Annotated in this window: 48 protein-coding genes and 2 tRNA genes (2 of these 50 running past the window's edge); 15 read left to right on the top strand and 35 right to left on the bottom strand. The window is 64.0% G+C overall.

Annotated elements, in window-relative coordinates; genetic code table 11:
- Both ABD906_RS03795 and rfbC read right to left on the bottom strand, forming a co-directional pair.
- Positions 1–303, bottom strand: partial view of a Crp/Fnr family transcriptional regulator gene (locus ABD906_RS03795; protein WP_345098287.1) — the start only. Its footprint begins 417 nt before the window's first position; only the first 303 of its 720 coding nucleotides appear in the window; the start codon lies at positions 301–303; its stop codon lies off the left edge, out of view.
- Positions 304–377: 74 nt separating this feature from the next.
- Positions 378–935 (bottom strand): dTDP-4-dehydrorhamnose 3,5-epimerase, encoded by a 558-nt coding sequence (gene rfbC, locus ABD906_RS03790; protein WP_345098286.1) that lies wholly within the window; start codon positions 933–935, stop codon positions 378–380.
- Between the two features lie 543 nt (positions 936–1,478).
- Here rfbC and ABD906_RS03785 point away from each other — a divergent pair.
- The 3 genes from ABD906_RS03785 to ABD906_RS03775 all read left to right on the top strand — a co-directional run bounded on the left by ABD906_RS03785 (position 1,479) and on the right by ABD906_RS03775 (position 5,077).
- Positions 1,479–1,664: a hypothetical protein gene (locus ABD906_RS03785; RefSeq protein ID WP_345098285.1), complete on the top strand. Its 186-nt coding sequence runs from the start codon at positions 1,479–1,481 to the stop codon at positions 1,662–1,664.
- A 264-nt stretch (positions 1,665–1,928) separates the two neighbouring features.
- A complete protein-coding gene (locus ABD906_RS03780; RefSeq protein WP_345098284.1) occupies positions 1,929–3,260 on the top strand; it encodes a class I SAM-dependent methyltransferase in 1,332 nt (443 codons plus the stop codon).
- A gap of 5 nt (positions 3,261–3,265) precedes the next feature.
- Positions 3,266–5,077: a sulfatase-like hydrolase/transferase gene (locus ABD906_RS03775; protein WP_345098283.1), complete on the top strand. Its 1,812-nt coding sequence runs from the start codon at positions 3,266–3,268 to the stop codon at positions 5,075–5,077.
- A gap of 133 nt (positions 5,078–5,210) precedes the next feature.
- On the opposite strand, the gene ABD906_RS03770 is transcribed toward ABD906_RS03775, so the two are convergent.
- The 3 genes from ABD906_RS03770 to ABD906_RS03760 all read right to left on the bottom strand — a co-directional run bounded on the left by ABD906_RS03770 (position 5,211) and on the right by ABD906_RS03760 (position 6,326).
- On the bottom strand, positions 5,211–5,678 hold the full coding sequence (locus ABD906_RS03770) for a GNAT family N-acetyltransferase (protein ID WP_345098282.1): 468 nt from the start codon (positions 5,676–5,678) through the stop codon (positions 5,211–5,213).
- Between the two features lie 236 nt (positions 5,679–5,914).
- Positions 5,915–5,999 (bottom strand) — tRNA-Leu (locus ABD906_RS03765).
- A gap of 242 nt (positions 6,000–6,241) precedes the next feature.
- A tRNA-Leu gene (locus ABD906_RS03760) sits at positions 6,242–6,326 on the bottom strand.
- Between the two features lie 213 nt (positions 6,327–6,539).
- Between ABD906_RS03760 and lipB the strand changes: the two genes are divergently transcribed.
- The 4 genes from lipB to ABD906_RS03740 all read left to right on the top strand — a co-directional run bounded on the left by lipB (position 6,540) and on the right by ABD906_RS03740 (position 10,612).
- Positions 6,540–7,328, top strand: coding sequence for a lipoyl(octanoyl) transferase LipB (gene lipB / locus ABD906_RS03755; RefSeq protein WP_378188864.1), 789 nt, complete (start codon positions 6,540–6,542; stop codon positions 7,326–7,328).
- A gap of 93 nt (positions 7,329–7,421) precedes the next feature.
- Positions 7,422–8,885 carry a YcjX family GTP-binding protein gene (locus tag ABD906_RS03750; protein ID WP_345098281.1) on the top strand — a complete coding sequence of 488 codons (1,464 nt, stop codon included), beginning with the start codon at positions 7,422–7,424 and terminating at the stop codon, positions 8,883–8,885.
- On the top strand, positions 8,882–9,946 hold the full coding sequence (locus tag ABD906_RS03745; RefSeq protein WP_345098280.1) for a YcjF family protein: 1,065 nt from the start codon (positions 8,882–8,884) through the stop codon (positions 9,944–9,946). The genes ABD906_RS03750 and ABD906_RS03745 overlap by 4 nt, the downstream gene beginning before the upstream one ends.
- A 183-nt stretch (positions 9,947–10,129) precedes the next feature.
- Entirely contained in the window at positions 10,130–10,612 is a 483-nt protein-coding gene (locus tag ABD906_RS03740) for a hypothetical protein (RefSeq protein ID WP_345098279.1), read from the top strand.
- Positions 10,613–10,643: 31 nt separating this feature from the next.
- On the opposite strand, the gene folK is transcribed toward ABD906_RS03740, so the two are convergent.
- Positions 10,644–11,162 carry a 2-amino-4-hydroxy-6-hydroxymethyldihydropteridine diphosphokinase gene (gene folK, locus ABD906_RS03735; RefSeq protein ID WP_345098304.1) on the bottom strand — a complete coding sequence of 173 codons (519 nt, stop codon included), beginning with the start codon at positions 11,160–11,162 and terminating at the stop codon, positions 10,644–10,646.
- Positions 11,163–11,360: 198 nt separating this feature from the next.
- Here folK and ABD906_RS03730 point away from each other — a divergent pair, with 198 nt between their 5' ends.
- A complete protein-coding gene (locus tag ABD906_RS03730; RefSeq protein WP_345098277.1) occupies positions 11,361–11,975 on the top strand; it encodes a DUF922 domain-containing Zn-dependent protease in 615 nt (204 codons plus the stop codon).
- Positions 11,976–12,101: 126 nt separating this feature from the next.
- On the opposite strand, the gene ABD906_RS03725 is transcribed toward ABD906_RS03730, so the two are convergent.
- Positions 12,102–12,422, bottom strand: coding sequence for a 2Fe-2S iron-sulfur cluster-binding protein (locus tag ABD906_RS03725; protein ID WP_345098276.1), 321 nt, complete (start codon positions 12,420–12,422; stop codon positions 12,102–12,104).
- A 96-nt stretch (positions 12,423–12,518) separates the two neighbouring features.
- The gene (locus ABD906_RS03720) at positions 12,519–12,869 is read right to left on the bottom strand and encodes an Hpt domain-containing protein (protein ID WP_345098275.1); all 351 of its coding nucleotides are present in this window, start codon (positions 12,867–12,869) and stop codon (positions 12,519–12,521) included.
- Between the two features lie 226 nt (positions 12,870–13,095).
- Between ABD906_RS03720 and ABD906_RS03715 the strand changes: the two genes are divergently transcribed.
- On the top strand, positions 13,096–18,936 hold the full coding sequence (locus tag ABD906_RS03715) for an apolipoprotein A-IV repeat region-like domain-containing protein (protein WP_345098274.1): 5,841 nt from the start codon (positions 13,096–13,098) through the stop codon (positions 18,934–18,936).
- Between the two features lie 266 nt (positions 18,937–19,202).
- On the opposite strand, the gene glpK is transcribed toward ABD906_RS03715, so the two are convergent.
- From glpK to gyrA, 9 genes are all read right to left on the bottom strand, one after another.
- Positions 19,203–20,705 carry a glycerol kinase GlpK gene (glpK, locus tag ABD906_RS03710; protein ID WP_345098273.1) on the bottom strand — a complete coding sequence of 501 codons (1,503 nt, stop codon included), beginning with the start codon at positions 20,703–20,705 and terminating at the stop codon, positions 19,203–19,205.
- 92 nt (positions 20,706–20,797) lie between these two features.
- Positions 20,798–22,351, bottom strand: coding sequence for a glycerol-3-phosphate dehydrogenase (gene glpD / locus ABD906_RS03705; RefSeq protein ID WP_345098272.1), 1,554 nt, complete (start codon positions 22,349–22,351; stop codon positions 20,798–20,800).
- A 219-nt stretch (positions 22,352–22,570) separates the two neighbouring features.
- A complete protein-coding gene (gene tgt / locus ABD906_RS03700; protein WP_345098271.1) occupies positions 22,571–23,704 on the bottom strand; it encodes a tRNA guanosine(34) transglycosylase Tgt in 1,134 nt (377 codons plus the stop codon).
- On the bottom strand, positions 23,701–24,774 hold the full coding sequence (queA, locus tag ABD906_RS03695) for a tRNA preQ1(34) S-adenosylmethionine ribosyltransferase-isomerase QueA (protein WP_345098270.1): 1,074 nt from the start codon (positions 24,772–24,774) through the stop codon (positions 23,701–23,703). Before queA ends, tgt begins: the two co-directional genes overlap by 4 nt.
- A gap of 110 nt (positions 24,775–24,884) precedes the next feature.
- Complete coding sequence (locus ABD906_RS03690) at positions 24,885–25,277, bottom strand: hypothetical protein (RefSeq protein WP_345098269.1); 393 nt, start codon at positions 25,275–25,277, stop codon at positions 24,885–24,887.
- On the bottom strand, positions 25,277–25,753 hold the full coding sequence (locus tag ABD906_RS03685) for a peptidylprolyl isomerase (RefSeq protein ID WP_345098268.1): 477 nt from the start codon (positions 25,751–25,753) through the stop codon (positions 25,277–25,279). The genes ABD906_RS03690 and ABD906_RS03685 overlap by 1 nt, the downstream gene beginning before the upstream one ends.
- A gap of 42 nt (positions 25,754–25,795) precedes the next feature.
- Positions 25,796–26,380, bottom strand: coding sequence for a peptidylprolyl isomerase (locus tag ABD906_RS03680; RefSeq protein ID WP_345098267.1), 585 nt, complete (start codon positions 26,378–26,380; stop codon positions 25,796–25,798).
- Positions 26,381–26,398: 18 nt separating this feature from the next.
- Positions 26,399–26,896: a pantetheine-phosphate adenylyltransferase gene (gene coaD / locus ABD906_RS03675; protein ID WP_345098303.1), complete on the bottom strand. Its 498-nt coding sequence runs from the start codon at positions 26,894–26,896 to the stop codon at positions 26,399–26,401.
- 538 nt (positions 26,897–27,434) lie between these two features.
- Positions 27,435–30,227, bottom strand: a complete 2,793-nt coding sequence (gyrA, locus tag ABD906_RS03670) for a DNA gyrase subunit A (RefSeq protein WP_345098266.1) — start codon at positions 30,225–30,227, stop codon at positions 27,435–27,437.
- A 492-nt stretch (positions 30,228–30,719) separates the two neighbouring features.
- Between gyrA and ABD906_RS03665 the strand changes: the two genes are divergently transcribed.
- Entirely contained in the window at positions 30,720–31,361 is a 642-nt protein-coding gene (locus ABD906_RS03665) for a MarC family protein (RefSeq protein ID WP_345098265.1), read from the top strand.
- Between the two features lie 188 nt (positions 31,362–31,549).
- Here the strand turns inward: ABD906_RS03665 and cckA are convergent, their stop codons facing one another.
- Positions 31,550–34,120, bottom strand: a complete 2,571-nt coding sequence (gene cckA / locus ABD906_RS03660; protein ID WP_345098264.1) for a cell cycle histidine kinase CckA — start codon at positions 34,118–34,120, stop codon at positions 31,550–31,552.
- Between the two features lie 455 nt (positions 34,121–34,575).
- Between cckA and ABD906_RS03655 the strand changes: the two genes are divergently transcribed.
- Both ABD906_RS03655 and mazG read left to right on the top strand, forming a co-directional pair.
- A complete protein-coding gene (locus ABD906_RS03655) occupies positions 34,576–35,391 on the top strand; it encodes a hypothetical protein (protein WP_345098263.1) in 816 nt (271 codons plus the stop codon).
- 82 nt (positions 35,392–35,473) lie between these two features.
- Entirely contained in the window at positions 35,474–36,289 is an 816-nt protein-coding gene (mazG, locus tag ABD906_RS03650; protein ID WP_345098262.1) for a nucleoside triphosphate pyrophosphohydrolase, read from the top strand.
- A gap of 102 nt (positions 36,290–36,391) precedes the next feature.
- Here mazG and hflX read toward each other — a convergent pair whose 3' ends face one another.
- The 10 genes from hflX to dusB form a co-directional block, all read right to left on the bottom strand.
- Entirely contained in the window at positions 36,392–37,753 is a 1,362-nt protein-coding gene (hflX, locus tag ABD906_RS03645) for a GTPase HflX (protein WP_345098261.1), read from the bottom strand.
- Positions 37,754–38,002, bottom strand: coding sequence for an RNA chaperone Hfq (gene hfq / locus ABD906_RS03640; protein ID WP_345098260.1), 249 nt, complete (start codon positions 38,000–38,002; stop codon positions 37,754–37,756).
- 113 nt (positions 38,003–38,115) lie between these two features.
- On the bottom strand, positions 38,116–38,982 hold the full coding sequence (locus tag ABD906_RS03635) for a D-amino-acid transaminase (protein ID WP_345098259.1): 867 nt from the start codon (positions 38,980–38,982) through the stop codon (positions 38,116–38,118).
- Positions 38,983–39,212: 230 nt separating this feature from the next.
- Positions 39,213–39,662, bottom strand: a complete 450-nt coding sequence (locus ABD906_RS03630; protein ID WP_345098258.1) for a hypothetical protein — start codon at positions 39,660–39,662, stop codon at positions 39,213–39,215.
- Positions 39,663–39,924: 262 nt separating this feature from the next.
- Positions 39,925–41,304: a Trk system potassium transporter TrkA gene (trkA, locus tag ABD906_RS03625; protein ID WP_345098257.1), complete on the bottom strand. Its 1,380-nt coding sequence runs from the start codon at positions 41,302–41,304 to the stop codon at positions 39,925–39,927.
- Between the two features lie 245 nt (positions 41,305–41,549).
- The gene (ntrX, locus tag ABD906_RS03620) at positions 41,550–42,914 is read right to left on the bottom strand and encodes a nitrogen assimilation response regulator NtrX (RefSeq protein WP_345098256.1); all 1,365 of its coding nucleotides are present in this window, start codon (positions 42,912–42,914) and stop codon (positions 41,550–41,552) included.
- Positions 42,904–45,168 carry a sensor histidine kinase NtrY-like gene (locus tag ABD906_RS03615; protein ID WP_378188854.1) on the bottom strand — a complete coding sequence of 755 codons (2,265 nt, stop codon included), beginning with the start codon at positions 45,166–45,168 and terminating at the stop codon, positions 42,904–42,906. The genes ntrX and ABD906_RS03615 overlap by 11 nt, the downstream gene beginning before the upstream one ends.
- 191 nt (positions 45,169–45,359) lie before the next feature.
- Complete coding sequence (gene ntrC / locus ABD906_RS03610) at positions 45,360–46,838, bottom strand: nitrogen regulation protein NR(I) (protein WP_345098255.1); 1,479 nt, start codon at positions 46,836–46,838, stop codon at positions 45,360–45,362.
- Positions 46,835–47,965, bottom strand: a complete 1,131-nt coding sequence (locus ABD906_RS03605) for a two-component system sensor histidine kinase NtrB (RefSeq protein WP_345098254.1) — start codon at positions 47,963–47,965, stop codon at positions 46,835–46,837. The genes ntrC and ABD906_RS03605 overlap by 4 nt, the downstream gene beginning before the upstream one ends.
- Entirely contained in the window at positions 47,962–48,984 is a 1,023-nt protein-coding gene (dusB, locus tag ABD906_RS03600; RefSeq protein ID WP_345098252.1) for a tRNA dihydrouridine synthase DusB, read from the bottom strand. Before dusB ends, ABD906_RS03605 begins: the two co-directional genes overlap by 4 nt.
- 122 nt (positions 48,985–49,106) lie before the next feature.
- On the opposite strand from dusB, the gene ABD906_RS03595 reads away from it, so the two are divergent.
- The 3 genes from ABD906_RS03595 (at position 49,107) to ABD906_RS03585 (ending at position 51,463) form a co-directional block, all read left to right on the top strand.
- A complete protein-coding gene (locus ABD906_RS03595; RefSeq protein WP_345098251.1) occupies positions 49,107–50,330 on the top strand; it encodes a bifunctional 2-C-methyl-D-erythritol 4-phosphate cytidylyltransferase/2-C-methyl-D-erythritol 2,4-cyclodiphosphate synthase in 1,224 nt (407 codons plus the stop codon).
- Positions 50,331–50,335: 5 nt separating this feature from the next.
- The gene (locus ABD906_RS03590; RefSeq protein WP_345098250.1) at positions 50,336–50,830 is read left to right on the top strand and encodes a CinA family protein; all 495 of its coding nucleotides are present in this window, start codon (positions 50,336–50,338) and stop codon (positions 50,828–50,830) included.
- Between the two features lie 162 nt (positions 50,831–50,992).
- Positions 50,993–51,463 (top strand): hypothetical protein, encoded by a 471-nt coding sequence (locus ABD906_RS03585; protein WP_345098249.1) that lies wholly within the window; start codon positions 50,993–50,995, stop codon positions 51,461–51,463.
- On the opposite strand, the gene ABD906_RS03580 is transcribed toward ABD906_RS03585, so the two are convergent.
- The 7 genes from ABD906_RS03580 to ABD906_RS03550 form a co-directional block, all read right to left on the bottom strand.
- Complete coding sequence (locus tag ABD906_RS03580; RefSeq protein ID WP_345098247.1) at positions 51,445–51,900, bottom strand: type II toxin-antitoxin system RatA family toxin; 456 nt, start codon at positions 51,898–51,900, stop codon at positions 51,445–51,447. The two genes, ABD906_RS03585 and ABD906_RS03580, sit on opposite strands and share 19 nt — an antisense overlap.
- 12 nt (positions 51,901–51,912) lie before the next feature.
- Complete coding sequence (gene lipA, locus ABD906_RS03575) at positions 51,913–52,875, bottom strand: lipoyl synthase (RefSeq protein WP_345098246.1); 963 nt, start codon at positions 52,873–52,875, stop codon at positions 51,913–51,915.
- Positions 52,876–53,014: 139 nt separating this feature from the next.
- Positions 53,015–54,478 carry a dihydrolipoyl dehydrogenase gene (gene lpdA / locus ABD906_RS03570; protein ID WP_345098245.1) on the bottom strand — a complete coding sequence of 488 codons (1,464 nt, stop codon included), beginning with the start codon at positions 54,476–54,478 and terminating at the stop codon, positions 53,015–53,017.
- A gap of 70 nt (positions 54,479–54,548) precedes the next feature.
- On the bottom strand, positions 54,549–55,094 hold the full coding sequence (locus ABD906_RS03565) for an HdeD family acid-resistance protein (RefSeq protein WP_345098244.1): 546 nt from the start codon (positions 55,092–55,094) through the stop codon (positions 54,549–54,551).
- A 31-nt stretch (positions 55,095–55,125) separates the two neighbouring features.
- Positions 55,126–55,764, bottom strand: coding sequence for an SGNH/GDSL hydrolase family protein (locus tag ABD906_RS03560; RefSeq protein ID WP_345098243.1), 639 nt, complete (start codon positions 55,762–55,764; stop codon positions 55,126–55,128).
- Between the two features lie 30 nt (positions 55,765–55,794).
- Positions 55,795–57,174 carry a pyruvate dehydrogenase complex dihydrolipoamide acetyltransferase gene (locus ABD906_RS03555; protein WP_345098242.1) on the bottom strand — a complete coding sequence of 460 codons (1,380 nt, stop codon included), beginning with the start codon at positions 57,172–57,174 and terminating at the stop codon, positions 55,795–55,797.
- 9 nt (positions 57,175–57,183) lie between these two features.
- On the bottom strand, positions 57,184–57,671 hold the 3' end of the coding sequence (locus tag ABD906_RS03550; protein WP_345098241.1) for a pyruvate dehydrogenase complex E1 component subunit beta. It continues 919 nt past the right edge of the window; only the last 488 of its 1,407 coding nucleotides appear in the window; its start codon lies off the right edge, out of view; its stop codon occupies positions 57,184–57,186.

Here is a 57,671-nt window from a genome sequence, read left to right as displayed (position 1 = left end):
CGTGAGCGCCATGAAAGTCTCGTCAACACCACGCGGAGTGCTACGGCTGACCAGGATCAAGTCGCCGTTGAGCGGAAAATCCAGGATTTGCCTGTCACCGTCGGAGACGTTGCTGTAGAGACAGCCCCATCCGGCATGGACCAGCACGAAGAGATCATCCTCTTCAGGTGTCAGAAGCGTATTACTGGGATAATACTTGAAGACGAGACCCAGCTGGTCGAGCTGTTTTTTTTCTTCTTCGTTCAACGAGGCTGATTTGAAAAGAGTTGCTTCGCGCAGGCTATTTGGCGTTTGCGGTGACATGCATATGGCCCCCATCACTCACGTTTCCAATCCCCGATCTCCCCAAGCTCCAGAGCCATCGACGATTGGGCGCCCTAGCTGAGGGAACGTTCTTCCGGCACCAGCGGTTCCCACCGCGGCCAGGAGAGGTCTCGTTCCGAAACTGTCGCCACCGGCAAGGGCCAGCGCACATTCAGGACGGGATCGTCATAGCGGATCCCGCGGGCATGTTCGGGCGCATAGAATTCCGAAATCAGATAATTCACCAGAACATTGTCCGTCAGTGCCTGAAATCCGTGCGCGACCCCCTTGGGGATGAACAGCTGGCGACCATTCTCACCCGACAGTTCCACCGACCAGGTCTCCATATACGTCGGAGAATCCGGCCGAAGATCGAAGATCACATCCAGAATTGCACCCGCGACGCAGGACACCAGTTTCTCCTCCGCGAAGGGAGGTGACTGGAAATGCAAACCGCGGATCGTGCCGGCCCGCCTCGTAAATGACCGGCTATGCTGCACGAAATGCGTCGGCAATCCGTGCTCTGCAAACTCGCGTTCGCAGAACGTGCGGGCGAACCATCCTCGCTCATCGGTTGCAGGATCAGGTTCGATTAGCCACGAACCACATATGCGCGCAGCATGGAATTGCATCCCCTCCCCTTTGCCTGCAGGGTTGCGTTCTTTGCATTAACCCTGATCAGTCTACGCCGCCAGCTGATCAAAAGGCGTAACACACGGAAAGATTGTCATGCCGCAAAAGACACCAATTTCCCGCGAACATTACAACCTAACGCCATGCTCAAATCAAGAGAAAAATCCATTACCGAAATGGGACACTACTCTCCATCATAAGCAAATTTAGCGTTCTCGTTTCGGGAATACATTAGTATTTACTATAATATATTGAAAACAATCCAAACTGATTTAACCATTTCTTATTGCGCGCCTCGTCTGCGCCAACCGACCGCGCGCACAGCCGCCGCAATCAAAAAATCCCTTCTCCGTATAGTCTCTCTCGATTGTGCCATTACGGTACCGAGTGCTCATTTGAATGTCACTTTGATCATTAAAGGGATGTATTTGAATTTTACCTAGAACGCTATTTCAATTTCAGATCCGACTTTTATATCATCATGATGCAACCACCCATACGCGACCTGGTTCATATGGAAACCGGCTGACATGAGGTTGACGATGAAGATCCTGTTTCCCACCATTGCCTTCAGCGCCGCGTTAATCCTGCCTGCCCACGCGTATCTCGACCCAGGCATGGGCAGCATGGTCCTGCAGGCAATCATTGGCGCGGTTGCCGTGGGCGGCGCCGCCATCTCGGTGTACTGGAACAAGCTCAAGTCTCTGTTCACGTCGAAGAAGAAGTAAGGAGGGCACGCTCCGGACGCGTCTCGCATTCGGAAACGCCGCAGAAGAATTCTGCCCTTTCCAGAACCCTGAACCGCTTCGCCTATCGACCGTTCAGGGTCTGGGAAGAATAACCGGCTCCCCGGCCTTTTCATGAACCGCTGGCCACGGGTCGCGGTCCGGGACGGAAAACCGTCTCCCGCCTTGCATGAGTCCTGACAAGAGAGATGGAGCCTGTCTGTGCTCGTTCGACAATCTGGATCCTTTCGCGACCCTGCCGGTCACGTGCACACACGGGATCAGCGAGTTTTTCGCACGGTCTCCCGTTCGGCGGCAGCAGATTTTGAAGCCGCCCGGCCTGTTCTTCGAGAGCTGGCGGCCGACGGCCGCCTGGTCGATTTCGTCGAGCTTCCTGCCAGTGAAGAGGATCCTGCCGATGCGGCCCTCATGCTGGAGCACCCCAGACTGCACCCCTGGACCTATCCGTATGAATGGTCCTTCTCACTATTGCAGAGGGCAGCCCTGTTCCACCTGGAATTGCATCTCGATCTGCTGGAGCGCGGTTTCACCCTTTCCGATGCTTCGGCCTACAATATCCAGTTCAGGGGGCCCAACCCGATCTTCATTGACCACCTGTCGATCCGGCCCTATCGCGAAGGAGAGTTCTGGCTCGGTCACCGCCAGTTCTGCGAACAGTTTCTCAACCCGCTTCTACTGCGCGCCTATCTGGATGTCGCGCCCAATGCCTGGTACCGCGGCAACCTCGAGGGCATCCCGACATCGGATCTCGCGCGGCTTCTCCCGATGCGCAGCCGGTTCAGCTGGCGGGTGATGACCAACATCGTGCTTCCCGCCTACGTCCAGCGCCGGTCCACCAGCGACCGGGATATTCGCTTCAACCCCGGCGACAAGCGGCTGCCACTTCCGGCCATGAAGGCGATGCTCCGGCAGCTGCACAAGTGGATCGCCTCCCTCCGGTCAGCCAATGTGTCCGCCACGACCTGGGCGAACTATGCCACTACCACGACCTATGACGACCAGGAGACCGCCCGCAAGAAGGACTTCGTTGCGCGGTTTGTCCGTGAAAGTGCCGTGCGCCATGTGGTGGATCTCGGCTGCAACACGGGTGAATACAGCAAGGTCGCCCTCGACAGCGGCGCAAATGCCGTCACCGGGTTCGACTTCGACCAGCAGTCGCTGGACAAGGCGTACAGCCGTGCCGTGAACGAGGAGCTTCACTTCCTGCCGCTCTATCTCGACGCCCGCAATCCCTCTCCGGACCAGGGATGGCGGCAATCGGAGCGGACGGGATTCCGCGAACGATTCCAGGCTGACGCGGTGCTCGCGCTCGCCTTCGAGCATCATCTGGCGATCGCGCACAACGTGCCGCTGGCGGAAGTGGTGGAGTGGATCTCGTCAATCGCGCCGGCCGGCGTCATCGAGTTCGTGCCCAAGCAGGATCCAACCGTAAAGAAGATGCTTGCGCTCAGGGAAGACATTTTTCCGGACTACACGGAGGAGGTCTTCGGGGCGGCGCTCGAAGCTGTGGGAACAGTGACCGCACGGGAGCGCATCACGGAGACGGGCCGGACACTTTATGCCTTCAAACGAGGATAAGCAGCATGTTCGGAGGCTTTCTGTTCATCGTCTGGGCTTTCGCCCTGACGCTTCTTATCCCTTTCCTCTACCAGTTCGCCGTCGAGGCCACACGCGTCTCGCCGCTGCGGCCGCTCACGGTCGATTCCGTGGTCCAGACGGCCCTGGCAACCGCGCAGGTCATCGTGATTCCGGCGGTCGCCCTGGCCCTGCTTGTCGCGCTGGCAGGGTTGCTGTGGTCGGCGTTGCGTCCGGCAGCGGACGAGGGACCGGCGCCACGCCGGCTGGTCGCGGCCGCGGCCGTCGTGCTGCTAGCCATCGGCCTGCTACCGGCCATCGAAAACTTCTCCTACATCGTCATCGGATCAAGCCTGAAGACCTCCACGAGCCTCGAACGCAAGCTGGCGATGGCGCTCATTGCCCTGACACTGGCGGGGGCCTTCGTCCGCCCCCTGCTCTGGCTGGCCGAGCGGATGGGACGCTCGCACATCCTCGGGGCGCTGCTGATCGTGACCTGTGCCGCCGCATTCGGATCGACCGCGATCGCCATAGAGCGGCGCCTCGGAGACGGCGGCGTGGAGCATCTGACATCGCCCTACAACGTCCTCATACTCTCGTCCGACGGAGTCGATGCCAACCGGATGAGCGTGTACGGCTACAAGCGTCAGACCACGCCGTTCCTTGAAAAGATCGCTCCGGAACTCTGGATCTTCAGGAATGCCTTCACCAACAATGGCAACACCACCGGCTCCGTCACCTCCCTTCTCACCGGCCGCCTGCCGCTGCGGACGCGCGTGATCTACCCACCCGACCTTCTGATTGGAGAGGATTCACTTCTCCACCTGCCTGGCATTCTCGGCGCCCATGGATATTACCGGAGCAATTGGGGGGTTCCGCATTACGCGGATGTCACCAGCCAAAACTTCATCGACGCCATTGACGTCAATGCCGGCGTGAGCACAAGCGAGAACATCGCGAACGCGCTGCCCGTGAATGACCGAGGGCTGGGCGGCTGGTTTGTCCGCCGGACCGTGGCGGACATAGAAGCTCTCACGCTCGACATCCTTGGCATTCGCGAAGCGCCCAACCCCTATGACCAGATCGTGGGCAGCGGAGCATCCCTTACGGACGATCGGCGTCTCAACGGCGTGCTTGAAAACATCGCCCAGGACAGGCCCTTCTTCACCCATGTCCATTTCATGGGCACCCATGGCCCCTACTTCAAGCCGCGGAATCGGGTGTTCTCGGCAGGCACCGAGCAGTCCGTGAATTTCCAGAGCTCGTTCCTGGACGACGCGATCCTCGATTACGACCAAAGGATCCAGCGCGTCTACGAGGCGCTGGAACAGTCGGGGAAGCTCGAGAACACCATCCTCATCATCACGTCCGACCATGGGATGCTGTACATCCCCTCGACCCGGATTCCGCTGCTGATCCGGCTTCCTGGCAAGATGCGCACCGGAGAGGTTCACGAGAACGTGCAGCGCATGGACCTCGCGCCGACGATCCTCTCCCTGCTGCAACTGCCAATTCCCGACTGGATGGAAGGTCAGAACCTTCTGGAGCCCGTCCCGCCGGACCGCATCATTCTGGTGACCAATGTCGTCGTCGAAAAGCCGGACGAAAACGGCTGGCTGCCGCCCTTCGTGGAACGCAACCGTGTGACGGCGATCTATTGCGACGTGTTCCTGGGATATTCGCTGACAATGGAGCCGCAGGCATCCGGTCACATCGAAGGTTCGACCAGCCCCTGCACCGTGGAAAACCCGGAAGCGGTCCGCGGAATGGTGGGCGGATACCTGGCCAAGACCCTGGCGGAACTCGGGATTGGTTCCTGAAAGACACACACCCGGCAATTCGTGCGGTCGCAACCCGTCGGGGCACATAGACCGGGGCGAACCGGCCATGGCGCTCCGGCCGCGGCGCCGGAACAAAGGCGGCGGAGGACTCCGCCGCCTAACGAGTGCCTACTCAGACTTTCGCGGTATCGCGAGTAACGTGCAGACGGGCGTTCTCGAAGGGCAGGCCCTCGTCGTCGACACCGCGCCGCGACAACTCGCGGAAGCCGAGCGCCGCGTAGAAACGACAAGCCTGTTCGTTTGCCGTGTAGACCTCGAGCGTAAGCCCGTCCCTGGCAGAAAGCGTGTGGGCGATGAGCCGGCGCCCAATTCCCCTGCCCTGCTCGCGCGGCGAAACGAAGATTCCGCCGACAAATGTGTCGAGCAAGCTGATGAAGCCGACAGGCTCGCCGGCACGACAGGCCACCCAGGTTTCAGCCAGGGGCAGATATTTCTCCTCGATCAGCCGTTTCTGCTCCTTCAGCCGCGCCTCGCCAATGAAGGGATGGGCGAGAAGCGAAGCCTGAAACCAGATCTCGGAAAGCGTTTGAGTGTCCGCGGCCGCATCGAAGGGCCGGATCATGATTGTCTCGGATGTCATGAAAAATCCTGCAGAAAGATATGCGTAGAGCTTCGGCACATCCGTCTGTGCCGGCGAATGCCCGGAGGGCGGATCAGCTGTGGCCTCTGCGCATAAACCTCCTTCTGCGGTTGCGGATAACGGCTTGTGTGCCTCAAACGGTCAATGAACGCAAGCGCGGACTACATTTCGGCATGCAGAACACATGACCGGAAGGAACGCACACAACTGGGAGAGGAGCCTCAACTGGCAAGGGATGGTGCGGTCGAGAAGACTCGAACTTCCACGGGTTGCCCCACAGCGACCTCAACGCTGCGCGTCTACCAATTCCGCCACGACCGCCCGCGACGAATGGCCGGTTCCGACCGGCAGGGCGGCATGTAGCAAATCACCTGCCGCTGCACAAGCGTCATTCGCACGACATCACAATCGCACACATCAAAATGCGTGGATAGGCCGCGCAAGCACGATCAGGACAGGGCTCGCTGGCAGCGTCTGAGGCATGCAAAGCCCGGCCTTGACGGTGCGGAAGCGCAATGACCGGTGTCTGATTACGAAAGAAGAGCCCTGCCTCGGGGAGAGAATGGTGCGGTCGAGAAGACTCGAACTTCCACGGGTTGCCCCACAGCGACCTCAACGCTGCGCGTCTACCAATTCCGCCACGACCGCCCGCGACGAATACCGGTTCCGACCGGCAGGGCGGCATGTAGCAAATCGGTTTCCGGGGCACAAGCCACCCCGCCACAAAAAAATCATGGCTCTCAGGACAGCCTGTGCAAAGCCGCGCTGGACCTGTGCCTTGCAGGCGGTGCATAAGAACCCCACATCGGGCTGCGCCGGTGCGGCAGCGGCCCTCGCATCCGTCCCGGACGGCTGAAGCGAATGAATCACCTGGCGGCTTCCGATTCGCGACCGGACCGGAACCGCACCGAGACCGTGGAACCCATGACCGAGCGTCTTGCCGAACCGAATCTCTTCCTGCCAGCCCCTGGTTCTGAGCCCGTCGAGTGGCGTGTCGAGCCCGGCCTCACGGCCTACCCCGAGGCGCTTGCCTTCATGGAGGCGCGCGCCGAACAGATTCGCGCGGGCACGGCGCGCGAGATGGTGTGGCTGGTCGAGCATCCGCCGCTCTACACGGCCGGCACGAGTGCCAAGCCGTCCGATCTGATCGATCCGAACCGCTTCCCCGTCTATGATGCGGGCCGCGGCGGCGAATACACCTACCACGGCCCGGGCCAGCGCGTGGCCTACGTGATGCTGGACCTGAAACGCCGGCGCGAGGACGTGCGCGCGTTCGTGGCGGCGCTCGAAGAATGGATCATCCGCACGCTCGCCGCCTTCAACGTGAAGGGCGAGCGGCGCAGCGGCCGAGTCGGCGTGTGGGTGGTGCGGCCGGACAAGCCGCCGCTTCCCGACGGCAGTCCGATGGAGGACAAGATTGCCGCGATCGGCGTGCGCCTGCGCAAGTGGGTGAGCTTCCACGGCATCGCGCTCAACGTGGAGCCGGATCTTTCGCATTTCGGCGGCATCGTGCCCTGCGGCATCCGCAGCTATGGCGTCACCAGTCTGGTCGATCTCGGTCTGCCCGTCACAATGGACGACGCTGATGTCGCGCTGAAACAGGCTTTCGTGCAGGTGTTCGGGCCGGTGACGCCTGTGCTGCGGGATTGAGACCGGCCGCCACGGGTGCTTGCGCCATTTCGTTGCCGTATCCCGGACTTATGTGCCACCTTGACGTGAGGCTTACCAACCAGGGGACCGGACTTGCCGCGGATCAACATTGCCGATGAGGCGCTGATTGCGCTCGATACCATCGCCGATCGTGCAACCAACCTTCTGTCCCCGACGCTCCGCCTCGGCGTGACCGGGCTGTCGCGCGCAGGCAAGACCGTGTTCATCTCGGCGCTGGTGCACAACCTCATCCACGGCGGGCGGCTGCCGATGTTCGAGGCGCAGTCCTCGGGCCGCATTTCCCGCGCCTATCTGGAGCACCAGCCGGACGACGCCGTGCCGCGCTTCCAGTACGAGGACCACATCCGCGCCCTCGTAGAGGAACGCATCTGGCCCGAATCGACCCGCGCCATTTCCGAACTGCGGCTGACCATCGAATATGAGTCAGCTTCGGCCTGGGGGCGGATGCTGTCGCGCGGAAAACTGTCGCTCGACATCGTCGACTACCCCGGCGAATGGCTGCTCGACTTGCCGCTCATCTCGAAGGATTACGCGAGCTTCTCAAAGGAAGCCGTTGAGCTGGCTGAACTTCCCGTCCGCAAGGAGGTCGCCCGCGAATGGATCCGCCTCGCCGAATCCGTCGATCCGAACCAGGATGCGGACGAGCTGCTGGCCCGCCAGCTGTTCGAGGCCTTCACCGCTTACCTGAGAGCCTGCAAGGAGGATACGCGGGCGCTCTCGACGCTGCCGCCCGGCCGTTTCCTGATGCCGGGCGACCTCGACGGCTCGCCTGCGCTTACCTTCGGCCCGCTGGTTCGCCTGGCGGAAGGAAAGCCGCGCCCGAGCTCCATGCAGGCAATGATGGAGCGCCGCTACGAAGCCTATAAGTCTCACGTCGTGAAGCCCTTCTTCCGCGAACATATCGCCCGGCTCGACCGCCAGATCGTGCTGATCGACGCCATGCAGGCGATCAACGCGGGCCCCGAGGCCGTCGCGGACCTGGAACGGGCGCTCACCGAAATCCTCGAATGCTTCCGGCCGGGGCGAAACAGCTTCCTCACCAGCATCTTCTCCCGCCGGATCGACCGGATCCTCATCGCAGCGACCAAGGCTGACCAGATCCATCACGAGAGCCACGACCGGCTGCAGTCCATCGTCCGGCGCATCGCCGAGCGTGCAATCGCGCGGGCCGACTTCTCCGGTGCGACCGTGGACGTGGTGGCCATGGCTGCCGTGCGGGCGACGCGCGAGGGAACCGTCAACCGCGGACGCGAGACGCTGCCCGTCATCATCGGGACGCCGATGGCGGGCGAAACGATCGGGGGCGAGACATTCGACGGCAGGACCGAGACCGCCATCTTCCCCGGTGACCTGCCGGAGACGCCGGCTGCATTGTTCCGCAAAGGCGGCACCGATCCGGCGAGCGAGCCCAACATCCGCTTCGTCCGCTTCCGCCCGCCGCTTTTGGAGCGCACCGCAGAGGGAGTGACGCTCTCCCTGCCCCACATCCGGCTTGACCGGGCCCTGCAGTTCCTGCTCGGAGACCAGCTGGCATGAGCGATTCGCGCCGTCCGTCCGCATTTCCCGTCGACCCCTCGTCCGTCGAGGCGAGCGACCGCCCGGAGAAGAAGCCGCGCCCGCCGCGGGCCATTCCGCTCGACGAGCACGTCATCGTTGCCTCCGCACAGGTGGACGTGTTCGATGAGGAAGCTCTGGCCGACGAGATGCCGCCGCTGCCGGTTCGCCGCAGGCGTTCCTGGCTCGGCCGCATCCTTTGGAGCGCGCTAGGCATCCTGGTGTCACTCGCCATCGGGCTTTGGGTCGACCAGCTCATCCGCGATCTCTTTTCGCGATCCGACTGGCTGGGCTGGCTGGGGCTTGGGCTCGCGGCCGCAGCGGGTCTGGCATTCCTGGCAACTGTGCTGCGCGAGATGATCGCCGTCGCGCGCCTGGCCTCCGTGGAGAAGATCCGCACGCGGGCCGATGATGCCCATGCACGCGACGACGCGAAGCTCGCCCGCACGGTCGTTTCCGAACTCAAGGCGCTGTTCGCCACCCATCCGGACACAGCTGCCGCCCGCAAGAGGCTGGCCGAGCTGGAAGGGGACGTGATCGACGGCCGGGATCTGCTGAACATCGTCGAGCGCGAGCTATTGGGTCCGCTCGACCGGCGAGCGCAAAAGATGGTGCTGGACGCGGCCAAGCGCGTGTCGCTGGTGACAGCGGTAAGCCCGCGCGCGCTGGTCGATGTGGGCTACGTGCTGTTCGAGACCACGCGGCTGCTGCGCCGCCTTTCAGAACTCTACTGCGGCCGCCCCGGCTTCTTCGGCTTCCTGCGCCTGGTGCGCAGCGTCATGGCTCATCTGGCGGTGACCGGCTCGATGGCGCTGGGCGACGGGCTCGTGCAGCAGATCGTGGGCTACGGGCTTGCCGCCCGGCTTTCCGCCAAGCTCGGCGAAGGCGTGGTGAACGGGATGATGACCGCCCGCATCGGCATTGCCGCCATGGTTGCGATTCGTCCCCTCTCCTTCAACGCGGTGAAGCGGCCGGGCGCCGGGGAGTTCATGAAGGCGCTCACCCAGTTCGCGTCCAGTCAGGAGAAGAAGGGTTCGTCCTGATCGTTGTCATCGGGGATTGCAAAGCGCAGCGAATTTCACCATGCTCCCGTTTTCAGCGGATCACGATGAAGCAACGGTGAGAATGTGTTAACCAAAACACTCCATTGTAGAACTGTTGGCTTCAGCCTTGTCAGGTCGCTACCCATGTTCCGAAATGTAGCCGTATCTTCTCTTGTTGCTGTCATGACCCTCGGCTCGGTGTCGGTGGCTGCATCGTCGGATGAGCAATTCTTCCGCAGCGTGTCCGGCAAGTGGACCGGACCTGGCGAAATCGTGGCCGGAAAGTACAAGGGCACAAAGTTCGTCTGCACCTTCAACGGCGAGAATCCCGAGGGCCAGGTCGGCATGGCGCTCGATGGCGGATGCCGCGTCGGCATGCTGACGCAGGAGATGTCGGCCCGGGTGCAGCGGTCCGGCAAAGGCTACACCGGAACCTTCCTCGACGGCGCGGCCGGACAGGGTCTGGATGTGGTAGGCGGAAACATCCGCAACAACAAGGCTATCTTCAGGATCCTGCGCAACAAGCTATCGGGCGCCATGAGCGCGCACATGGTGGACCAGGACAAGATGAACGTCACCATCTCCGTCCAGGTCGACGACGAGCTCGTGCCGGTCATCGGCATGACGCTGAAGCGCGTGAACACCAAGATGGCGAGCGGGAACTGACGGCGCCCGTCAGCCCTGCCCGCAGACCCTTTCAGACTCGCCCTTCAGACCAATCGGTCCTGTACCAGCTGTCGCCCGCCGCCAGCTTCTCGATTCCCTGGTCGCCGACCGTTTCCGCATAGTCAGCAACCGGCTTGCCGCCGATGATCAGGTCCGGTGCGATTTCCAAGAGCGGCACCAGCACGAAGGCCCGGTCCGTCATGCGCGGATGCGGAATCTCCAGATCGCGCTCCCGGATCGTGTCATCGCCGTAGAGAAGAACGTCGATGTCGATGAGGCGCGGTCCCCACCGCTCGCGCCGCTCGCGTTTCAGAGCCCGTTCGATGTCGAGGCAGACGCCAAGAAGCTCGCGGGCCGGCAGGGCCGTGGTCACACAGGCCACCGCATTGAGAAAATCGGGCTGGTCGAGCTTGCCCCACGGTTTGGTGCGGTAGAGCGAGGAAACCCGTTCAACGGTGGTGTCATCGCGGCTGTCGAGCAACCTCAACGCTTGCGCCATATTGGCGGCTGGATCGCCGAGATTGCCGCCGAGACCGAGATAAGCCCGCATGCCGTTCGTTATGTGTCCAGACAATTGATCCCCCTGCCTGCCGTGCACGATGACATATATAGGCGGGATCCCTGTCAGTCACTGGTCAGCGGCTGAGATCCGGCCGCATTTCGGGGATATCGGCTCATCAACAGAAAGCGATCTCCAAGTGTTTGCCTTTGTCTGACCCTTGCCGCAAGGTGAATGTCTGGAGTCATCATGAAACGCATTCTGCTCGCCCTGTCCCTGCTTTCCGCAATGGCCATTCCCGGCGAGGCCGCCTCGCTGGTGCGCAGCTACAGCTATTACAATGTCCGCGGCACCACGATCGAAGACATCGAAAAGCAGATCAGCATGCACGGGCCGGCCATCGACAATTCCGGCGAACGGCATCCGGGTGCCACGACGATGGAGTTCTCCACGCGCGTCCGGTATCGGGAATACAATGACCGCTGTGTTGTGGACGATGCGCAGGTGACGGTGAGGGCCAAGGTCGTCCTGCCCCGCTGGCGCGACCGCCGCAGAGCGACGAAAGGGCTGCAGCTGATCTGGGATACGCTGGCGGCGGACATCAAGCGGCACGAGGAAAGCCACCTCGGCATTGCCAAGAATTATGCCCGCAAGCTGGAAGAGACGTTGCGGGCCCTTCCCCGCATGCGCTCCTGCAAGGATCTGTCGCAGAGGGTGGAGCAGGAAACGACCCGAGTTCTCGCCCAGCACGATGCGGAGCAGGATCACTTCGACGAGGTGGAATCAATCAACTTCGAAAGCCGGCTGGAGCGCCTGCTCAACTACCGGATGGAACAGATCGAAGCCGGCCGGCTCCGGTACTGAAGCCGGCCGCTCGCGCTCTTTGCGACCCGAGATGCAAAGCGCGAGCCCTACAGCGCCCGCGCCTCATCGCACCGTTCATGAAAAATGTGCCGGACGGGAAACCGTCCGGAGGAAACGCGGCAGCCGTCAGCCCTGGCGCTCGGGAATGCGCACGATCAGGCCATCCAGCGCGTCGGTGACGCGGATCTGGCAGGAAAGCCGGGAGTTCGGACGTACGTCATAGGCAAAGTCGAGCATGTCCTCCTCCATCACTTCCGGCTGGCCGACGGCGTCCATCCATTCCTCGTCGACATAGACGTGGCAGGTCGCGCAGGAGCAGGCACCGCCGCATTCCGCCTCGATACCGGGTACGTCGTTGCGGACCGCATTCTCCATCACCGTCGTGCCGGCGGCTGCCTCGACAACAAACTCCTGGCCATCGGGGGCTATGTAAGTGATCTTTGCCATTGATGTTTCCGGACATGAAGGCAGACGGGACGCGTCCGCCATCTTGAGGGCTTGGGTTCTTCTGCCACGCGGAGATAACGGCTGCCGCGCGCAAGTTCAACCTTTCTCGGATGACAATGCCCTGATGGCATCGACCGTCTCAATCACGCGGTCAATGAGATCCAGAACGCGGCCCGCCGCCTTCGGGTCGAATGGAGCATCCTGGAAAGCCTCGAGCGCGTCGGCCAATGAAAAGGCACCCACCGAGCGGGCCGCGCCGGTCAGGCTATGCGCCAGGTCCAGACGTTCCCGCCCGGTCGCGGCCGGGATCGCGCTCCGCGCGGATAGAAGTTGTTGATGAAACAGGCCCAGGACTTCGTTTTGCAGCGCTTTGTCGTACAGTGTCTGACGCTCCAGATGTTCCAGATCAATGGTCCGTTGGATAGAAGCATCGGGTGTTGGGGTCACGGCGCGTTCCGTGTCTGGTTTCACTCGGAGCATTATAACAAATTTTATGCCGCGCGCCCGGGTCGTTAACTTTATCTTTAAACTTTTGTAGATCGAGCGCGTAGCGTATTTCCATCTCACGTCTCTGACAGTACGGTATCCGGTAAAGTACGGTACAGTTGTCGCGTAATGGATACGGGCCGGATCGTGTTGCGTCTGGATGCGGCCCAGGTAGAGGGACGGCGTAATGGCGAGAAATACAAAAAGAATCAGCCAGCAGGATGAAGCGTTCGATCAACTCGAAGATGCGTTGACACTTGATGCTTCCGAACTGCTCGACGCCGAGGAAGAGCTGGAAATCCCGAGTTCGCTCGAGGATCTGGAGGCTCAAATCTCCCTCGCCGCAGAGGAGCTGGCACGCGAAAGCCGCGCAGCAGCCTCGGAAAATCCATCTGACGATCCTGAAAGCCAGGCGGCGGAGCTTGACGTCGCTGCGGATGAGGATTTCTCGATGGTCTTTGACGGCGACATGGCGCAACCAAAACCGGTGGACCTGTCCACCCTGAATCCGGCAACTGTCAAGCCGCGCGCGGCCACCCAGCAGGAAACGGCGGCGGCCGCGGCCAAGCCTTCCACTCCGCTCACGCTTGCGCCGGCAAACGACGATCAGCAGCGTCCCGATCGCCCGCGCCTGCTTGCCGAGCAGCGGCTGCCCCGCACCATCTACTGGGCAACCACCGCTCTTTCGACCATCTGGGTCGGCGGAACACTCTTCCTGGGCCAGAAACTGTTCGGCTCCGAGCTGTTCACCTCTTCGGCGGTTTTCAACGTTGCCGACAAGCCGCAGCTCATCGGCACCTGGCTGGCCGCGCTGCTTCCGGTGATCCCCTTCTGGGGTTTCGCGGTGATGATGCGCCGCGCGCAGGAAATGCGCCTCGCCAGCCAGCAGATCGCCGAGGCGGCCAGCCGCCTTCTGGAGCCGGACAACATCGCGCATGAACGCATCATGACCGTGGGCCAGGCAGTCCGCCGAGAGGTCCAGGCGATGGGCGAAGGCATCGAGCGCACGCTCGCGCGCGCCATCGAGCTGGAGACGCTGGTTCAGACCGAGGTCAACGAGCTGGAGCGCGCCTATTCGGAGAATGAATCGCGCATCCGCCTGCTCGTCGACAGTCTGGGCAGCGAGCGCGAGGGTATCATCAGCCACGCCGAACGGGTCCGCGCCTCCATCACCGATGCCCACGCCCTGCTGAAGGTGGAACTCGCAGCCGCTGGCGATCAGATCCGCAGCAGCGTCGATGCCGCGGCGCAGAAGCTCGCGGAAAGCCTCAGCAAGTCGGGCGAAGACATCGTCAGCCGCATCGGCAGCAAGGGCGAGGCTCTTCAGGAGTCGTTCCTGGCCAAGGCGTCGGCGTTCAGCGACGAGCTGTCGAACTCCACCGGCGAGATCGCCAATCTCCTGGACAGCCGCTTCTCCAACCTGTCGGAGACCGTGTCCGGTTTCCTGAACCGGATCGAAGGCGTCAGCGACACGCTCACGGGCGCCATGACCGAGACCGGAGAAAAGCTCGTCTCGCGCCTCGCCTCCACCGGCAGCAATCTCACCGAGCTTCTGGAGTCCCGTCTCGCGGACATCGGGGAAAACGCCGACAGCTTCCTTGCCCGGCTCGACGCGACCGCAAACGAGCTGGCGCGCTCCTTCCAGGACAAGACGTCGTCCCTCGCCGAGAACCTCAAGACGTCCGGCGAGGCTGTCGCCGCCCTGCTCGACAGCCGCATCGAGACCGTGAGCGAGCGGACGGAAAAGTTCCTGAGCAACGTCGATTCCGCAACCGGCTCGGTCACCGAAGCGCTTGACCGCAAGGCCGCGGCCCTCGAGCACCGCATTGCCGCTTCCGGCGCCGACGTGGCAAACCTGCTGGAATCGTCGCTGTCCTCGTTCGACGAGACGACCGACGGGTTCGTCCGCCGCATCGAAAGCTCGGTCAGCACCGTCTCGGCCATCCTTGACGACCGCACGGACGCCGTGGAGAAGCAACTGGTCGCGACGGCCGAGAACGTGTCGGGCATCCTGCGCGACAGCCTCTCGTCGCTGGACAGCCAGGCGGAACAGCTGGCAAGCCGCATCGAAACCGCCGCCGAGAGTGTCACGACCACACTCGACCAGCGCACCGTCGCGATCGAGAAGCGTCTTGCCACCTCCGGCATGGGACTGGCCCGCGCCCTGGAGGCCGGCCTGGCCAACCTGGATCAGCGGACGGAGGGCTTCGTCGACCGCGTGTCCAGCGCCACGAAGGAGCTTACCTCCAGTCTGGACCAGCATGCGAAGGCGGTCGAGGAGCGCCTGTCCAGCTCCGGCACGGGCGTGGTGCATGCGCTCGAAGCCGGCATTGCCGCGCTGGACGACCGGGCGGAAGGATTTGTCTCGCGCGTCGCCACCGCGACCGAGTCCATGGCCTCCGCTCTCGACAAGCACGCGAAGGCCGTCGAGGAGCGCCTTGCGGCCTCCGGCTCCGGCGTGGCCGGCGTGCTGGAAAACGGCCTCGCCACCTTCACCCAGCGCACCGAGGGCCTGATTGACCGCGTCTCCGCGACTGCGAAGACGCTCGCCGAGGCTCTGGACGAGCGTACCGAGACCATAGAGAAGCAGCTGCGGGCGTCCGGTGACGTCGTCACGGCCAAGTTCGACGAGCGCATCGCCGCCATGAGCGACAAGACCATGGAAATGGCCCATCGCCTTGGCGACACGGCGGATGCCGTCGCGCGCACCCTGCAGGAGCGTACGGAGGAGCTGGCCAACACCCTCTCCTCCTCCGGATCGGTGGTGGCCGAGATCATGGATTCGCGCATCAGGACGATCGCGTCCCAGGTCGACGGCGCAGCGCGCGTTCTCGACGATGTGCTCAGCAACCGCAGCTCCGAACTCGTGTCGTCGCTCGACAAGGCCACCGAAAATGTCGGCAAGGAGATCGACTCCCGCATCGGCGAGATCGAAACCCGGCTCACCGACCGCAGCGGCGCCCTGCTTGAGGGTCTCCATGCGCGCGCTGAAGCCCTCGATGCCGGCCTGCAGCGCCTCGACAGCGCCCTGGAGACGCGCGCCCGCGCGATCAATGAAGCGCTCGTCGCCCGGACGCGCGAAGTGGCGACCGCCTTCGCCCAGGGACAGGATCAGATTGCCCGGGTCATCGAAAGCGGCAAGGATGTCATCAGCCGCAGCGTCGCGAATCTGGCTTCCTCAACGTCGAGCCTGCTTGAAAACAAGGCTGCTGATTTCGCCAAGGCTATCGAGGAAGGTCATATCCGCCTCAGCGCCCGCCTCGACCAGGATCTGAACAAGTTCAGCGCGGTTCATGCCCGCGTCGAGACCGTGCTCAATGAGCAGCTCAACGCCCTTGGGGAGACGCACCAGAAGCTGTCCGAGGAGATCGACACCGGCCTCAACCGCCTGGGCCAGATGACGGCAACGGTTGGCTCGCGCATCTCCGAGGAGGTGCAGCGCCTGAACAGCGCCGGCGAACATCTGAGCACGGCCATCACAAGCGACCTGGCACGGCTGGATGCGGAGAAGGCCCGCCTGACGGAGGCCATCCGCACGGAGATCGGCGAGGTGAACGCCACCTTCGCGAGCCAGATCGACCAGATCGAGGGTCGCGCGCGAGAACTCGACGGCGCGCTGTCGGTGGGCGTCGAGCGCATTCGCCAGACGCTGGAAAACAGCGCCCTCAACGCGGCCGGCGCGCTGCGTGAGAAGATGCTCGAAGCCACCAGCACGCTCGGCGATGAGGCGGCGCGCGTCATGGACGTCGTCGACAACCGCTTTGCCGCCTCGGTGACCCAGTCCGCCACCACCCTCGGCGAAAAGGTCGGCGAGCTCGACCAGGTTCTCAACGCGGCCGCCATGCGCGTGGCCGAGCGGACCAACGAATTTGGCGAGCACTTCAACGATATCGACCGCCGCATTGTCGAACGCGTCGCGCAGGCCGCGCAGGCGCTCGAAAGCCGCGGAGAGGCCATCGCCCAGGTCTTCGCGGACGTGGACAAGGGTATCCGTGCCCGCACCCACGAGACCGTGAACGTCCTGTCCGCGCAGATCCAGAACTTCGAGCGCGCCTTCAACGAGATGGACGAGCGCATCATCGAGCGTGCGCGGATGACCACGAGCGAGCTGGATTCTCAGGCGGAAAACGCGATCGAGCGCTTCCAGCAGATCGAGGAGCGTGTCCGGACCACGGCCGGCGCCGTTTCCAGCGCCCTCGTCCACGCGAGCTTCGAGGCCGAGAACCATCTCGGCGAGACAATCAAGCGCACCGCCTCCCTCATCCGCGAGGGCCTCGGGGAGGTCGAGGAACAGCTGCGCAACAGCGCCGAACAGGCGGCAACCCAGGTTTCAGAGCAGCTTGCCCGCAGCCAGAACAACCTCATTTCGGCCGCGGACACAATCAGCCAGACCTTCACCGCCGTCAACGAGCACATCGCCAACCGTACGGGCGAAGCCGTCCGCACGCTGGAGCAGCGTACACTTGACCTCAACCAGGTGCTGGCCGAGCGCAGCCTCGAGATTTCCCGCATCCTGGACGAAACGGCACGTCCGCTGGTCGAGCGTTTCGAGGCTGGCGGCGCGGAGTTCCAGCGCGCGATCGAGGAAGTCACCGCCCGCAGTGCCGAGCGGCTCCAGCAGCAGAATGCCGCCCTCATCAGCGCACTGGCCGATCGCACGGCCGATACGCTGCACGCGGTCGAACGGGCGCGGGCCAGCATCACCGGCGACGTCGAGGCACTGCTGGAGAACCTCAGCGTTTCCGGCGACAAGCTGGCCGACATGGTGCGCACGGTCACCAGCAACATGACCCAGGTGGACCAGAAGCTGTCCACCACGGCCGTCACCTTTGCGGAGAACGCGCAGAAGGCTGCCGAGACCTTCTCCAACTCGGCCAGCCTCATCACCGCGAACTCGGGCCGTCTGGCCGACTTCTCGGAGCGCACGTTGCACGCCCTGTCGAACATCGCCAGCCGCTTCGAGAACCACAGCCGCATCCTCGAGAGCGCGTCTCAGTTGCTCGAGAAGGCTCAGAACGGCATTGTCAACAATATCGAAGGCCGCCAGGAAGCCCTGCGTTCCCTCGCGGACGGACTGGTCGAAAAGTCGGAGCAGCTTGAGCGCGTAATCAAGTCGTTCGACGGCCTCATCGACAACCTGGTCGAGCGGACCGCGCAGCGTTCACGCCAGTCGGCCGACGCAATCCGCAAGTCGATCGAGGATGTCTTCGAGAACGCAGCCAGCCGCTTCACCAGCGCGACCGAGGAAATCCGCCGCACGGCGTCCGAAGTGCGTGAGGAGCTCGAAAAGACGCGCGCCGACGTCAAGCGCAACATCGTCGAGCTGCCCGAGGAGGCGAAGCAGTCCACCTCCGCCATGCGCCGCGCCATCTCCGAGCAGATCAACGCCCTCAAGGAGCTGTCCAACATCGTCGCCAAGACCGGCCGTCTGCAGCCGGCGGCGGAACCCGCCCGGGCTCCTGCCATGCCGCGCGCGTCCGCCGCGCCGCTTGGAACGGCAGCACAGGTGCTCGACCGCCCTACTCCGCTGCGCACCGCCAGGACCGTCGAGCCGCAGCCGGCGGCCTCCCAGCGGTCCCAAGCCCAGGGCGGCGGCTGGATCCGTGACCTGCTGCGCAGCGCCTCGGATGACGATCTCGTCAACCCGTCGTCGGTGAAGGCTGCGGCCTCTCGCCAGGAGCCGCACATCTCCGACTCGCTGAACTCGCTGTCGCACGAGATCGCACGCGCGATCGACGCTGAGGCGGCCACGGAACTGTGGGACCGCTACCGCCGCGGCGAGCGGAACGTCTTCACCCGCCGGCTCTACACGCTCAAGGGCCAGCAGACCTTCGACAACATCCAGCAGAAGTACCGCCTGGATGCTTCCTTCCGCTCCGCCGTCGACCAGTTCTGCCGCGACTTCGAGCGACTGCTGAACGACGTGGAGCGCGATGACCGGGATGGTTCGGCCTGGCACTCCTACCTCACGTCCGATACGGGCAAGGTCTACACGATGCTCGCCCATGCGAGCGGCCGGCTGCGCTGAGCGGAGGCAGTCTGACCGAAATTGAAGGGCGGGGTTTTCCCCGCCCTTCTCGTTTCGGGATGCAGGATGGTCTCAGGAGCGTTTTGCGATTTCACACATGGGGCCAAGGACTTTGGCCCGATGATGATCGCTGAGACCCGCACCCGGTTCCCGGTCCAAGCAAGAGGGGCTGGGAAGCTTTTGCACTCATCCTTCGGCAAGCTCAGGATAGAGGCGAAGGGCGGCCATCGCTCCTCGATGCCATGAAGCGCCGATCCGCCTTGGCCCTACCGTGACAGTGTCCGACGAACAGAGTCACGCCAGCCAGCGAGCTTGTGCGCGCGAATATCCTCGGGCATCTGCGGGAGAAACCGCCGCTCAAGCGACCATTGCCGGGCAAACTCCTCCTGCCCCGGCCAGGCGCCGATAGCGGAGCCGGCCAGCCATGCAACCCCAAGCGCGGTGGTTTCGAGAATGGTCGGCCGGTCCACCGGGGCGGCCAGAATGTCGGCGATGCACTGCATGGTCCAGTCGCTGGCAACCATGCCGCCATCAACCCTAAGGACGGTTTCATGGGCCTTGCCCCCGTCGCGGCCCTGCCAGTCCTTCCGCATGGCATCGACGAGATCATGTGTCTGGAAGGCAACGGACTCGAGGGCAGCACGCGCAAGTTCGGCCGGACCGGTGTTGCGCGTGAGGCCGAAGATCGCCCCACGGGCCTCGGCATCCCAGTGCGGCGCGCCGAGTCCGACGAAGGCGGGCACGAGATAGATGGCTTGCGTGTTGTCCGCCTGCCCGGCGAGCCTGCCGGATTCGGAAGCTTCCCGGATGATCTTCAATCCGTCGCGCAGCCACTGCACGGCAGCGCCGGCCACGAAGATGGAGCCTTCCAGCGCATAGGTCGTCTCGCCATTGAGCCGGTAGGCGATGGTGGCAAGCAGCCGGTTATTGGAGGGAACCAGGGTGCTGCCGGTGTTCAGAACCGCAAAGGAGCCGGTGCCATAGGTGCATTTCATCATGCCCGGCTGAAAACAGGCCTGTCCGATGGTCGCCGCTTGCTGGTCGCCGGCCACGCCCCGGATGGGGATTTCCGCGCCGAATAGCGAACGGTCGCTGACGCCGTAATCGTCCGCACTGTCGCGCACCTCCGGCAGGAGCGAAAGCGGGATGCCGAGGAGTCTCGCCAGTTCCCCGTCCCAGGCGTTCTTGCGGATGTCATAGAGCAGCGTGCGGGAGGCGTTCGTGGCGTCGGTGGCATGCACCCTGCCACCCGTGAGCCTCCAGATGAGAAACGTGTCAATGGTGCCGGCGAGAACCTTGCCTGCCTCGGCGCGTTGCCGCGCGCCGTAGACGTTGTCGAGCAGCCAGGCGATCTTGGTGCCCGAGAAATAGGGATCGAGCAAAAGGCCCGTTCTCTCAGCAAAGATCCCCTCGTGGCCGGCAGCCCGCAGCCGCTCGCAAAGATCCGCCGTGCGCCGGTCCTGCCATACGATCGCACGGTGGATCGGCCTGCCCGTCTCCCTGTCCCACAGGATAACGGTTTCCCGCTGGTTGGTGATGCCGATGGCCGCGATGTCGCGCGCGCCGAGCCCCGCACCCGCAAGCGCCAGCCGCATGGTCTCCACGGTCGTGTCCCAGATGTCCTCCGGATCGTGTTCCACCCAGCCGGACCGCGGATAGTGCTGCGGGAACTCAAGCTGCCCGATGCCGGCAACCCGCATGTTGCCATCGAAGATAATTGAGCGGGTCGAGGTGGTTCCCTGATCGATCGCCAGGACAAACCGTGTCATGCGGCCTCCTTCTCCCTGTTGCCGGAGCTCGCGCCCCTTTTCCGATCGCGCGATGGTAGTGCGTCGCCGCAGGCTGACGCAATCAATATGGATTACGGATGGCGTGCCCGCGTTCTCCGGGCAGCGCCCGCTGGGCTTTCCCTTGAATCCGCGCGCAGGCTTTCCATGAAGCAGGCCACCTCCGCTTGCTCGCGAGCATCGAGCCGAAGCCCGAGCTTCGTGCGCCGCCACAACACGTCATCGGCCGTCCGAGCCCACTCCCGGGCCGCCAGATAGCGCAGTTCACATTCGTACAGACTGGCGCCGAAATGCCGGCCAAGGTCCTCAATCTGCCTGGCATTGCCGAGAACATCCTGCGCGAGCGTGCCGTACTGCCGGACGAGGCGGCGCGCGTGGGAGGACGAGAGAAACGGAAATTCCTCTCCGAGCGAGGCGACAAGCACCTCCCGCCGCACCGCGGGAAAATCGCCGCCCGGCAAGGGTGCGGCAGCGGTCCATGCCTCACCCCTGCTGCCGATCTCGCCGCCGACCAGGTCGAGCGCCGCTTCGGCAAGCCTGCGATAGGTCGTGATCTTGCCGCCGAATACGTTGAGCAGCGGCGCGGCCCGGTGTCGTTCTACCTTCAGGACGTAATCGCGCGTGGCATCCTGCGCCCGGCTGGACCCATCGTCGTAAAGCGGCCGAACGCCAGCAAACGACCAGACGATGTCGGACGGCACAACCGGCCTTGAGAAATAGGCGCTGGCGGTTTCGCAGAGATACCTGATTTCGCCGTCGCTGATCCCTGCCTCATGGGGATCGCCCGAAAAATCCTCGTCCGTGGTGCCGATCAGCGTGAAATCGTCCTCGAAGGGTATGGCAAAGACGATCCTCCGGTCCAGATTCTGGAAGACATAGGCCTGCCGTCCCTCGTATTTCCGGCGAATGACGATGTGGCTGCCCTTCACCAGCCTGAGCCTTTCCGGCGAGTTCGCCACGCCTGCGAGATCCCGCACGGTGCCGGCCCAGGGGCCTGCGGCATTTATGATCATCCGCGCCCGCACGGCGCGCGTTTCACCTGTCTCCACGTCTTCCAGCGTCGCAAGCCACTGGCCTGCGTCTGCCTCGGCGCACAGGAAGCGCGTGCGGGTCATGATCCGCGCGCCGCGCAGGGCGGCATCCATGGCGTTCAGCACCACGAGCCGCGCATCGTCGGTGTAACAGTCGGAATACTCGAAGCCGCGAACCAGATCCGCCTTCAACGGCCTGCCTGCCGGGCTCTCGCGCAGGCTGACCGAGCGGCAGCGGCCGAGCGTCGAACGTCCGCCGATGGTGTCGTAAAGAAACAGGCCGAGCCTGATCAGCCACGCCGGGCGCATTCCCTTGCGGACCGGGATCACGAAGCGAGCGGGACGGATGACCTGCGGCGCGATGTGAAGCAGTACCTCGCGCTCCCGCAACGCCTCCCGCACCAGCCGGAACTCGTGGTGCTCGAGATAGCGCAGTCCGCCGTGGATGAGCTTGCTGGATGTGGAAGACGTGCCGCTCGCGAGATCCCCCATTTCGGCCAGCACGACCGAATAGCCGCGCCCCGCGGCGTCGCGCGCGATCCCGCAGCCGTTGACGCCGCCTCCCACCACCAGAAGATCGACAGATTCACGAGCCATATCCGCTCCGGCAGCGATCGCGACCCCGGACGCCCCTGATTGTTATAGGGCGCCCGCAGCCGGCGCAAAAGTATGGATCAGAACTGTCTGGTCACGTGTGGTTACGGCAGGCGTAACGGGCTCAGTGGCCCGTATCCCTGCGACAGTCTCGGCTTCGTGCGCCCCCTTTCGACAAACCTACCTTCGACAAGCTCAGGGTAAGGAAAAGGGAAAACCGCCTCACACCGGCGGGAGATCGCCCCTCGCCCAGCCTTCCTGGATTTCCGCGGCACGGTCGGCGAAGCGGCCGGCTTCGATGGCATCGCGGATGTCCTGCATCAGCCGCTGATAGTAGGCGAGATTGTTCCAGGTCAGCAGCATCGCTCCAAGAAGCTCGTTCGACTTCACCAGGTGATGCAGATAGGCGCGGCTGTAATCCCGCGAGGCTGGGCAATCGCTCTCAGGATCGAGCGGACGCGGGTCGTCCGCATGGCGGGCGTTCTTGAGGTTGATCTTGCCGAAGCGGGTGAAGGCGAGGCCGTGCCGGCCGGCGCGGGTCGGCATCACGCAATCGAACATGTCGATGCCGCGCGCCACGGATTTCAGAATGTCGTCCGGCGTGCCGACGCCCATCAGGTAGCGCGGCTTGTCGGCGGGAAGAATCGGACAGGTGATCTCCAGCATTTCGAGCATCACCTCCTGCGGCTCGCCCACGGCAAGGCCGCCGACCGCATAGCCCTTGAGGTCAAGGGCCTTCAGCGCCTCCGCGGAACGCTCGCGCAGCTTGGGCTTATCTCCGCCCTGCACGATGCCGAACATGGCCTTGCCTGGCTGGTCACCGAAGGCCACCTTGCAACGCTCGGCCCAGCGCAGCGACAGTTCCATCGCCTGCTCGATCTTCCTGTCCTTGGCGGGCAGCTTCACGCATTCGTCGAGCTGCATCTGGATGTCGGAATCGAGCAGCCCCTGAATTTCGATGGAGCGCTCCGGGCTCATTTCGAAGACCTTGCCGTCGATGTGCGAGCGGAACTTCACGCCCTCCTCGGTGATCTTGCGCAGCGATGCCAGCGACATGACCTGGAAGCCGCCGGAATCGGTGAGGATCGGTCCCGGCCAGCGGGCAAACTCGTGCAGGCCGCCGAGCCGCGCCACGCGCTCCGCGCCCGGCCGCAGCATCAGGTGATAGGTGTTGCCGAGGATGATGTCGGCGCCCAGCTCGCGCACCTGGTCCATGTACATCGCTTTCACCGTGCCGCCGGTGCCCACCGGCATGAAAGCAGGCGTGCGAATGGTGCCGCGCGGCATGGTGATCTCGCCGCGACGGGCATTTCCGTCCGTCGCAAGGACGCGGAATTGAAACGTGTCAGTCGTCACTGGTCTTCCCGGAAAAGCAATGAGGCATCGCCATAGGAATAGAAGCGATACTGGTTGGCAATGGCATGCGCATAGGCCGCTTTCATGCGCTCCAGCCCGCAGAAGGCGGAGACCAGCATGAAGAGCGTCGAGCGCGGCAGGTGGAAATTGGTCACAAGCACGTCAACCGCCCGGAAGCGGTAGCCCGGCGTGATGAAGATGTCGGTGGCGCCGGACCATGGGGCGATCTCGCCGGTCTCGACCGCTGCACTTTCCAGCAGACGCAGCGACGTCGTGCCAACGGAGACGATACGCCCACCGCGCCGACGCACGGCGTTGAGCGCTTCAGCGGTCTCGCGGGTCACCACGCCGATCTCGGCGTGCATCCTGTGCTCGCTGGTGTCCTCCGCCTTCACCGGCAGGAAGGTGCCCGCCCCCACGTGCAGCGTCACGAAATGCCGCTCGATGCCCATGGCGTCCAGGCGCTCGAACAGTTCGGGCGTGAAATGAAGCCCCGCGGTGGGAGCCGCAACGGCTCCCTCTTCCCGCGCGTAGATGGTCTGGTAGTCGACGCGGTCGCGCTCGTCCTCCTCGCGCTTCGACGCGATATAGGGAGGAAGCGGGATATGACCGAGCGAGGCAATGGCCTCGTCAAGCACCGGACCGTGGAAGTCGAACACCAGCAGGGCCTCGCCGCCCTCGCCCTTCTCGGCGACGGTGGCAGCCAGCGTGCCGAGGAGGCAGACGCGCCCCTCATGGCCGAATTCGATGCGCTCGCCCACGTTCACCCGCTTGGCGGGACGCAGGAACGCCTTCCAGCGGTCGGGACCGGCGCGCATGTGCAGCGTGGCCTCGATTTGCGCGACAGCTTCGCCGCGGCGGCGGCGGCCGGTGAGCCGCGCCGGAATGACCTTGGTGTCGTTGAACACGAGGGCGTCGCCCGGACGCAGGAATTCCGGCAGGTCGCGCACGATCCTGTCCTCGAAGCGGTCTCCCCGCACCACCAGAAGCCGGGCGCTGTCGCGCGGGTTCGCCGGCCGCAGCGCAATGCGGTCCTCCGGCAGATCGAAGTCAAACAGATCGACGCGCACCTTTCCCTCGCAAGAACAAGTTTCACGGAACCTGACGGGTTCAGGGACCCGCTTCAGGACTGCCCGTGTTCAGAGACGAATTGTGGCGAGACTTGCAAAAGCCCGGCCGGTCACGGCCCGATGCACACGAGCGGATAGACGCCGACATCGGCAATTCTGAGAACGCCCGCCGTGGCGTGATCCCGACCCTCGTCAGCCGAGAACAGCCGCACCTCGGCGACGATCCTTTCAACATTCAGGTCGGTGAAGTCAATGCGAATTTCGTCGTCCGACCTGAAGGCCTGGCCCACGGCGATGGCGTTTTCGCCCTCGGTGGCCGTGATCCACTGCCGCTCGTCCGCCGATATCACCGCGCGGACGACAGCGAGGACCGGAACCGAGCCGAGCGTGAGTTCGAGCGAGGCGCGTCCTTCCGGATCGGTACAGTCGATGGCTCCGGTGGCATGGGCGCCACCGGAGGCTGTTAAAACAATGGCCAGAGCTGTCGTAACCCGGCTGAACATCAGGCCACGTCGGCAGCGACACGCATGGTGACAATGGAGTCCGGATCGCGCACGGGCTCGCCGCGCTTGATCTTGTCCACGTTCTCCATGCCCTCGATCACCTGACCCCAGACCGTATACTGGCGGTCGAGCCAAGGCGCCTTGTCGAAGCAGATGAAGAACTGCGAATTGGCCGAGTTCGGGTTCATCGCGCGCGCCATGGAACAGGTGCCGCGCACATGCGGTTTGGCATTGAACTCGGCCTTGAGGTTCGGAAGCTCGGAGCCTCCCATGCCGGTGCCGGTGGGGTCGCCCGTCTGCGCCATGAAGCCGTCGATGACGCGATGGAACACGATTCCATCATAGAAACCCTCGCGGGCCAGCGTCTTGATGCGTTCGACGTGAGCGGGCGCTACGTCGGGGAAGAGCTCGATCACCACGCGGCCCTTCGTGGTCTCCATGATGATCGTGTTCTCGGGATCTTTGATTTCCGCCATGGGAAGGTCCTTCCTATCCGGGCGCAATGCCCGACACTGTTGTTACTGTTCGTCTGCTGCAATGCGCACGCGCACCATGCGGTCCGGGTCGCTCACCGTGCCGTTCGGCCCCGAGCCGCGCTTGATCTTGTCCACGTTCTCCATGCCCTGCTCGACCTGTCCCACAACTGTATACTGGCCATTGAGGTGGGGGGCAGAGGCAAACATGATGAAGAACTGGGAATTGGCCGAGTTCGGATCCATGGCGCGCGCCATGCCCACGACACCGCGCTCGAACGGCTCCTTCGAGAATTCCGCCGGCAGGGTGCCCAGATCCGATCCGCCGGTGCCGACCCGCGCGGGATCATAACCCTTGGTGGTATTGCCAAATTGCACGTCGCCGGTCTGCGCCATGAAGCCGTCAATCACCCGGTGGAAGACGACATTGTCGTACGCCCCTTCGCGGACAAGGCGCTTGATGCGCTCCACATGCTTTGGCGCGAGGTCTGGACGCAGGGCGATGACCACCTCGCCGCCGCCCGACAGCTCGATAATCATGGTGTTTTCGGGGTCTGCCGCGCTGGCGGAGCCCGCGAAGGTTATGCTCGCGGCGATAAACGCGGAGGCCAGGAGGCTCACAAGTTTCATGGTCTGGTTCCTGCTCAGTTAGCGGTTGGAAAATTTCTCGCGCAGGGCGTCCGCGATATTTGCCGGAACGAACGGACCGATGTCGCCACCCATGGAAGCGATCTGCCGCACCAACGTCGCCGTGATCATGCGCACCGCCGGGCTTGCCGGGAGAAACACGGTCTGAACCTCCGGCACCATCGCCTGGTTCATACCCGCCATCTGCATCTCGTAGTCGAGGTCGGTGCCGTCGCGCAGCCCGCGAATCAGGATCGACGCGCCATGCGCACGCGCCGCATCCACCACCAGACCGTCGAAGGCGACCACGAAAATGCGTTTTCCCTCTTCGCCGAACTCCGCCTCAGCAGCCTTCTCGATGAGCCGAAGCCGCTCCTCGAAGCTGAACAGCGGCTTCTTTCCGGGATGAATGCCAATGGCGACAATGATCCGATCCGCCAGCGTAAGCGCTCCCCTGAGCACATCAAGGTGGCCGTTGGTGATGGGATCGAACGATCCTGCATAAAGGGCGATGCGCATAGTCATGCGTGGTTTAGTAGCTTCTGTGATGCTTCAACGCAATCGGAATAAGGCGGGGGAACATGGCAGATCTGCGGACGTCGCCGTCACGCCTCAGCGACACGCGCGTCCGGCAGGCGCAATCGCCCTGCCTCTCGCCTCGATACACAGGAACACGATGGTGGACAACCTTTGCGGGAATTAGCAGTTCTTTCACGGAACTGTGTGACATCAGGTGGCGAAGAGCAGGAACTAGAAATGGCCCCCGATGGTTATGGCCAGCCACCTATGGAGCTCCCGATGTTCATACTCGCCCTGGCCCTGACCATGACCGTCGTAATGATAGCCGTGACGATCAGCCGGCTTAACGCCGAAGCCGAGCACAAACGGATCAGCACGCAGTGGGACGATACACCTGCGGAGGGATCGCCAGCCCCTGCACACTGCCCTCCCGGCGGATGACCAAACTCACCGTTTGATAAGCCCCCCGATCAAAAGAGAAGCGGCCTGCCCGGCCATGTCCGGGCAGGCCGCTTGATTTCCGTCAGGCCCGAAATCCTCAGGCGTCGGTGGCTCCAGCGCTTTCCGGGCCGTCGCCGTCCGGCTCGCCGCCGTTGCCGTTCTGCTCTCCCTCGCCGTTCTGGGGCTCGGAAATGCGCTCGACGGATACGACGCGATCGCCATCGGCGATGTTGAAGATCTTCACGCCCTTGGTGGCGCGGCTGGCGATGCGGATACCGTGTACCGGCACGCGGATCACCTGCCCGCCGCTAGTCACAAGCATGATCTGATCGTCGTGGCCGACGGGGAAGGCGGCGACCAGCGGGCCGATCTCGGACCGCTTGGAGACGTCCGTCGCGCGGATGCCCTTGCCGCCGCGGCCGATGACGCGGAAGTCATAAGAGGAAGAGCGCTTGCCGTAGCCGTATTCGCTGACGGTAAGCACGAACTGTTCCCTCGCCTTGAGTTCCTCGTAGCGTTCCGCGGACAGCGCCATCTCCTCGCCGACATCCTCGTTGGTGAGCGAGATTTCCTCCGCCGCATCCGGATCCGAACCCGAGCGCAGCTCGGCAATCGCCTGGCGGAGGTAAGCGGCGCGTTCAGCCGGCGCTGCTTCCACATGGCTTAGGATCGCCATGGAAATCACGCGGTCGCCGGGCGCCAGATTGATGCCGCGCACGCCGATCGAGTTGCGGCCCGCGAACACGCGCACGTCGGTCACGGGGAAGCGGATGCACTGGCCACCCGCCGCCGTCAGCAGCACGTCGTCGTCTTCCGCACAGGTCGAAACCGCAAGGATTTCATCGCCTTCGTCGTCAAACTTCATGGCGATCTTGCCGTTGCGGTTCACCTGGACGAAGTCGGACAGCTTGTTGCGGCGGACGGTACCGCGCGTGGTGGCGAACATCACATCCAGCTCGCTCCAGGTGCTTTCATCCTCGGGCAGCGGCATGATGGTGGTGATGCGCTCGCCTTCCTCCAGCGGCAGGAGGTTGCGCAGGAACTTGCCGGTGGACTGGGGCGTGCCGAGCGGCAGGCGCCAGACCTTCTCCTTGTAGACTATGCCGCGCGAGGAGAAGAACAGGATCGGCGTGTGCGTGTTCGCCACGAACAGCTGCGTGACGAAATCCTCGTCCTTCGTGGACATCCCGGAGCGGCCCTTGCCGCCGCGCGCCTGCGCCCGGTAGACGGACAGCGGCACGCGCTTGATGTAACCCTTGTGGGTCACGGTCACGACCATGTCCTCGCGCTGGATGAGGTCCTCATCATCCACGTCGCCCAAGCCCTCGACGATCTCCGTGCGGCGCGGCGTGCCGAACTCGTCGCGGACGGCGATGAGCTCGTCCTTGACGATCTGCAGCACGCGCGGACGCGAGGACAGGATGTCGAGGTAGTCGCTGATCTCGGCGCCGATCTGGTTCAACTCGTCGGCGATCTCATCGCGGCCCAGTGCGGTCAGGCGCTGGAGGCGCAGGTCGAGGATCGCCCTCGCCTGCTCTTCCGACAGGTTATAGGTGCCGTCCTCGTTGATCGTGTGGCGCGGATCGGCGATAAGCAGGATCAGGGCTTCGACGTCCTTTGCCGGCCAGCGACGGGTCATCAACTGCTCGCGGGCCGTCTGCGGATCGGGCGCCGCGCGGATGAGCGCGATCACCTCGTCGATGTTGGCGACGGCGATGGCGAGGCCCACGAGCACGTGGGCGCGTTCGCGCGCCTTGCGCAGCAGATACTTGGTGCGCCGCGTGACCACTTCCTCGCGGAAGGACACGAAGGCGCGCAGCATGTCGAGCAGGCCCATCTGCTCGGGCTTGCCGCCGTTCAGCGCCACCATGTTGGCGCCGAAGGACGTCTGCAGCGGCGTAAAGCGGTAGAGCTGGTTGAGCACCACTTCCGCGTTGGCGTCGCGCTTCAGCTCGACCACCACGCGGTAACCCTGCTGGTCACTCTCGTCGCGGATATCGGAGATGCCCTCGACGCGCTTCTCGCGCACGAGCTCGGCCATCTTCTCGATCATCTGCGCCTTGTTGACCTGATACGGGATGTCGCTGATGACAATCGCCTCACGGTCGCCGCGGGTGTTCTCGATCGAGGTCTTGCCGCGCATGATGATCGAGCCGCGGCCCGTCTCATAGGCCGCGCGAATGCCGCCGCGCCCGAGGATGATGCCGCCAGTAGGGAAATCCGGGCCGGGAATGTGCTCCATCATCTCCGGCAGCGTGATCGCCGGATTATCGATCAGCGCCAGGCAGCCGTTGACAACCTCCGCCAGGTTGTGCGGCGGAATATTGGTGGCCATGCCCACGGCGATACCGCCGGAACCGTTGACAAGCAGGTTCGGGAAGCGCGCAGGCAGGACACGCGGCTCCTGGGTAGAGGCGTCGTAGTTCTCCTGCCAGTCGACCGTATCCTTGTCGATGTCCTCGAGGAGTTCGTGCGCGGCCTTGGTGAGGCGCGCCTCGGTATAACGCATGGCTGCGGGCGGGTCGCCGTCGATGGAGCCGAAGTTGCCCTGCCCGTCGATCAGCGGCAGGCGCATGGACCAGTCCTGCGCCATGCGCACGAGGGCGTCGTAGATCGCCGCGTCGCCGTGCGGGTGATACTTACCCATCACGTCGGCGACCGGGCGGGCCGACTTCACGTACTTGCGGTTCCAGTGATAGCCGCTCTCGTAGGAGGCATAGAGGATGCGCCGGTGAACGGGTTTCAGGCCGTCGCGGACGTCGGGCAGCGCACGACTGACGATCACGCTCATGGCGTAATCGAGATATGAGCGCCGCATCTCCTCGATGATGGATACAGGCTCGATGTCGTCGGGCTCGCCGGGCCCTCTCTCTGTGGTTTGATCGGTCAAAGCTGGATCACACTAATGTCAGAAGAATCATATGCTCTTATATAGGAGTTCCGGCCAAAACGCCAAACCTGATGACTCACAATAACCGGGGAAAACTTAATCATTTTCAATACAATATCGGTCTTTGCAAGGCTGCGGCAATTATGTTGCGGTCACGCCTTTCCTCCGCCTGCCCTTCCCCGGGCAAAAAGCAGCGCCGAGAGCCCGGAGACGGCCACCGTCCCGCCCCCGATACAGTACCGCTTCTGCGCGTCGCTCCCGCCGATAAGGCCTACCGGAGGAAGATCGCGATGCCGGACGCGCCTGTCATCAAGCAATGAACAAGCGGCTTTTCCAATGTCTATCGTCATGGCAACGGTTCTTGAAATATAGGATGAAGTCGTGAGAGTGGAGTGATATGAGCCTGTCTCTGGAATTCAACCAGGTTTTTTATCAATATTCATGACAGTCTTTTTTCGAGATTGCGTGCCCGATCAGTAGTGGAAAGCCATAATGCCCTCACTTGAACAACTCATAAATGCATTCGTTACCCTTCTCGTGACGCTCGACCCGCCTGGCCTCGCCCCGGTCTTCCTGGCCCTGACCACCGGCATGACGCGCCAGGAGCGAAATCAGGTGGCGGCGCGCGCGAGCGTCATCGCCTTTCTGATCCTGGTTATCTTCACGCTCTTCGGGAAATCCATTCTCACGACACTGGGCATTTCCGTGCCGGCGTTCCGCGTGGCCGGCGGGCTGCTGCTGTTCGTGATCGCCTTCGACATGATCTTCGAGCGCCGCACCGAGCGGAAGGAGAAGAGCGCCGAGATGGCCATCACCAAGGACATGATCCACAACATCGCGGCTTTCCCGCTCGCCATTCCGCTGATCGCGGGGCCCGGCGCCATCTCCGCAACGCTGCTGATTTCGGGCAGCATGCCCGGCGTGATGGGCCTCACCCTGCTCTGCCTGATCCTGCTGGCGCTGTGCGCGCTGACCTATCTGGTCTTCCTTCTGTCAGACGCCATCGACAGTTTTCTCGGATCCACCGGCCGCTCGATCCTCAGCCGCCTGCTGGGTCTGATCCTCGCCGCGCTCGCGGTTCAGTTCGTGGCTGACGGCGTGATCGAGATGTGGAGGGATGCAACGGCGGGGTGATTGCAGGGGCCTCATTCCTGGCCGCGCCTGATACCCCCCTTTCGCAAGAATCGGCACTTGGCTCAGCCAGGTGCCGATTTTCGTTTTACCCGCGGTGTGGGAAGATAACCGCGCACGCCGCGCTGGTGCCAGACAGCGGGACCTGAGACTTGCAAGAAGGGCTTCCAGTGCGGAGCAATTCTGGTGCCCTACTTCTTCTCTTCCAGCATTTCCTTGACGGTGGTCGCCAGTTGCTTGAGCGAGAAAGGTTTGGGCAGGAAACCGAAGACGGCGTCCTCGGGCAGGTTCCTGGCGAAAGCGTCCTCGGCGTAGCCCGAGACGAAGATGAAACGGATGTCGGGCTGAATCTCGCGAAGCTTCGTCAGCAGCGTCGGCCCGTCCATCTCCGGCATCACCACGTCGGAGACGACGATATCCACCTGGCCGTCGAGTTCCTTGAAGATTTCGAGCGCCTCGGTGCCCGAAGTCGCCTCGAACACCTCGTAGCCGCGCGAGGTGAGCGCCCGCACGCTGCCGAGGCGCACGGCGTCCTCATCTTCGACGACGAGCACGCGGGCGGAGCCGGAGAGATCGCGGTTGGCGGGTTTCGCCTGCTCTTTCGCCGCGGCGGCCCCCTGGGCAGCCACCTCGGCTTCGGCAGGAACGTGGCGCGGCAGGAAGATGCGGAAGGTCGTGCCCTTGCCCACCTCGGATTCGCAATGGATCGAGCCGCCCGTCTGCTTGACGATGCCGTAGACCATCGACAGGCCGAGACCGGTACCCTTGCCCACCTCCTTGGTGGTGAAGAAGGGCTCGAAGATCTTCTTCATCGTTTCGGGGTCGATGCCGGTGCCGGTGTCCTCCACCTCGATCAGCACGTAATCGCCCGGCGCCAGCTCGCGGTAGTTGAAGCCGGGCACTTCCTCGGCCGAAACGTTGCGCGTGCGCACCGTGAGCGTGCCGCCCTCGGGCATGGCGTCGCGCGCGTTGACGGCGAGGTTGACGATCACCTGCTCGAACTGGCCGAGGTCGGCCTTCACCGGCCACAGGTCGCGCCCATGCTCGATCTTGAGCTCGACGCTGTTGTTCATCAGCCGCTGCAGCAACATGCGCAGGTCGGCGAGAACATCGGTGAGGTTGAGCACCTCCGGACGCAGCGTCTGACGGCGCGAGAAGGCAAGCAGCTGCCGCACCAGCGAGGCGGCGCGGTTGGCGTTCTGCTTGATGTTCATGATGTCCGGGAAGGACGGATCAGACGGCCGGTGGTTGGTCAGCAGCAGGTCCGACGCCATGATGATGGCGGTGAGCACGTTGTTGAAGTCGTGCGCGATGCCGCCGGCGAGCTGCCCAACCGCCTGCATCTTCTGGCTCTGCGCCATCTGGTTCTCGAGCGCCTTCTGCTCGGTGGTCTCCACGGCGTAGACGATGGCCGCCTCTTCAACTCCTTCCGAGTAATCGGCAACCGCATTGACGTAGAAGCGCATGTGGCGCTCCTCGTTGTCCGGGAGCACGGTGTCGATCGGAGGAATGGACGCCTGGCGCTGCTTGGCCTTCTCGAGCGCGGCCTCGAAGGCTTCGCGATCGCGCTCGTGGATTACGGTCTTGAGCGGGATACGGCGCTCGATGGCGCTGCTGTCCACCACGCTGCCGAACAGCGACAGGAACGGCGCGTTGGTGCTCAAGATCCGGCCCTCGCGATCGACGCTGGCGATCGCCATGGGTGTGGAGTTGAAGAAACGCGTGAAGCGTACCTCGGCAGCCCGCAGCGCGGCGGAGGCATCCTCGCCCACGGAGCGGTTGAGCACAATGGTGCGGCTGGGGCCGCGCTTGCCGTCGCGGCTCGCCGACACGCGGTGCATGAAGCGCACCGGCAGCGCCTCGCCCGTCACGGTGAGCATGTCGAGATCCATGACGCCCGTGCGCGTGGAGCCCTGCTCCGGCTTGAAGGAGTGGACGAGCGCCATGCCGTCGCCGGCGACGATCTCGGACAGAGCAACGGAGCCCGGCACGAACTTGGCGAGGTCAATGCCCAGCCAGTCGGCAAGCGTGGCGTTGATGTAGGTAAGGCGCCCCTCCGAATCGGCGGCAAAGAAGCCAACCGGCGCCTGGTCCAGATGGTCGATCGCCTTTTGCAGATCGAGGAAGAAGCGCTCCTGCTCAGCCCTCTCCTGCGAGATGTCCTTCAGCACCCAGGCCGTCACCGGCCGGCGCTGGCCGGGCAGCTTGAATACCCGTGCCCGCGCGCGATACCAGCGCGCACCCGGTTCGGCGCCTGCCCGGATGGAGCGGGACAAGCGGAACTCGCCGTCCGCCGGCTTCCCGTCCCGCACGGCGGCGGCCAGCCGCTCGATCGTGGGCGCGGCTTCGGGATTGTCGGAGAGCAGCGCCTCCACGGTCTTCACGTCGGCCGACGAGGTAGCCCCGGTCAGTGCCGCGTAGGCCTGGTTGGCGTAGAGGATGCGGCCTTTGGCGTCCGTGACCAGCAGACCCTCCGGCATGCTGTCGATGAAGGCCCGTGCGAGCTCGTCGCCCGTGGCGCGCGGCGCGATGTGGACGAAGCCGATCGTCGCGGCGAACAGGAAGCCGACGCCGACTGTGGCGAGGATAGCGAGGGCGATCAGAACGAAGGTTTCCCCGAGCGGCTCCTGGAACAGGAAAAAGAGCGCTGCCGCGGCTGTCAGGACGAGAATGAACAGGGTCAACCGGAAGATCACGCCCGGCCGCGCCGTCTGGTCCACGACCGGGAACATCTCCATTTCGCCGCTACTGTCCTTGGCCATACGTTTCCTGCCTGTCGCGGCCCAATAACTGAAGCCTGAGGGTTTTCCGCATATATCAAGCCGTTACACGGGCGCAAGCCGCCTTCCCGCGCACTTCGACGCGCCCGCCGAGTCACGGTGTTCCATGAATACTATCCAAGCAAATGCTTGGGTAGTCTTGAGCTTGTCGTTATAGCTGACTGTAATTCCGGCCTGTCCTACAGATGGCAGAACCCACCCAGCATGTGACGGGAAGGCTATCGTTGTCACACAGGCGTGCGCGGCCGGTGTGGCGATCCCCTCGCGGAGCGCCTGCCTCACAGTCCGCTCGACAGATTCGCCTCGTGCTTGCCGGCGCTCTCTACCCCGCCTACCTTAACCGAAGCCCGAAAGGTCCTGGACCGGCGCCCGCGCTGGCGAGGATTCGGGCATGGGAAGGCCAAGAGCATATCCATGTCGTATCGGGGAGATAACTGATGGCGGACATGCTGGAAACAGCCCTCGGCGCGAATGCCGTTTCGGCCATAGTGTGGATTGTCCTTGCGCTGCTGGCGCTGGTCGCGCTGCTCGTGGTGCTCCGTTTTGTCCGCAGCATTCGCTCCGGCCTTCCGGTTTCTGGCGGGCGGCACAGGGCGCCGCGGCTCGCCGTGGTGGACGCCGTGGCGGTGGACGCGCAGCGCCGCCTGGTCCTCGTGCGGCGGGACAATGTGGAGCACCTGATCCTCATCGGCGGTCCGTCCGACCTTGTCGTCGAACAGAACATCCTTGCCGGTGACGTCCACCGCGCCATCGCCGAACGCCAGATGCGCATGCCCGCAGCCACGCAGAAGCCCGCGCCGCGGCCACGGCCGGCGCCGGCTCCGGCCGCATCTCAGCCGCGGAACGCAGAGCCACGCGCGCCCGCAGTTACACCGGAGAAAACCGGACCGGAGGTAACACCACGGGCCCCTTCGCCCATTCCAGCCGACGGACGGGGCCAGACGGGTGGCGCGTCCGCGTCCACGCCGCCCCGCCGTCACGCGGTGGCCGTGACGCCCCCTGAAGCGGAGCCGGAAGCGCCTCACGCGGAGCCCGAGCCGGTCGTCCAGCTTCCCACTTCCCCGAAGAAGACAGAGCCCCGCTTCGAACCGCCTTTCGTGACGAAGCCTGCACCGGCGCCCGCACCTGCCGCCGAGCCCTCCGGCGAGCAGGCAGAGGAGGACTTGGGCGCCGCCGCCGAACTGTCCATGGAGGAGGAAATGGCGGGGCTTCTCGACGATATTGTTCCGGAGAAGGACAGGCGCACCCGCTGACCTTCGCCTGCCGAAATCGCCCCTTCAAATTCCGGCGGAGCTCGCGTAAGGGTCTGCCTCGGGCTTCATTGGAGAGACCTGCATGACACCCTCCAGGGACATTTCACGCCTCATCGAGATCATGGCCGCCCTGCGCGACAGGGAGACCGGCTGTCCCTGGGACGTGGAGCAGACCTTCGAGACCATCGCGCCCTACACGGTCGAGGAAGCCTACGAGGTCCGCGACGCCATCGACCGCAACGACATGGTGGACCTGCGCGAGGAGCTTGGCGACCTGTTGCTGCAGGTCGTCTTCCATTCGCGGATCGCCGAGGAGGAAGGCCATTTTTCGTTCGGCGACGTGGTCGAGGCGATCACCACCAAGATGATCCGCCGCCATCCGCATGTCTTCGGCGATAAGGAAGCGCGCCGCGCCGGCATGGCCAAGAGCATGTGGGAACGCATCAAGGCCGAGGAAAAGGCCGAGCGGCGCGCCGCCCGCGGCATTGACGACGAGCCGAAGGGCTATCTCGACGACATCGCGCTTTCACTGCCGGCGCTGACCCGTGCGCTCAAGCTGCAGGCCAAGGCCGCGCGCGTCGGCTTCGACTGGGGCGCGCCCGAACCGATCCTCGACAAGATCGAGGAGGAAATCGCCGAGCTGCGCGCCGAGATGGCAAGCGGCAGCACTGACCGTATCCGGGACGAGTTCGGAGACCTGCTCTTCGCGGTCGTCAATCTCGGCCGCCATCTGGGCATCGACCCGGAGCAGGCGCTGACGCAGACCAACCGCAAGTTCACCACCCGCTTCCACGCGATCGAAAGGGCGCTCGCCGCCCGGGACCGGACGCTCGATGAGGCCTCCCTCGACGAGATGGAAGAACTCTGGCAGCAAGCCAAGGAAGCCGAGAGGGGCTGAGGCGCCTGCCCCTTCCCCCCCTCATGCTGAGCCTCTCGAAGCGAGAGCCTGTCGAAGCGTGAGCCTGAGAATCCAGCCGATTCCGCGCCCGCGAGACCGGACTTATTTCAGCCGTCTCTCGAATTCCCGCCGCGCGGTTTCGGTGGCGCGGATGTGGATCGTGACGCTGCCGTCCTCGTGATCCTCGCGCGAGGTCACGCGGCCATTCCTGTAGATCCAGTCGAGATGCTGAAGCTGGTGCGGCCGGACATTGAGTACCACGTCCTGCAGCGCCCCCGAGATGCGCTCCTCGATGATGCGCAGCAGGTGGGGGATGCCCTCCCCCGTCACGGCGGAAATCGCCACCGGCGGCGTCTGCTGCGCCTCGTCACGCAACAGCCGTTCGCGGTCGGCGGGATCGAGCAGATCGATCTTGTTCCACACCTCCAGTACGCGCTCGCTGTCGGAAGGATCGACGCCCAGGCTCTGCAACACCTCCCTCACCTCGCGCGCATGGGCAGCCGTGTCCGGGTGCGAAATGTCCCTCAGGTGCAGGATCAGATCCGCTTCCACCACCTCCTCCAGCGTGGCGCGGAAGGCCGCGACCAGATGCGTCGGCAGGTCAGAGATGAAGCCCACCGTGTCGGAGAGAATGACGACCGTGCCGTGCGGGAGCACGAGACGGCGCAACGTCGGATCCAGCGTGGCGAAGAGCATGTCCTCCGCCATCACCTCCGCGCCGGTGAGACGATTGAACAGCGTGGACTTGCCGGCGTTCGTATAACCCACCAGCGCGACGATCGGGAACGGCACCTTGCGCCGCTTGGCCCGGTGCAGGTCGCGCGTGCGCCGCACCGTTTCAAGTTCGCGCTTGATTCGGGTGATGCGCTCCTGCAGAAGCCGGCGGTCCGCCTCGATCTGGGTTTCACCCGGGCCGCCCATGAAACCGCCGCCACCGCGCTGGCGCTCAAGGTGTGTCCAGCTGCGCACCAGACGGCCGCGCTGGTATTCGAGATGCGCGAGGTCGACCTGCAGGCGGCCTTCCTTGGTCCGCGCGCGGCGTCCGAAGATTTCGAGGATGAGACCGGTACGGTCGAGTACCTTCGCCTTGAGCTCGCGCTCGAGGTTGCGCTGCTGGACGGGCGTCAGCTGGTAATCGACAACGACGAGCTCCGCGCCCGTCTCCTGAACGATCCTTGCGAGCTCCTCGACCTTGCCTGCTCCGATGAGAGTTGCGGGTCTCGGGACGGAGAGATTGAAAAGGTCCCGATGCACGATGTCGAGATCAATGGCCTCGGCAAGACCCATGGCCTCTTCGAGCTTGGCCTGCGGTGCAAGACTCTGGCGCGGCGTGCCGGCATCCTCCCCTTGCCGCCGGTCACGCACCGTCAGAACCGGCACGACGACAATCGCTTTCGTCGGCTCCTCAGCCGTGGAGCCCTCCGTCACGCGCTTGTCGGTGTGTTCCTTGCCTGACTTTACCAATCAGCCTTCCTGACTGCCTTCATCGGCATCGTAAAGCTGTACGGGCTGGCTCGGCATGATGGTCGAGATCGCGTGTTTGTACACAAGCTGCGAATGGCCGTCCCGGCGCAACAGAACGCAGAAATTGTCAAACGACGTAACCACGCCCGTCAGCTTGACGCCGTTAATCAGAAAAATCGTTAGAGGATTCTTGCTCTTGCGAACGGTATTCAGGAAAAGATCCTGCAGATTTTGCGTGCGCTCCGCCATTTTTTCTTTTACCATCCCCTGCAATTGCGAGCAGCAGTCAGATCCAGTGCATACAGACGTAGCGGCTGCTCTTCAACTACGTCGCGCCTCCTCCTCTACCTGCCCTTCCGTGGTTAACAGGCACCAACCTTTTCCGCAATGTCAAAAAATTCGCGGCGCAACGCAAGAGCAATCGAGCCAGGTTCCCCGTTTGCAACAGGATGATCGTCGATTTCGATCACCGGCATGACAAGCGTGGTAGCAGCCGTGATGAAAGCTTCGCGGGCCGACTTGGCTTCCTCCACGGTGAAAGGCCGTTCCTCCACCTCGAGCCCGAGCCTGGCCGCCACGTCCATGACGGTGGTGCGGGTCACCCCGCGCAGAATGCCGAAATCGGCCGGACGGGTGACGAGCTTGCCTTCCCAGGTCACAATCCAGGCATTGGTGGAAGCCCCTTCCTTCACGGTGCCGTCCGGATCGACGAACCAGGCTTCCGCGGCGCCATGTTCCTTCGCCTTCTGTTTGGCGAGCACATTGGGCAGCAAACCAACCGTCTTGATGTCCACGCGCTCCCAACGGTTTTCCGGTACGGTGATCACGCGGACGCCCTGCTCGGCCTTCGCTTCATTCGCGGCGCGGTCGAGTCGTTTGGCCGTAACGACGAGGCTCGGGCGCGTCGGCGGATACGGGAACGCGTGCTCGCGCGGCGCCACCCCGCGGCTGATCTGGAGATAGACCATGCCGTTGGTGACGCGGTTGCGGCGCACCACCTCGCGGATGATGAATTCGAGCGCGCGTCGGCTTACCGGCCAGTCAATGCGCAGTTCGGAAAGCGAGCGCGCCAGCCGGTCGAGATGGCGCGTCTGGTCGATGATGTAGCCATGCGCCACCTCACAGACCTCGTACACGCCGTCGGCGAACTGATACCCGCGGTCCTCAATATGCACCACGGCATCCGCGTGCCTGACATACCGGCCGTTCACATAGGCGATGCGGGACATTTTTCCTTCCTTGTTCCATTTCCGCAGCCCGGGCACCGAGACTCGGGTTTGCGCCCACTGTAAAGGGCGATCCGGCGATTCCAAGGTTCCTGGCGCGAAAAATTCTCACCTGATGTCGAAGCGCCGCAGCGGGCGCGTGCATCTTGCCGACGGGTCGCCCAGCCCGAAATGCAAAGGCTCCCAGAGAGAACCGCCGGGAGCCAACCGATTTGCGCCTGATGCGCCCTGTCTCACAGGACGCACGGAATCTCCCACTCGGGCGGCTGCGGGCCCTGCTGGGAAGCCAGGAACCGCTGCCGGTCCTGCTCGGTCACGCAGGTCGGACGCACGAGCATCTGGAAGCCCTTCCTCCTCATGCACGCTTCGACCACGCGGTTGCGCAGGCCCTCGTTGGCGTCATAGGTCCGGGAACTTGGCGGGATGTTGACCGCGCCCACCGTGGCGCACGCAACCCCGTGATGCCCGGCGGGCCGGCAGTAGGTCGTGCCGGGCTGGTAATAGCCGGGAGTGTACTCGGTGGTCATGGCCCGCGGCACTTCCTGGATCCCTTCGACATTGCACGCGAGAAGCGCATCCTCGCGCTCCTGCGCGGTTGATCCGGTCTTGTGGACGATGGTTCTCGGCTCGGGCGCGCAGCTTGCCAAAAGCAGACAGCCCAAAAGCAAAATGCGGAATCCCATGTTCTCCCCCGCTGAAGTGTCACACGTGTGAGCGTTCAACCCTTCAAGCCCAGCGGGACAATGTTACGATTTATTAGTATTTTCAAGCATCCAGAGCGACGAGGAGCATCCGCCCCGGGGCAGCGACGCGATCAATGAAAGATGCAGCATTCCGGGAGCAACGATAGCCGATGGTCGGCGGGCGATCCCGATGCCGAAACGATCGCCGGCGAGGCCCGGCGGAACATCCGTTCGGCACCCCCGACCTTCCGGCGACGAACAGTCAGACGAAAAATTCCAGGCTCACACGGAACAGCTGCTCAACCTGCCTGACGGCATCGCGCAGCGCGAAGATCACCACCCGGTCCTTCGGCTTGATGCGCAATGATCCGCTCGGTGTGACCGGCTGGCCATCGCGATAGACAGCGCCGATGCGCATGCCCTCGGGCAGATCGAGCTCCCTGAGGCTTGCGCCCACCAGCGGGGACGTTTCCAGCGCCTCGGCTTCGAGGATTTCCGCCGCGCCGTTCTGCACGTTGTGAACGGCGCGGATGCGTCCGCGCCGCACATGCTGGAGAACCTTAGAAACGGTCACGGAGCGCGGGTTGACCTGCGCGTCTATCCCGAGGGTGCTGGCGAAATCATGATAGGTGGGGCTGTTGAGCAGCACCAGGTTCGCCTTGCAGCCAAGACGCTTGGCGATGACGGCGGACAAAATGTTGACCTGGTCGTCGTTGGTCAGCGTCACCATCAGGTCGGCCTGGTCGATGTCGGCCTCGTGCAGCAGCTTCTGGTCGAGTGCGCTGCCGTTCAGAACGACCGTCGAGGACAGCTCGTCGGCGATGTCGATCGCCCGCTCGCGATTGCTCTCGATGAGCTTCACGCGGGTCGCGCTACCCCGCTTCTCGAGCTGGCGGGCGACGTAGAGGCCGATGTTGCCGCCGCCGGCGATGACGATCCGGTTGGCCTCCTTCTTCTCATGGCCGAAGAGGACGAGGGTCCGGCGCACCTGATCCTTGGTGGTGACGACATAGGCCAGGTCGCCGGCGATCAGCTGGTCATCCGAATGCGGGATGAACAGGCGGTTGTTGCGGCTCACGCCCACCACGATGGAAGGCAGATTGGGGAACAGGTCGGTGAGCTGCGCGAGCGGCGTGTTGATGACCGGGCATTCCTCCAGGCATTCGATGGCCAGCATGATGATGTTGCCGTCGGCGAACGGCACCACGTCCATGGCGCCGGGAACGGCGATGCGCCGCAACACCATCTCCCCGACCTCGATCTCGGGCGAAATGATCACGTCGATCGGCAGGTGATCGCGGGAGAAGAGGTCCATGTAGTGCGGCTGCAGGTACATCTGCGAGCGCACGCGGGCGATCTTGGTGGGCACCTTGAACAGCGAATACGCCACCTGGCAAGCGATCATGTTGATCTCGTCATGGAGGGTGACGGCGATCAGCATGTCGGCTTCCTTCGCGCCCGCCTCCTCCAGAACGTCCGGGTAGGAGCCGTGACCCACGATTCCGCGCACGTCCAACGTGTCGCGGACACGCCGGATCAACTCGGGCTGGGTGTCGATCACGCACACATCGTTCTGCTCGGCGGCCAGACGCTCCGCAATGCCGAAACCCACCTGCCCCGCACCACAAATGACTATCTTCATATTCCGCTCCGTCGCGCGGCTCCGCAAGCATCGGCTCGGGAAGCGCGCCGTTTCAACAGCTTAGATCACATAGGGCCGTTTGTGAAAAGCCGCCTGCGCTGCCCGTGCCCACAGCCATCAAAGGACGGAAAAACGGCATGATGGTGGACGGCAGCCGGCCCTGCCGCGGCAGGCAGCACGGAGACTATCAGGGCGGGCAAAGGAGGTCTTCCGCCCTGCCCTTATTCCAGCCTCCCGAAATCGCGTCAGACGCCGAGCGACTTCAGCTTCCGGTGGAGGGCCGAACGTTCCATGCCAATGAACTCGGCGGTGCGCGAGATGTTGCCGCCGAACCGGTTGATCTGCGCCAGCAAATACTCCTTCTCGAACAGCTCGCGCGCCTCACGGAGCGGCAGCGCCATGATGTGCTGGTCGGCCTGCGTGGGCACCTTCGGCATCACGTCGCCGATTTCCGAAGGCAGCAGGTCGGCGGTGATCGGCTTGTCATCCTCGTCGTCGCGGGTGAGGATCAAGAGGCGCTCGATGTTGTTGCGAAGCTGGCGGATGTTGCCAGGCCAGTTGTGGGCCTGGAACACCGCCATAGCATCATCGCTCAAGCGCCGCGGCCGGATGCCGGTTTGCTCGCTGATCATCTTCATGAAGTGTTCGACGAGCAGCGGGATGTCCTCCCGGCGCGCCGAAAGCGGCGGTACATGGATCGGCACCACCGCCAGCCGGTGATAGAGATCCTCACGGAACTGGCCCTTTGCGATGAGTTCCTGGAGGTCGCAGGCCGTGGACGAGATGATGCGCACATCCACCTTGACGCGCTGGGTTCCGCCCACCCGCTCGAACTGCTGGTCCACCAGAACCCGCAGGATCTTGCTTTGGGTCTCGCGCGGCATGTCGGCCACCTCATCAAGGTAGAGCGTGCCGCGGTGCGCCTCCTCGAGGGCGCCGATCTTGCGGGTTCCGTTCTCGCCATTTTCCGTGCCGAACAGCTCGATCTCCATGCGCTCCGGCGTGATCGAAGCGGCATTGACGGTGACGAACGGCCCTTCCCGCCGCGCCGACCGCTCATGAATCGCGCGCGCGGCCAGTTCCTTGCCGGATCCGGATGGCCCGATCAGCATGACTCGGCTGTTGGTGGCCGCAACGCGCTCGATCGCCTGGCGCAACTGGTTAATGGCATGGGACATGCCCACCAGTTCGACGCTGTAGCCGGTGCGCTTCTTGAGATCCATGACCTCGCGCTTGAGCTTGGAGGTTTCAAGCGCCCGTTCGCAAACGAGGAGCAGCCGATCCGCCTTGAAGGGCTTTTCGATGAAGTCGTAGGCGCCACGGCGGATCGCGCTCACCGCCGTCTCGATGTTGCCGTGACCCGAAATCATCACCACCGGCAGATCAGGGTGCATGCTCTTGATCCGGTCCAGCAGCGCAAGTCCATCGAGCTTCGATCCTTGCAGCCAGATGTCGAGCAGCACCAGCCGCGGAACGCGCTGGGCGATGGCCGCCAGAGCGGAGTCGCTGTCGCTCGCCGTGCGCGTCTCGTGGCCCTCGTCACTGAGGATACCCGCGACCAGTTCGCGGATATCGGCCTCATCATCAACAACAAGAATATCAGATGCCATCTTGGACCTTTTCCGTCCCTTCTGCTTCCTGTGTCTCCCCTGCCTCAACGGCCGGGAAGACCATGCGGACCATGGCGCCGCCACCTCCGTAGAAATCCTCGGGGGCGTCAAGCAGCTCCAGCTGCCCGCCGTGTTCCTCGATAATCTTCTTCACAATCGCGAGCCCCAGGCCGGTGCCCTTCTCGCGTGTGGTCATGTAGGGCTCGAGCAGCCGCTGCCGGTTTTCCTGCGGCAGGCCCTTGCCCGTGTCGATGACCAGAACCTCGATCTGATTGCCAGCCTTGCGCGCCGTGATGCGAATGACCGGACTGGTCTCCCGGTCCGCCCTCGGCTCGATGGCTTCCGAGGCATTCTTGATGACGTTGCCGAACGCCTGGCTCAGAAGACGCGCGTCGAAGCGGCCCATGAGCGGCTCGTCGCCGAGCATCCGCTCGAGGCGGATGTCGGGGCGGCTTACCTCGATCAGGAATGAAGCCTCGCGCAGCGGCTCGCGCAGGTCCAGCACATGCATGTCGGGCTTGGGCATGCGCGCGAACGAGGAGAATTCGTTGACCATCCGGCCGATATCGCCCACCTGCCGGACAATGGTTTCGATACACTGGTCGAAGACCTCGCGATCCTCGCTGATGACCTTGCCGTAGCGGCGACGGATGCGCTCTGCCGAAAGCTGGATCGGCGTCAGCGGGTTCTTGATCTCGTGGGCGATGCGGCGCGCCACGTCCGCCCAGGCGGAGGACCGCTGCGCCTGCACCAGGTCGGTGATGTCATCGACCGTCACCACGTAGGAGCGCGATTCCTTGCGCCCCTTGCGCTCCTCGGTCGTGAGCTGGATGTTGAACGTGCGCTCCGCACCCGCCCGGAAGAACGTGACCTGGTCGCGATAGACGCGCCGGCCCGTCTTCACGCCCTGGGCAAACACCTCCGCGATCTGCGGGACGACGTCCGCCAGCGGCTTGCCCACGGCGTCCGCCGAGCGCAGGCCGAGCATGGTTTCCGCGGAACGGTTGACGATGGTGATGATACCCCTGTTGTCGACGCCGATGACCCCTGCTGTCACGCCGGCGAGCACGGCCTCGGTGAAGCGGCGGCGTTCGTCGATCGTGTCACGCGCCGAGATCAGCTGGTCTCGCTGGCTCTTGAGCTGGAAAGTCATCTTGTTGAACGTGTCGGCCAGCGCGGCCACGTCGCCATCGGACGAGCGCACGGGAACCTCCACGTCGAGGTCACCGCGCGACACGGCCGCTGCCGCGCCGATCAGCTGGCGGATGGGACGCACGATCCGGTCGGCCACGGCGATGCCGGTCCAGATGGCCGCCAGCACGATGGCGAGCGTCACGATCAGGTAGAGCAGCGCGAAGGCAACCTGCGTGTTCATGCGGTTGTCTTCGAGCGCGCGGTATTCGTCCGTGTTGGACGCCACGATCCGCTGCGCGCGGATAACCTGCGGGTCGAGCAGGCGCAGCGTGTAGAGATAGGCGTCCGGGATCTCGCGCAGCTTGAAGATTGCGCCGATCAGGTTGCCCGGTGCGAGCTCGAACAGGACCGGCCGCCCTTCCGAAGCCTTCTCGATTGCGCCTTCCGGAGGAACCGGAATCTCGAGCGGGTCGGGAATGTCGGCCGCCATGATGACCGACTGGTCCTCGCGGATCAGCACCGCATGGGCCAGCCCGCGGCCAATCGTGTTCTGGGTGAAAATCTGCCGGAAGGCATTGCGGTCGAGGTTGTAGAGAGAGCGGAAACGGTCCAGATCGACCGCCATGGACACGGTCGTGCCCTGGAGCGTGCTCGCGTTTTCCCGCACATAGGCCTCGGCGATCGACAGCGATGACTGCACGATCACCTTGGTGCGCAGCTCGAACCAGCGGTCAAGGCCGAGATCCAGCGTGATCGAGGCGACGATGGCCACGAGAATGGCCGGAATCGCCGCCACCAGCGAGAACATCGTGACGATGCGCACGTGCAGCCGCGCCGCGGCCTTCGCACCCTGGCGAACGGTGTAGATGCGGTGCGCCTCCCGCGCGATGAGCGTCAGCAGCAGAAGGATGAAGGCGGCGTTGATGCCAATGAGGGTGACGGTGGTGGGCGCATCCGGCGTCAGCGGCGTCAGGCCAAGCAGAACGGCAAAGGATACGGCCGCGGTGATCAGCGCCCCCACCACAGCCAGAATTCCCGGCAACGCCAGCAGCCTGCGACCGTCTCGCTGCGCAGGTTTGCCGGCGGCTGCATGCCCTGCCGCTGCTACGTCCATACCCATGAAAGACTCAACCCTAACCGCGTTGCAGTTCTGCAACGCATTGTGGCAACTTTACAACGCTTCGGCAAAGTAGTCACAAAAACTTTGCTTAGGGAATGGGCAAGGCAGGGATGCGTCCACAATCAGGATACGCCGGCCGTCGGGCCGGTCGCGCGATGCCTGATTGTCCCGGTGTCTGACGTGCCGGCGAGCTAGGCCGGCACGGAGGAATCCAGCTTGCTGACGCGATAGACGTCGATGCCGAGCTCGCGAATTTTCTTGCGCAACGTGTTGCGGTTGAGGCCCAGCAGCTCCGCCGCGCGGATCTGGTTGCCACGGCATGCCGCGAGCGCCTGCAGAATCAGCGGATATTCCACCTCCATCAGCACCCGGTCGTAGAGACCGGGCGGCGGCAGCTCCCCGCCGAGCTTGCTGAAGTGATGGTGCAGGTACTGCTCGACGAGCTGGGACAACGACATGCCCTCGATCGACGGCACGGCGCCCACCTTCGGCGTCTCGCCACGGTAGGGATCCGACAGCTCGTGGCGGATGATCTCGGCCGAAATCTCGTCCTGCGGATAGAGAGCTGCCAGACGGCGGACGAGATTCTCAAGCTCGCGCACGTTGCCTGGCCAGGGATAATTGACCATCACATCCATGCCGGCCTTGGAAATGCGCTTGGCCTGCAGACCCTCCTTCTCCGCCTGGGCGAAGAAATGGCGCACCAGGTCCGGAATGTCCTCGGCGCGCTCGCGCAGCGGAGGCAGGCGGATCGGCACCACATTGAGGCGATAGAACAGATCCTCGCGGAACAGGCCCTGGTTGATGAGGCTGCGCAGCTCCTTGTTGGTGGCAGCAATGATGCGCACGTCGGTCTTGATGGGCGTGCGGCCGCCAACGGTGGTGTACTCTCCCTGCTGCAGCACGCGCAGCAAACGGGTCTGCGCCTCCATCGGCATATCGCCGATCTCATCGAGAAACAGCGTACCGCCCTCGGCCTGCTCGAAGCGGCCGGAAGACCGGTGCTGCGCGCCGGTGAAGGCGCCCTTCTCGTGGCCAAACAGTTCCGACTCGATGAGGTCGCGCGGAATCGCGGCCATGTTGATGGCGACGAACGGCCCCTTCCGCCTACGTCCGAACTCATGCAGCGCCCGCGCCACGAGCTCCTTGCCGGTGCCGGACTCGCCGGTGATCATCACGGTGAGATCGGTCTGCATCAGGCGGGCGAGCGTCCGGTAGATTTCCTGCATCGCCGGCGACCGGCCGACGAGCGGCATGGTCTCGCTCTGCTCCTCAGGCTCCTCCTGCCTGATCCTGTTCTTGGGTTCGGCGAGCGCACGGCCGACAATCTGCAGGAGCTCGTTGAGGTCGAAAGGCTTCGGCAGATATTCGTAGGCCCCCGCCTCGGAAGCGCGGATCGCGGTCATGAACGTGTTCTGCGCGCTCATGACGATCACCGGCAGTTCCGGGCGGGACTTGCGGATGCGTGGCAGCAGGTTGAAGATGTTCTCGTCCGGCATCACCACGTCGGTAATGACCAGATCGCCTTCGCCAGACGACACCCACTTCCAGAGGGTAGCCACATTCGAGGTAACGCGCACCTGATGCCCCGCGCGCGACAGAGCCTGATTGAGGACGGTGCGGATCGCGGCGTCGTCATCGGCCACAAGAATTGTCGCTTGAGAATTCATGGCTTTACCTCATTTTCTTGCAGCGATTCCTGATCTTCTTCCTTCCACGCGGGCATCAGGATGCGGAAGGTCGTTCCCCTCGGGGAGGTGTCGGATTCGACGATCCCCCCGTGCGCGCCAACGATCTTGGCCACGAGCGGCAGGCCGAGGCCGGAGCCGTTGGTCTTGGTGGTGATGAACGGATCGAAAATGATCTGCTGGATATCGTCCGGAACGCCAGGACCATTGTCATGGACGCAGAATTCGAGGGGCAGCGAGACGCGCTCATTGGTGCCCGGCACCTGCAAACGGAACCCGGGACGGAAGGCGGTCGTCAGCCTGATCTTACCATTCTCTTTATTTCCAATGGCTTCCGCGGCGTTCTTTACAAGATTTAGAAAGACCTGAACGAATTGATCCCGATTTGCATAAATCGGCGGCAAGGACGGGTCGTACTCCTCTATAATTGTTATGTTTTTTGCAAATCCGTTGCGCGCGATGGCCTTCACGTGATCGAGCACGACGTGAATGTTGACGGGCTCCCGATCCACCGGCCGGTCGTCGGAGAACACCTCCATCTTGTCGACCAGCTTGACGATCCGGTCGGTTTCCTCAGTGATCAGTCGCGTCAGCGCCCGGTCGTCGTCAGACACCACGTCCTCGAGCAACTGCGCCGCACCCCGGATGCCGGAGAGCGGATTCTTGATCTCATGCGCCAGCATGGCCGCCAGCCCCGAGACGGAGCGAGCCGCACCGCGGTGGGTCATCTGGCGGTCGATCTTCTCCGCCATGGTCCGTTCCTGGAACATGATGACGACGGACCTGCTATCGCCCAGTGGCCCGACGTTGACATCGACGATCTTGTCCGCCCCGAGCCGCGGCGAGGAAATGTCGATCTTGTATTCGTTCATTGGCGCATGGCGCGCCTGTACCTGTTCGATGAGAGAAAGAAGCGGACTGCCGAAGGGCACGAAATCGGCCAACCTGTTGCGTGCGAGCATCGGGGCGCTCATGCGGAAGAAGTCCTCCGCCTGCGCATTGGCGAAGGTGATGTAGCCTTCTTCATTCACCACGATCACCGGATGCCCGATGGCGTCGATGACAAGCTGGGCCATGGGTGTGTCGCGATCAAGCAGCGTAGCACTCATGCTGCCTCCTTCCCTGCTGGAGTGGTGAAAACGCGCGGCAGCAAGGCCAGGACGGCCCTGTGGTCAGTCTCGGTCATGAGAGCATCGCGCCAGGAGAGCGCATCGCCGCCCCAGGTCTCGAGATACCAGCCAAGATGCTTGCGGGCGTGCCGGAGCCCCTGCCCGATGCCGTAATGGGACAGCATGTCCTCGTAATGGGCGGCGACGTAGCGCGCCATCTCGTCCGCCGTGCCCGGCACGCCCGGCGCGGCCGTACCGGCAGCGACATGCGCGAGCACCCCTGCCTTCCACGGCGCGCCATAATGGGCACGGCCGATCATGACCGCATCAGCGCCCGACTGTTCGAGCATGGCTTCGGCATCCTCCGGCCCGTCACCATCGCCGTTGGCGACCAGCGGCACCGAAATCCGTTCCCGGACGGCGCGGATGGCGCGCCAGTCGGCGCGATCCTTGTAGAACTGGCAGCGCGTGCGCCCGTGCACGGTGATCATCGCGACGCCCGCGGCTTCCGCCCGCGCGGCAATCTCCGGCGCGTTTATACTGTCATGATCCCAGCCGAGCCGCATCTTGAGCGTGACAGGCACGGAGACGGCCTTCACCACCGCCTCGATGAGGGACAGCGCGTGATTTGGATCGCGCATCAGCGCCGAGCCGCAATAGCCGCCCGTCACCTTCTTGGCCGGGCACCCCATGTTGATATCGATGATATCAGCCCCGCCCTCTTCAACCGCGATGCGGGCGGCCTCGGCCATCCACTGCGCCTCGCGGCCGGCGAGCTGAACCATATGCACGTCGATGTCGGGCCGGCGGATGCGCCGCGCGCTCTCCTGCCGCCCCTTCGCAAGCTCGCCGCTTGCCACCATCTCGGAAACGACGAGGCCTGCACCGTGCTCCCACGCGCGCATGCGAAACGGCAGGTCCGTCACACCGGACATGGGTGCAAGGAAGACGCAGTTGCGAAGTCTCACTCCGCGGAGGTCAAGCGGCTGCGCCAGCGATTTCAGAAGTGAACTGCCCAAGAATGATGCATCCTTAACTGATGCCTATAAAATAGACAAAACCCACACGATGTGCAATGCCGGATCGCGGCTGCTCAAAACAAATTCATTGGCTTTTCGGGCGCACATGATAGTTGGGCATCATGGAGAGAGATCTGCACAATAATCACGATTCCGGCGCGCGTGTGGCCGCCGTCATTGTCGCAGCCGGACGCGGTGAGCGCGCGGGCCAGAGTGCCGAGGGCCCCAAGCAATACCGCAGCATCGGCGGCCGGCCGGTGATCGCACATACACTCGACACCTTCCTGAGCCATCCGCGGATCAGCGACGTGGTAGTGGCGATCCATGCGGACGACGAGGATCTTTTCCGGGCAGCGGCGCCTGCGGCACCCAATCTTCGTGCGGTCCGCGGCGGCGCGAGCCGGCAGGACTCCGTCCGCCTCGCCCTCCAGGCACTGGAAGAAGCAGGGCCGGATATCGTGCTGATTCATGATGCGGTGCGCCCTTTCGCCGATCACGGGCTGATCGGCCGTGTCATCGCCGCGGCGGACGAGGGCCTGGGCGCCCTGCCCGCTCTCGCCGTCGCCGACACACTGAAGCGCGGCGCAAACGGACTGGTAAAGGGCACGGTTTCGCGCGACGGGCTGTTCGCCGCCCAGACACCGCAGGGTTTCCCTTTCCGGCCGATCCTGGAAGCGCACCGCAAGGCCGCCGCCGAGGGTCGCTCCGACTTCACCGACGATGCGGCGATAGCCGAATGGGCGGGCCTTCCCGTGCGGCTCGTCGAAGGCTCGCCCGACAACGTCAAGCTCACATGGGCGCGCGACATCGCGCTCGCCGACCAGAGGATGCAGCTGATGAGCACCACCTTCCCCGACGTGCGGACCGGTAACGGCTACGACGTCCACCGCTTCGGCGAGGGCAACCATGTCACGCTGTGCGGCGTGAAGATTCCGTTCGACAAAGGGCTTTCCGGCCATTCGGACGCCGACGTGGGCCTGCATGCGCTGACCGATGCGCTGCTCGCCACGAAGGGCCTCGGCGACATCGGCACCCATTTCCCGCCTTCGGATCCGCAGTGGAAGGGCGCGCCGTCGCGCATCTTCGTCGAGCATGCGGCGAAGCTCGTGCGCGAACACGGCGGTCGCATCGCCAACGTCGACGTGACGCTCATCTGCGAGGCGCCCAAGGTTGGACCTTACCGCGCTGCGATGACCGCCGCCCTGACCGAGATGCTTGGCATTTCCGGCGATCGCGTGTCTATTAAGGCAACAACCAACGAGAAGCTGGGCTTCCTGGGCCGTGGCGAAGGCATCGCGGCCATTGCGACGGCCACGGTGGTTTATCCCGGAAGCCTGCCCGAGTGAGCGCCATGAAGGAAATCGAAGACGCCGCACGACTGGTTTTCAACCTCTGCCTGGAGCGCCATCTCAAGGTCGCGACCGCCGAGTCCTGCACCGGCGGCCTGATCGCCGGGGCGCTCACCGAAATCGCAGGCAGCTCGGCCGTCTTCGAACGCGGCTTCGTCACCTATTCCAACGAAGCCAAGATGGAGATCCTTGGCGTTCGCGCGGAAACGCTGGACAAGTTCGGCGCGGTCTCCGAAGAGACGGTCCGCCAGATGACCGAGGGGGCACTCGCCCGCTCGCGCGCCGACATTGCGGTCTCCGTCAGCGGAATCGCGGGTCCATCGGGCGGCACGCCGGAAAAGCCGGTGGGGCTGGTCTGGTTCGGCCTGGCGGTGAAGGGGCGCGAAGCCCTGGCCGAGAGCCGTGTCTTCCCCGGCGGCCGATCGGACGTCCGCCGCGCAACGGTTCTCCATGCGCTGAAGATGGTGGCCGACGCTGCGCGGGGCTCGAACAGTTGAGCCTCCGGCTGTAGGCCTTCCGATCTCCCGCAGAAACGCATCCATCTCCCCGTGCGAATGCAGCAGCAGCACGGGTGTTTCGGGCGCGTGGGTACTGAGGCCCTCGAGCACGCGCGGGCGAACGTCACGGTTCCATGTCCAGACGTAGCGCAGGAACTCCGGATGGATGCGTTCCGGACAGCCGGGCGCCATCTCCGGCCTGGTGCGGCCGAGGTGGGTGATCCAGCGCCTGAGAACGCCCCACAGGCAGGCAAACCGCGGAAGATCCGGCCAGATGACGAGCTCGGCACGCGGCAGGCGCAGATGAAGCGTGGCAGGCGCGGTGCCGTCCATGATCCAGCGATCGCGCGCGGTAAGTTCCTCGGTCAGTCTCCGCTGTTCGGTCCGGTCGCGCAGGACCCAGCCGGGCCTCCACAGCACGTCGCGGTCGATCGAGATATAGGGAAGATCAAGGAGCGCGGCGGCCTTCTGCGCGTGCGTGGACTTGCCGCTGCCGGAACAGCCGATCACGACCATGCGGTTTGCCCTGCGGGCGATTTCCGCCGCTTCCCGGATGCCGACCACGCGAAGTGTCTCCGTGAAGCAGCCGCTTTTCGCAGGGAAAGCCACTCCCGTCAGGCCGCCTTGCCGTAGATGGCGTCGGCGCGGCTCTCGAAGGCTTCAGCGAACATCTTGAAGGCGCGGTCGAACATCGCGCCCATCAGCATGCCGAGCATCCTGCTCTTGAATTCATAGTCGATGAAGAAGTGGATGTCGGTCTGCCCCTCACCCGCCGGCTCGAAGCGCCAGCGGTTCTGCAGGTACTTGAACGGCCCGTCGATGTAGCGGACGTCGATCACCCGCTCCGCAGGCTTCAGCACCACCTGGCTGGTGAAGGTCTCGCGCAGCGCCTTGTAGCCGACGGTCATGTCGGCGATGAGAATTGTGACGCCGTCACGCTCCTTGCGTGAGCGCACGGTGAGCCCCTCGCACCAGGGCAAGAATTCGGGATACTGCTCCACCGCCGCGACCAGATCGAACATCTGCTCCGGCGTGTGGTTAACCCTGCGGGTGGTCTCGTACTTCGGCATTCGGTCTGCGGCTTATTTCGCGGCGGCGAGCTTTGCGGCGCGCGCAGCGCGCAGGCGCTCGAAATCCTCGCCGGCATGGTGCGACGAGCGCGTCAGCGGGCTCGCCGACACCATCAGGAAGCCCTTGGTATAGGCAATGGTCTCGTAGGCCTTGAACTCGTCGGGCGTGACGAAGCGCACCACCGGATGGTGCTTGCGCGTCGGCTGCAGGTACTGGCCGATGGTGAGGAAGTCCACATCCGCCGTGCGCAGGTCGTCCATAAGCTGCAGCACCTCGTTGCGCTCCTCGCCGAGGCCGACCATGATGCCGGACTTCGTGAAGATGGTTGGATCCAACTCCTTCACCCGCTGCAGCAGGCGGATCGAGTGGAAGTAGCGCGCGCCGGGGCGCACGGTCAGATACTTGGACGGAACCGTCTCGAGATTGTGGTTGAACACGTCCGGCCGGGCCGCCACCACCTTCTCCAGCGCGCCATCCTTGCGCAGGAAGTCCGGCGTCAGGATCTCAATCGTCGTACTGGGCGAAGACTCGCGGATCGCCTGGATCACCTCGACGAAGTGCTGCGCGCCGCCGTCCGGCAGGTCGTCGCGGTCCACGGAGGTGATGACCACATGGCTCAAGCCCATCTGGCGGACGGCCTTCGCCACGTTCTCAGGCTCATTGGGATCGAGGGGCGCGGGAATGCCCGTCGCCACGTTGCAGAAGGCGCAGGCGCGGGTGCAGATCTCGCCCATGATCATGAAGGTCGCGTGCTTCTTTTCCCAGCACTCACCGATGTTGGGGCAGCCCGCTTCCTCGCAGACGGTCACCAGCTTGTTGGTCTTCACGATCGCCCGCGTTTCCGCGTAGCCGCGCGAGGTGGGCGCCTTGACGCGGATCCACTCCGGCTTGCGCAGCACCTCCGTGTCGGGCCGGTGGGCCTTTTCCGGGTGGCGCGGGCGTGCCTTGCTGACGGTGTCGAGAACGGTAACCATCTGTTCCTCTGATCCTTTGTCCGCGGCCGGGCTCCAACTCTACATATGGGAACCCGGCTCGCGCGCGGGAATGGTCTTAGCCGATCCCGCGTCCTTCGTAAAACCCCCGGTTGCCCGGAAGGCCAGACACGTCGTCGCGTCAGGCGTTGAGGGCGCGACCGTAGGCGTCCAGCACACTCTCCTTCATCATCTCGGACAGCGTCGGATGCGGGAAGACCGTGTGCATCAGCTCTTCCTCGGTGGTCTCGAGATTCATCGCCACCACGAAGCCCTGGATGAGCTCGGTCACTTCCGCACCGACCATGTGGGCGCCAAGCAGCTCCCCGGTCTTCGCATCGAAGATAGTCTTGATGAGACCCTGGTCCTCGCCGAGCGCGATCGCCTTGCCGTTGGCGGCGAACTGGAAACGGCCGACGCGGATCTCGCGGCCGGTCGCCCTCGCCTTCTCCTCGGTGAGACCCACGGAGGCCACCTGCGGATTGCAGTAGGTGCAGCCCGGGATCTTGCCCTTGTCGAGCGGATGGACGTTCGGCAGTCCGGCGATCTTCTCCACGCAGATCACGCCCTCATGCTCGGCCTTGTGCGCCAGCATGGGCGGGCCGGCCACGTCGCCAATCGCGTAGATGCCCGGCACATTGGTGCGGCCGAAACCGTCCACCTGAATGATGCCGCGCTCCACCTTCACGCCAAGGGCCTCGAGGCCGAGGTTCTCGACGTTGCCCTGCACGCCCACGGCGGAGATCATGCGGTCGGCCGTGATCTTCTCGATCTTGCCGTCCTTGAGCTCGACATGGGCGGTGATGCTGTCGGCACCCTTCTCCACCTTGGCGACCTTGGCCTCGGTAAGGATGCGCATGCCCTGCTTCTCCATCTGCCTGCGCGCGAACTTGGAGATTTCGGCGTCCTCCACCGGCATGATCTGCGGCATAACCTCGACGACGGTCACCTCCGCGCCGAGCGTGCGGTAGAAGCTGGCGAACTCGATGCCGATCGCGCCGGAACCCATCACGACGAGCGACTTGGGCATTTCCTTCGGCACCATCGCCTCGAAATAGGTCCAGATCAGCTTGCCGTCCGGTTCGATGCCCGGCAGCACACGCGGGCGCGCGCCGGTGGCGACGATGATGTGTTTCGCCTTGTATGTGCCCTCGCCGAGCGTGCCCTTTGGCGCCGGGTGCTGCGGCTCCATGGCCTTCCTGGTCGGCTTGCCGACGACGATCTCGCCGGGTGCGTCACCCTTCGGGGCCTTCGAGAGCTTCGCCTCGCCCCAGATGACGTCCACCTTGCTCTTCTTCATCAGGAAGCCGACGCCGCCGTTGAGGCGGGCGGACACACCGCGCGATCGGCTGACGATCGCCCCGAGATCGGGGCTCACCGAACCGTTCAGCTTCAGGCCGTAGCTCTCGGGATGCTGGGCGTAGTGATACACCTCGGCGGAGCGCAGCAGCGCCTTGGTCGGGATGCACCCCCAGTTGAGGCAGATGCCGCCCAGATGCTCGCGCTCCACAATCGCCGTCTTGAACCCAAGCTGCGCGGCGCGCACCGCTGTGACATAGCCGCCAGGTCCCGAGCCAATGATGATGACGTCGTAAGTTTCAGCCACGGCCGAATTACTCCTCAAGTCTGCAGCGGAGGGTCATCCGACCGGACACCCCTCCGCCGATGGGTTCAAACTAGCCCCTCGTCAGGTTCCTGATCCCTAGCGCGACCAGCAGCAGGAAGAAGCCATTGGACAGCAGCTCGACGGCGAGCAGGATGCCGAGGGCGACCCCTGCGATCCACGGCATATCCGCCAGGATCATGAAGCCAAGAACGATGGAAACGATGCCGGACACCAGCACCCAGCCCCAGCCCCGGATCGGACGCAGGCCGAAGGCGTAGAAAAACTTCGCGAAACCCAGAACGATGAACATCACCGCGACCAGAATGGTGAGCGAGATGATGCCCTCGAGCGGGCGGAAGATGAGCGAGATGCCGAGCACGATCATCAGCACACCGATCAGCAGGTTCCAGAGGAACGTCGCGCCGCGTCCCTCCTGCCCGACGGCCTGAACGATCGTGAGGATGCCGAACAGCAGGAACGTCCAGGCGGCCAGCATGGCCGCCGTCAGCGTTGCCGCGAACGGATTGAACAGCGCAAGCACGCCGCCGATCAGCGAAATCACTCCCAGAAAGGCGAGCCAGCCCCAGCTGGGCTTGGTGTCGAATGCGGTTGCCATAGAAACTTCCCTCCACACAGGCTCGGTGGGCCTAGAGGCCCAGCGTTGCACGCACGCCAGCAACCAGACCCTCTCCGATTGCGCGCGTGTTGACGGCGTCCAGGTGGACGCCATCCGTCGGGTCTGTCCGCGCCACCTGCCCGGCATCGAAGAACCTGCATCCGCAGGTCTCCGCCACCTGCCGGTAGTACCCGGCAAGCTTGCGCGACTCCTCGACAGCACCCTCGAACATGCTTGCAAAATCTGAATTCTCCGTTTCGCACACCGGCGGCGGCGCCACGATGAGCACCTTGGGCGCCGGCTGCGGGAACGGATAATCGTGCCCGCGCACCATCCTGACCAGCCGCTCCATGCCCTGCTTCGCGCCGTGGGCGCGGCCGCAGATGCCGGGCTTCAGGTCGTTGGTGCCGAGCATGATGATGACGAGATCAAGCGGCGCATGCGTGCTGAGCAGCGTGGGAAGCGTGCGCGCCCCGTTGCGATCCGCACCGGAGGCGTAGTCGTCGAAGATGGTGGTCCGTCCGTTCAGGCCCTCGGCGATGACGAGCGCCTCGCCACCGAGACGGGCCTGCAGCACCGAGGGCCACCGGTCTTCATATGCGTGCCGGCCGAGCCGGCGCGCATCGTAGCCCCAGGTGAGAGAGTCGCCGTAGCAGAGGATCGTCTTCATGGGCTGCTTTCCACCCGGGCCACGCCAGCACTAGATCAGCATCGTCAGCGGCTGCTCGATGTAACGCTTGAATGCCGCCAGCAGCTCCGCGCCAAGCGCACCATCGACGGCGCGATGGTCGGTCGACAGCGTGACCGTCATGACATTGGCCGCGACGATCTGGCCGTTCTTCACCACGGCCCGCTCCTCACCCGCGCCCACCGCCAGGATGGTGGCGTGCGGCGGATTGATGACAGCGGCGAACTCACGGATGCCGAACATCCCAAGGTTGGAGACCGCGCCCGACCCGCCCTGGTATTCCTCGGGCTTGAGCTTGCGGTTGCGCGCCCGGGCTGCGAGATCCTTCATCTCGTTTGAGATGGCGGAGAGCGTCTTCTCCTCGGCCCTGCGGACGATCGGCGTGATCAGTCCACCGGGGATCGAGACTGCCACACCCACGTCGACGTGCTTGTGCTTCACCATGGCGCTTTCAGTCCAGGACACGTTGGCGTCCGGCACCGCCTTGAGCGCCAGCGCGTAGGCCTTGATGACGAAGTCGTTGACCGACAGCTTGAAGGCAGGAACCTCGCCCTTCTCCGTCTTCACCATCGGCGCGGAGTCGTTCATCTGCTTGCGCAGGGCGAGCAGCGCGTCGATCTGGCAGTCGACCGTGAGGTAGAAGTGCGGAATGGTGGCCTTTGCCTCGACCAGGCGGCGGGCGATCGTGCGACGCATGCTGTCATGCGGCACAAGCTCGTAGGAGCCTTCCTCGAAGAGGCGCAGCACCGCGTCGTCGGACATCGGCTGGACGGCCGGAGCAGCCGCAGCCGCAGGGGCGGCGGCCTGGGCGGCCGGCGCCGTCGCGGCAACCCCGCCGGCAAGCGCAGCTTCCACGTCGGCCTTCACGATCCTCCCGTGCGGGCCGGAACCCTTGACAGCGGAGAGGTCGATGCCCGCTTCGCTGGCGATGCGGCGCGCCAGCGGCGAAGCGAACACGCGGCCACCCGTCGAAGAAGCGCCGGATTGGGCCGGCGCCGACGGCTGCTCCGCAGGCTGGACGGCAGCGGGGGCAGCCGGAGCGGCTTCCGCCGCCTTCGGCTGCGGCTCTTCCATCGCCCGCTTCGGCGCGCTTTCAGCCTTCGCGGCTGTGGCGGCGTCAGCGCTGCCCGCGGCGGCGGCGACATCCTCTCCCTCGGCCGCCAGGATGGCGATCACGGAATTGACCTTGACGCCCTGTGTCCCCTCGGGAACGACGATCCTGGCAAGCGTGCCCTCATCGACCGCCTCGACTTCCATGGTGGCCTTGTCGGTCTCGATCTCGGCGATAACATCGCCGGAGGAAATCTTGTCTCCCTCCTTCACCAGCCACCTGGACAGAGTACCCTCTTCCATGGTCGGCGAAAGGGCCGGCATTGTGATCTGAATCGGCATTTCCCCTCCCTACTTCCTGTAGGTGACGGCCTTGACCGCCTCAACAACCTCGGCAACGCTCGGCAATGCCAGCTTCTCCAGATTGGCGGCATAGGGCATCGGAACATCCTTGCCGGTGATGGTGATTACCGGAGCATCGAGGTAGTCGAACGCGCGCTGCATCACCTGGCTCGCGATGTGATCGCCGACCGACGACTGCGGCCAGCCCTCTTCCACGGTCACAAGCCGGTTCGTCTTCTTCACCGATTCAATCACGGTGTCGAGGTCCATCGGGCGGATGGTGCGAAGATCGATGATTTCCACGTCGATGCCCATCGCGGCAAGCTCCTCGGCGGCCTTGACCGCGTAGGTCATGCCGATGCCGAAGGAGACGATGGTCGCATCCTTGCCCTGGCGGTGGACGCGTGCCTTGCCGATCGGCAGGACGAAGTCATCCAGCTTGGGCACGTCGAACGACTGGCCGTAGAGAATCTCGTTCTCGAGGAAGATGACCGGGT

The sequence above is a fragment of the Chelativorans composti genome, assembly GCF_039541695.1.
Classification (GTDB): Bacteria; Pseudomonadota; Alphaproteobacteria; order Rhizobiales; family Rhizobiaceae; genus Chelativorans; species Chelativorans composti.
This window is presented reverse-complemented; position numbering and strand designations above follow the sequence as displayed.

Excerpts from the sequence above, each read along its gene's own strand:
- ntrC (WP_345098255.1), bottom strand. The coding sequence starts at position 46,838 with ATGAATTCTCAAGCGACAATTCTTGTGGCCGATGACGACGCCGCGATC.
- ABD906_RS03615 (WP_378188854.1), bottom strand. The coding sequence starts at position 45,168 with ATGGGTATGGACGTAGCAGCGGCAGGGCATGCAGCCGCCGGCAAACCT.
- cckA (WP_345098264.1), bottom strand. The coding sequence starts at position 34,120 with ATGGCCAAGGACAGTAGCGGCGAAATGGAGATGTTCCCGGTCGTGGAC.
- ABD906_RS03715 (WP_345098274.1), top strand. The coding sequence starts at position 13,096 with ATGGCGAGAAATACAAAAAGAATCAGCCAGCAGGATGAAGCGTTCGAT.
- ABD906_RS03665 (WP_345098265.1), top strand. The coding sequence starts at position 30,720 with ATGCCCTCACTTGAACAACTCATAAATGCATTCGTTACCCTTCTCGTG.
- ntrX (WP_345098256.1), bottom strand. The coding sequence starts at position 42,914 with ATGGCATCTGATATTCTTGTTGTTGATGATGAGGCCGATATCCGCGAA.
- glpD (WP_345098272.1), bottom strand. The coding sequence starts at position 22,351 with ATGGCTCGTGAATCTGTCGATCTTCTGGTGGTGGGAGGCGGCGTCAAC.
- ABD906_RS03580 (WP_345098247.1), bottom strand. The coding sequence starts at position 51,900 with ATGCCGAAGTACGAGACCACCCGCAGGGTTAACCACACGCCGGAGCAG.
- ABD906_RS03605 (WP_345098254.1), bottom strand. The coding sequence starts at position 47,965 with ATGAGTGCTACGCTGCTTGATCGCGACACACCCATGGCCCAGCTTGTC.
- ABD906_RS03585 (WP_345098249.1), top strand. The coding sequence starts at position 50,993 with ATGGATGCGTTCCGGACAGCCGGGCGCCATCTCCGGCCTGGTGCGGCC.
- ABD906_RS03775 (WP_345098283.1), top strand. The coding sequence starts at position 3,266 with ATGTTCGGAGGCTTTCTGTTCATCGTCTGGGCTTTCGCCCTGACGCTT.
- lipB (WP_378188864.1), top strand. The coding sequence starts at position 6,540 with ATGAATCACCTGGCGGCTTCCGATTCGCGACCGGACCGGAACCGCACC.
- ABD906_RS03565 (WP_345098244.1), bottom strand. The coding sequence starts at position 55,094 with ATGGCAACCGCATTCGACACCAAGCCCAGCTGGGGCTGGCTCGCCTTT.
- coaD (WP_345098303.1), bottom strand. The coding sequence starts at position 26,896 with ATGCGCATCGCCCTTTATGCAGGATCGTTCGATCCCATCACCAACGGC.
- ABD906_RS03745 (WP_345098280.1), top strand. The coding sequence starts at position 8,882 with ATGAGCGATTCGCGCCGTCCGTCCGCATTTCCCGTCGACCCCTCGTCC.
- ABD906_RS03590 (WP_345098250.1), top strand. The coding sequence starts at position 50,336 with ATGAAGGAAATCGAAGACGCCGCACGACTGGTTTTCAACCTCTGCCTG.
- rfbC (WP_345098286.1), bottom strand. The coding sequence starts at position 935 with ATGCAATTCCATGCTGCGCGCATATGTGGTTCGTGGCTAATCGAACCT.
- trkA (WP_345098257.1), bottom strand. The coding sequence starts at position 41,304 with ATGAAGATAGTCATTTGTGGTGCGGGGCAGGTGGGTTTCGGCATTGCG.
- ABD906_RS03770 (WP_345098282.1), bottom strand. The coding sequence starts at position 5,678 with ATGACATCCGAGACAATCATGATCCGGCCCTTCGATGCGGCCGCGGAC.
- ABD906_RS03725 (WP_345098276.1), bottom strand. The coding sequence starts at position 12,422 with ATGGCAAAGATCACTTACATAGCCCCCGATGGCCAGGAGTTTGTTGTC.
- hfq (WP_345098260.1), bottom strand. The coding sequence starts at position 38,002 with ATGGCGGAGCGCACGCAAAATCTGCAGGATCTTTTCCTGAATACCGTT.
- lipA (WP_345098246.1), bottom strand. The coding sequence starts at position 52,875 with ATGGTTACCGTTCTCGACACCGTCAGCAAGGCACGCCCGCGCCACCCG.
- glpK (WP_345098273.1), bottom strand. The coding sequence starts at position 20,705 with ATGACACGGTTTGTCCTGGCGATCGATCAGGGAACCACCTCGACCCGC.
- folK (WP_345098304.1), bottom strand. The coding sequence starts at position 11,162 with ATGCGGGCTTATCTCGGTCTCGGCGGCAATCTCGGCGATCCAGCCGCC.
- ABD906_RS03635 (WP_345098259.1), bottom strand. The coding sequence starts at position 38,982 with ATGTCCCGCATCGCCTATGTGAACGGCCGGTATGTCAGGCACGCGGAT.
- ABD906_RS03655 (WP_345098263.1), top strand. The coding sequence starts at position 34,576 with ATGGCGGACATGCTGGAAACAGCCCTCGGCGCGAATGCCGTTTCGGCC.
- ABD906_RS03560 (WP_345098243.1), bottom strand. The coding sequence starts at position 55,764 with ATGAAGACGATCCTCTGCTACGGCGACTCTCTCACCTGGGGCTACGAT.
- ABD906_RS03740 (WP_345098279.1), top strand. The coding sequence starts at position 10,130 with ATGACCCTCGGCTCGGTGTCGGTGGCTGCATCGTCGGATGAGCAATTC.
- ABD906_RS03630 (WP_345098258.1), bottom strand. The coding sequence starts at position 39,662 with ATGGGATTCCGCATTTTGCTTTTGGGCTGTCTGCTTTTGGCAAGCTGC.
- ABD906_RS03690 (WP_345098269.1), bottom strand. The coding sequence starts at position 25,277 with ATGTTCAGCCGGGTTACGACAGCTCTGGCCATTGTTTTAACAGCCTCC.
- mazG (WP_345098262.1), top strand. The coding sequence starts at position 35,474 with ATGACACCCTCCAGGGACATTTCACGCCTCATCGAGATCATGGCCGCC.
- ABD906_RS03685 (WP_345098268.1), bottom strand. The coding sequence starts at position 25,753 with ATGGCGGAAATCAAAGATCCCGAGAACACGATCATCATGGAGACCACG.
- ABD906_RS03595 (WP_345098251.1), top strand. The coding sequence starts at position 49,107 with ATGGAGAGAGATCTGCACAATAATCACGATTCCGGCGCGCGTGTGGCC.
- ABD906_RS03555 (WP_345098242.1), bottom strand. The coding sequence starts at position 57,174 with ATGCCGATTCAGATCACAATGCCGGCCCTTTCGCCGACCATGGAAGAG.
- ABD906_RS03785 (WP_345098285.1), top strand. The coding sequence starts at position 1,479 with ATGAAGATCCTGTTTCCCACCATTGCCTTCAGCGCCGCGTTAATCCTG.
- ABD906_RS03680 (WP_345098267.1), bottom strand. The coding sequence starts at position 26,380 with ATGAAACTTGTGAGCCTCCTGGCCTCCGCGTTTATCGCCGCGAGCATA.
- ABD906_RS03730 (WP_345098277.1), top strand. The coding sequence starts at position 11,361 with ATGAAACGCATTCTGCTCGCCCTGTCCCTGCTTTCCGCAATGGCCATT.